At 61.1% G+C, this 57,082-nt stretch carries 54 protein-coding genes, 1 pseudogene and 1 riboswitch (2 of these 56 running past the window's edge); of the genes and pseudogenes, 37 read left to right on the top strand and 18 right to left on the bottom strand.

Features of this window, described 5'->3' with window-relative positions; translation table 11 throughout:
- A protein-coding gene (locus tag OOZ51_RS04575) for an LCP family protein (RefSeq protein ID WP_265977791.1) crosses the window boundary here: on the bottom strand, nt 1–625 show its 5' portion. Its footprint begins 431 nt before the window's first position; only the first 625 of its 1,056 coding nucleotides appear in the window; it begins with the start codon at nt 623–625; the stop codon falls past the left edge of the window.
- Nucleotides 626–1,297: 672 nt separating this feature from the next.
- Here OOZ51_RS04575 and OOZ51_RS04570 point away from each other — a divergent pair.
- The 16 genes from OOZ51_RS04570 (at nt 1,298) to OOZ51_RS04495 (ending at nt 14,433) form a co-directional block, all read left to right on the top strand.
- On the top strand, nt 1,298–1,450 hold the full coding sequence (locus OOZ51_RS04570; RefSeq protein WP_265977790.1) for a hypothetical protein: 153 nt from the start codon (nt 1,298–1,300) through the stop codon (nt 1,448–1,450).
- Nucleotides 1,451–2,180: 730 nt separating this feature from the next.
- Nucleotides 2,181–3,143, top strand: coding sequence for a plastocyanin/azurin family copper-binding protein (locus OOZ51_RS04565; protein WP_265977789.1), 963 nt, complete (start codon nt 2,181–2,183; stop codon nt 3,141–3,143).
- A gap of 220 nt (nt 3,144–3,363) precedes the next feature.
- Nucleotides 3,364–3,984: a signal peptidase I gene (locus tag OOZ51_RS04560; protein ID WP_265977787.1), complete on the top strand. Its 621-nt coding sequence runs from the start codon at nt 3,364–3,366 to the stop codon at nt 3,982–3,984.
- 36 nt (nt 3,985–4,020) lie between these two features.
- Nucleotides 4,021–4,695 (top strand): TasA family protein, encoded by a 675-nt coding sequence (locus OOZ51_RS04555; protein WP_265977786.1) that lies wholly within the window; start codon nt 4,021–4,023, stop codon nt 4,693–4,695.
- Between the two features lie 6 nt (nt 4,696–4,701).
- Entirely contained in the window at nt 4,702–5,301 is a 600-nt protein-coding gene (locus OOZ51_RS04550; protein ID WP_265977785.1) for a hypothetical protein, read from the top strand.
- 162 nt (nt 5,302–5,463) lie between these two features.
- A complete protein-coding gene (locus OOZ51_RS04545) occupies nt 5,464–6,105 on the top strand; it encodes a PAS and ANTAR domain-containing protein (RefSeq protein WP_265977784.1) in 642 nt (213 codons plus the stop codon).
- 399 nt (nt 6,106–6,504) lie between these two features.
- Nucleotides 6,505–6,732, top strand: coding sequence for a Flp family type IVb pilin (locus tag OOZ51_RS04540; protein WP_265977783.1), 228 nt, complete (start codon nt 6,505–6,507; stop codon nt 6,730–6,732).
- 48 nt (nt 6,733–6,780) lie between these two features.
- On the top strand, nt 6,781–7,005 hold the full coding sequence (locus tag OOZ51_RS04535; protein WP_265977782.1) for a Flp family type IVb pilin: 225 nt from the start codon (nt 6,781–6,783) through the stop codon (nt 7,003–7,005).
- Between the two features lie 125 nt (nt 7,006–7,130).
- A complete protein-coding gene (locus tag OOZ51_RS04530; RefSeq protein WP_265977781.1) occupies nt 7,131–7,505 on the top strand; it encodes a TadE/TadG family type IV pilus assembly protein in 375 nt (124 codons plus the stop codon).
- Nucleotides 7,493–8,524, top strand: coding sequence for a pilus assembly protein TadG-related protein (locus OOZ51_RS04525; RefSeq protein ID WP_265977779.1), 1,032 nt, complete (start codon nt 7,493–7,495; stop codon nt 8,522–8,524). Before OOZ51_RS04530 ends, OOZ51_RS04525 begins: the two co-directional genes overlap by 13 nt.
- Nucleotides 8,525–8,558: 34 nt before the next feature.
- The gene (gene cpaB, locus OOZ51_RS04520; protein ID WP_265977778.1) at nt 8,559–9,308 is read left to right on the top strand and encodes a Flp pilus assembly protein CpaB; all 750 of its coding nucleotides are present in this window, start codon (nt 8,559–8,561) and stop codon (nt 9,306–9,308) included.
- The gene (locus OOZ51_RS04515; protein ID WP_265977777.1) at nt 9,305–10,498 is read left to right on the top strand and encodes a CpaE/TadZ family protein; all 1,194 of its coding nucleotides are present in this window, start codon (nt 9,305–9,307) and stop codon (nt 10,496–10,498) included. The genes cpaB and OOZ51_RS04515 overlap by 4 nt, the downstream gene beginning before the upstream one ends.
- Nucleotides 10,499–12,019, top strand: coding sequence for a TadA family conjugal transfer-associated ATPase (locus OOZ51_RS04510; RefSeq protein WP_265977776.1), 1,521 nt, complete (start codon nt 10,499–10,501; stop codon nt 12,017–12,019).
- Between the two features lie 7 nt (nt 12,020–12,026).
- On the top strand, nt 12,027–12,959 hold the full coding sequence (locus OOZ51_RS04505) for a type II secretion system F family protein (RefSeq protein WP_265977774.1): 933 nt from the start codon (nt 12,027–12,029) through the stop codon (nt 12,957–12,959).
- 8 nt (nt 12,960–12,967) lie between these two features.
- Nucleotides 12,968–13,852 (top strand): type II secretion system F family protein, encoded by an 885-nt coding sequence (locus tag OOZ51_RS04500; RefSeq protein WP_265977772.1) that lies wholly within the window; start codon nt 12,968–12,970, stop codon nt 13,850–13,852.
- Nucleotides 13,853–13,977: 125 nt separating this feature from the next.
- Nucleotides 13,978–14,433, top strand: coding sequence for an Hpt domain-containing protein (locus tag OOZ51_RS04495; RefSeq protein ID WP_265977771.1), 456 nt, complete (start codon nt 13,978–13,980; stop codon nt 14,431–14,433).
- A gap of 12 nt (nt 14,434–14,445) precedes the next feature.
- Here OOZ51_RS04495 and OOZ51_RS04490 read toward each other — a convergent pair whose 3' ends face one another.
- On the bottom strand, nt 14,446–15,219 hold the full coding sequence (locus OOZ51_RS04490; protein WP_265977770.1) for a response regulator transcription factor: 774 nt from the start codon (nt 15,217–15,219) through the stop codon (nt 14,446–14,448).
- A 251-nt stretch (nt 15,220–15,470) separates the two neighbouring features.
- Here OOZ51_RS04490 and OOZ51_RS04485 point away from each other — a divergent pair, with 251 nt between their 5' ends.
- From OOZ51_RS04485 to OOZ51_RS04445, 9 genes are all read left to right on the top strand, one after another.
- Nucleotides 15,471–17,168, top strand: coding sequence for a sensor histidine kinase (locus tag OOZ51_RS04485; protein WP_265977769.1), 1,698 nt, complete (start codon nt 15,471–15,473; stop codon nt 17,166–17,168).
- Between the two features lie 227 nt (nt 17,169–17,395).
- Complete coding sequence (locus tag OOZ51_RS04480) at nt 17,396–17,782, top strand: hypothetical protein (RefSeq protein WP_265978043.1); 387 nt, start codon at nt 17,396–17,398, stop codon at nt 17,780–17,782.
- Nucleotides 17,783–18,151: 369 nt separating this feature from the next.
- A complete protein-coding gene (paaA, locus tag OOZ51_RS04475) occupies nt 18,152–19,147 on the top strand; it encodes a 1,2-phenylacetyl-CoA epoxidase subunit PaaA (RefSeq protein ID WP_265977767.1) in 996 nt (331 codons plus the stop codon).
- Nucleotides 19,144–19,461, top strand: coding sequence for a 1,2-phenylacetyl-CoA epoxidase subunit PaaB (paaB, locus tag OOZ51_RS04470; protein WP_265977763.1), 318 nt, complete (start codon nt 19,144–19,146; stop codon nt 19,459–19,461). Before paaA ends, paaB begins: the two co-directional genes overlap by 4 nt.
- Nucleotides 19,458–20,396 carry a 1,2-phenylacetyl-CoA epoxidase subunit PaaC gene (paaC, locus tag OOZ51_RS04465; protein WP_265977761.1) on the top strand — a complete coding sequence of 313 codons (939 nt, stop codon included), beginning with the start codon at nt 19,458–19,460 and terminating at the stop codon, nt 20,394–20,396. Before paaB ends, paaC begins: the two co-directional genes overlap by 4 nt.
- Before the next feature lie 8 nt (nt 20,397–20,404).
- On the top strand, nt 20,405–20,944 hold the full coding sequence (gene paaD / locus OOZ51_RS04460; RefSeq protein WP_265977759.1) for a 1,2-phenylacetyl-CoA epoxidase subunit PaaD: 540 nt from the start codon (nt 20,405–20,407) through the stop codon (nt 20,942–20,944).
- Nucleotides 20,945–20,954: 10 nt separating this feature from the next.
- Nucleotides 20,955–22,190, top strand: a complete 1,236-nt coding sequence (gene paaE, locus OOZ51_RS04455) for a 1,2-phenylacetyl-CoA epoxidase subunit PaaE (RefSeq protein WP_265977758.1) — start codon at nt 20,955–20,957, stop codon at nt 22,188–22,190.
- A gap of 11 nt (nt 22,191–22,201) precedes the next feature.
- Nucleotides 22,202–22,981, top strand: coding sequence for an enoyl-CoA hydratase/isomerase family protein (locus OOZ51_RS04450; protein WP_265977756.1), 780 nt, complete (start codon nt 22,202–22,204; stop codon nt 22,979–22,981).
- A 27-nt stretch (nt 22,982–23,008) separates the two neighbouring features.
- Nucleotides 23,009–23,650 (top strand): cation diffusion facilitator family transporter, encoded by a 642-nt coding sequence (locus OOZ51_RS04445; protein ID WP_265977755.1) that lies wholly within the window; start codon nt 23,009–23,011, stop codon nt 23,648–23,650.
- A 126-nt stretch (nt 23,651–23,776) separates the two neighbouring features.
- Here OOZ51_RS04445 and OOZ51_RS04440 read toward each other — a convergent pair whose 3' ends face one another.
- From OOZ51_RS04440 to OOZ51_RS04415, 6 genes are all read right to left on the bottom strand, one after another.
- The gene (locus OOZ51_RS04440) at nt 23,777–24,070 is read right to left on the bottom strand and encodes a hypothetical protein (protein WP_265977754.1); all 294 of its coding nucleotides are present in this window, start codon (nt 24,068–24,070) and stop codon (nt 23,777–23,779) included.
- Nucleotides 24,071–24,329: 259 nt separating this feature from the next.
- Complete coding sequence (locus OOZ51_RS04435) at nt 24,330–25,676, bottom strand: LCP family protein (RefSeq protein WP_265977753.1); 1,347 nt, start codon at nt 25,674–25,676, stop codon at nt 24,330–24,332.
- The gene (locus OOZ51_RS04430; protein WP_265977752.1) at nt 25,673–26,989 is read right to left on the bottom strand and encodes a magnesium transporter MgtE N-terminal domain-containing protein; all 1,317 of its coding nucleotides are present in this window, start codon (nt 26,987–26,989) and stop codon (nt 25,673–25,675) included. The genes OOZ51_RS04435 and OOZ51_RS04430 overlap by 4 nt, the downstream gene beginning before the upstream one ends.
- Nucleotides 26,990–27,053: 64 nt before the next feature.
- Nucleotides 27,054–28,715 (bottom strand): NRAMP family divalent metal transporter, encoded by a 1,662-nt coding sequence (locus tag OOZ51_RS04425; RefSeq protein WP_265977751.1) that lies wholly within the window; start codon nt 28,713–28,715, stop codon nt 27,054–27,056.
- Nucleotides 28,716–28,964: 249 nt separating this feature from the next.
- Nucleotides 28,965–29,135: riboswitch (M-box (ykoK) riboswitch) on the bottom strand.
- Between the two features lie 111 nt (nt 29,136–29,246).
- Nucleotides 29,247–29,750 carry a DUF2127 domain-containing protein gene (locus OOZ51_RS04420; protein WP_265977750.1) on the bottom strand — a complete coding sequence of 168 codons (504 nt, stop codon included), beginning with the start codon at nt 29,748–29,750 and terminating at the stop codon, nt 29,247–29,249.
- Nucleotides 29,751–29,839: 89 nt separating this feature from the next.
- Nucleotides 29,840–30,766: a TadE/TadG family type IV pilus assembly protein gene (locus tag OOZ51_RS04415; protein WP_265977749.1), complete on the bottom strand. Its 927-nt coding sequence runs from the start codon at nt 30,764–30,766 to the stop codon at nt 29,840–29,842.
- A 268-nt stretch (nt 30,767–31,034) separates the two neighbouring features.
- On the opposite strand from OOZ51_RS04415, the gene OOZ51_RS04410 reads away from it, so the two are divergent.
- Both OOZ51_RS04410 and OOZ51_RS04405 read left to right on the top strand, forming a co-directional pair.
- Nucleotides 31,035–32,402: an LCP family protein gene (locus OOZ51_RS04410; RefSeq protein WP_265977747.1), complete on the top strand. Its 1,368-nt coding sequence runs from the start codon at nt 31,035–31,037 to the stop codon at nt 32,400–32,402.
- A gap of 48 nt (nt 32,403–32,450) precedes the next feature.
- Nucleotides 32,451–32,723, top strand: coding sequence for a carboxymuconolactone decarboxylase family protein (locus OOZ51_RS04405; RefSeq protein ID WP_265977746.1), 273 nt, complete (start codon nt 32,451–32,453; stop codon nt 32,721–32,723).
- Between the two features lie 184 nt (nt 32,724–32,907).
- Here the strand turns inward: OOZ51_RS04405 and OOZ51_RS04400 are convergent, their stop codons facing one another.
- From OOZ51_RS04400 to OOZ51_RS04380, 5 genes are all read right to left on the bottom strand, one after another.
- On the bottom strand, nt 32,908–33,510 hold the full coding sequence (locus tag OOZ51_RS04400) for an arsenate reductase/protein-tyrosine-phosphatase family protein (protein ID WP_265977744.1): 603 nt from the start codon (nt 33,508–33,510) through the stop codon (nt 32,908–32,910).
- An 88-nt stretch (nt 33,511–33,598) separates the two neighbouring features.
- Nucleotides 33,599–34,135 (bottom strand): VanZ family protein, encoded by a 537-nt coding sequence (locus OOZ51_RS04395; RefSeq protein WP_265977743.1) that lies wholly within the window; start codon nt 34,133–34,135, stop codon nt 33,599–33,601.
- Between the two features lie 166 nt (nt 34,136–34,301).
- Entirely contained in the window at nt 34,302–34,886 is a 585-nt protein-coding gene (locus OOZ51_RS04390) for an LPXTG cell wall anchor domain-containing protein (protein ID WP_265977742.1), read from the bottom strand.
- A 182-nt stretch (nt 34,887–35,068) separates the two neighbouring features.
- Entirely contained in the window at nt 35,069–36,952 is a 1,884-nt protein-coding gene (locus tag OOZ51_RS04385) for a DUF4012 domain-containing protein (protein WP_265977741.1), read from the bottom strand.
- Between the two features lie 654 nt (nt 36,953–37,606).
- Nucleotides 37,607–39,007, bottom strand: a complete 1,401-nt coding sequence (locus tag OOZ51_RS04380; RefSeq protein ID WP_265977740.1) for a sugar transferase — start codon at nt 39,005–39,007, stop codon at nt 37,607–37,609.
- 946 nt (nt 39,008–39,953) lie between these two features.
- Here OOZ51_RS04380 and OOZ51_RS04375 point away from each other — a divergent pair.
- The 6 genes from OOZ51_RS04375 to OOZ51_RS04350 all read left to right on the top strand — a co-directional run bounded on the left by OOZ51_RS04375 (nt 39,954) and on the right by OOZ51_RS04350 (nt 47,756).
- Nucleotides 39,954–41,429 (top strand): tyrosine-protein kinase domain-containing protein, encoded by a 1,476-nt coding sequence (locus OOZ51_RS04375; protein ID WP_265977739.1) that lies wholly within the window; start codon nt 39,954–39,956, stop codon nt 41,427–41,429.
- A gap of 326 nt (nt 41,430–41,755) precedes the next feature.
- Entirely contained in the window at nt 41,756–42,727 is a 972-nt protein-coding gene (locus OOZ51_RS04370) for a glycosyltransferase family 2 protein (RefSeq protein WP_265977737.1), read from the top strand.
- Between the two features lie 165 nt (nt 42,728–42,892).
- Nucleotides 42,893–44,044: an EpsG family protein gene (locus OOZ51_RS04365; protein WP_265977736.1), complete on the top strand. Its 1,152-nt coding sequence runs from the start codon at nt 42,893–42,895 to the stop codon at nt 44,042–44,044.
- The gene (locus OOZ51_RS04360) at nt 44,022–45,164 is read left to right on the top strand and encodes a glycosyltransferase family 2 protein (RefSeq protein WP_265977735.1); all 1,143 of its coding nucleotides are present in this window, start codon (nt 44,022–44,024) and stop codon (nt 45,162–45,164) included. Before OOZ51_RS04365 ends, OOZ51_RS04360 begins: the two co-directional genes overlap by 23 nt.
- Nucleotides 45,161–46,642, top strand: coding sequence for a lipopolysaccharide biosynthesis protein (locus OOZ51_RS04355; protein WP_265977733.1), 1,482 nt, complete (start codon nt 45,161–45,163; stop codon nt 46,640–46,642). Before OOZ51_RS04360 ends, OOZ51_RS04355 begins: the two co-directional genes overlap by 4 nt.
- Before the next feature lie 220 nt (nt 46,643–46,862).
- Nucleotides 46,863–47,756, top strand: a complete 894-nt coding sequence (locus OOZ51_RS04350) for a glycosyltransferase (RefSeq protein ID WP_265977732.1) — start codon at nt 46,863–46,865, stop codon at nt 47,754–47,756.
- Nucleotides 47,757–47,979: 223 nt separating this feature from the next.
- On the opposite strand, the gene OOZ51_RS04345 is transcribed toward OOZ51_RS04350, so the two are convergent.
- Nucleotides 47,980–48,444 (bottom strand): Lrp/AsnC family transcriptional regulator, encoded by a 465-nt coding sequence (locus OOZ51_RS04345; RefSeq protein ID WP_234748882.1) that lies wholly within the window; start codon nt 48,442–48,444, stop codon nt 47,980–47,982.
- A gap of 171 nt (nt 48,445–48,615) precedes the next feature.
- Here OOZ51_RS04345 and OOZ51_RS04340 point away from each other — a divergent pair, with 171 nt between their 5' ends.
- The 3 genes from OOZ51_RS04340 to OOZ51_RS04330 are packed head-to-tail and all read left to right on the top strand — an operon-like array spanning nt 48,616 to nt 52,432.
- A complete protein-coding gene (locus OOZ51_RS04340) occupies nt 48,616–49,848 on the top strand; it encodes a thiamine pyrophosphate-dependent enzyme (protein WP_265977730.1) in 1,233 nt (410 codons plus the stop codon).
- Nucleotides 49,845–50,972, top strand: coding sequence for an alpha-ketoacid dehydrogenase subunit beta (locus OOZ51_RS04335; protein ID WP_265977728.1), 1,128 nt, complete (start codon nt 49,845–49,847; stop codon nt 50,970–50,972). Before OOZ51_RS04340 ends, OOZ51_RS04335 begins: the two co-directional genes overlap by 4 nt.
- Nucleotides 50,973–50,974: 2 nt before the next feature.
- Nucleotides 50,975–52,432 carry a dihydrolipoamide acetyltransferase family protein gene (locus OOZ51_RS04330; protein WP_265977727.1) on the top strand — a complete coding sequence of 486 codons (1,458 nt, stop codon included), beginning with the start codon at nt 50,975–50,977 and terminating at the stop codon, nt 52,430–52,432.
- Between the two features lie 135 nt (nt 52,433–52,567).
- On the opposite strand, the gene OOZ51_RS04325 is transcribed toward OOZ51_RS04330, so the two are convergent.
- Both OOZ51_RS04325 and OOZ51_RS04320 read right to left on the bottom strand, forming a co-directional pair.
- A complete protein-coding gene (locus OOZ51_RS04325; protein ID WP_265977726.1) occupies nt 52,568–53,686 on the bottom strand; it encodes an acyltransferase family protein in 1,119 nt (372 codons plus the stop codon).
- Between the two features lie 67 nt (nt 53,687–53,753).
- The gene (locus OOZ51_RS04320) at nt 53,754–54,938 is read right to left on the bottom strand and encodes a glycosyl hydrolase family 28-related protein (protein ID WP_265977725.1); all 1,185 of its coding nucleotides are present in this window, start codon (nt 54,936–54,938) and stop codon (nt 53,754–53,756) included.
- 267 nt (nt 54,939–55,205) lie between these two features.
- Between OOZ51_RS04320 and OOZ51_RS04315 the strand changes: the two are divergent.
- Nucleotides 55,206–55,442: pseudogene (locus OOZ51_RS04315) on the top strand (glucose-1-phosphate thymidylyltransferase); the annotation flags it as partial.
- 256 nt (nt 55,443–55,698) lie between these two features.
- On the opposite strand, the gene OOZ51_RS04310 reads toward OOZ51_RS04315, so the two are convergent.
- Both OOZ51_RS04310 and OOZ51_RS04305 read right to left on the bottom strand, forming a co-directional pair.
- A complete protein-coding gene (locus tag OOZ51_RS04310) occupies nt 55,699–56,247 on the bottom strand; it encodes a YdcF family protein (RefSeq protein ID WP_265977724.1) in 549 nt (182 codons plus the stop codon).
- 153 nt (nt 56,248–56,400) lie between these two features.
- Nucleotides 56,401–57,082 carry the final stretch of an FAD-dependent oxidoreductase gene (locus tag OOZ51_RS04305; RefSeq protein WP_265977723.1) on the bottom strand. Its footprint extends 839 nt past the window's final position, so 682 of the gene's 1,521 nt are visible here — the last part of the coding sequence; the start codon falls outside the window, past its right edge; it ends in the stop codon at nt 56,401–56,403.

Below are 57,082 nucleotides of genomic sequence, written 5' to 3'. Positions count from 1 at the left end.
GGGTCTCAAAGCTTGCGGTGAAGGGCAACGTGACATTGACGTCGATCCCGCCGAGGCTATCCGTGAGGGTCTTGAAGCCGTTGAAGTCCAGCATGATGGTGTGGTCTATGTGCGTGCCCAACAGTGATTCGACCGTTCGGACCACCAGGGGGGTGCCTCCCACCTCAAGGCTGGCGTTGATTTTGGAGGCACCATAGCCCGGGATGTCCACCCAGTTATCGCGCAGGATCGAAATGCCGTAGATCTTGTGCCGGTCCGCCGGTACGTGGATCAGCATCAGGCAATCCGAGCGTTGGTCCGATGACTGGCCTGTTGTGATGGTCTGATTGTTCTGTTCCCTGGCATTTTCGCGGCTGTCGCTGCCAATCACCAGGATGTTCATGGGGGTTGCCGGAAGCTCAGGGATTGTTGGTGGCGCCGGTACCGCGGCAGGTGGCGCGGGGGATTGGGTCGCGGATGGCGTGCTGGTTGGCGTTGCGCTCGTGGCCACGCTTGAGGGGGCGCTTGACGGTGACGGTCCGGACGAAGTCCTGCTGGACCCGGCGACGATCGCGGCCAGGACAACGATGAGCGCCAGCAGAGCTGCCAGTCCTGCCGCAAGCCACAGCCGCCGTCGTCTGTTCATGACCGGAACGTATCACTCAGGTGAGTTAAAAACGTGCACAAGAAGGCCTCGATTTGGCCACAAAGGGTGCGGACGCACGGTTGACCGGCAGCCCCTGAGCGGGCCCTGCGGCGGTTGCAACCCCCAGGTACAACTGGATGCCGCAGCCAACGAACGCACAGCGAGGGGAGGCGCTGGAAGCAGTACGGGTCTAATGCACTGTCTTCTGCGCTTCCGGGTGTGCGTGGGATTCATCGACACTTCGAAGCTGACAGCCCCCGGTCAGGTTTATTCCAATCCTTGGACTAACCTTGGGTAACCCTCCGCCGGCGGGGCATAACTGGGAGAATCCTGCGCTGGAACTGCGGAAGCACGAAAAATGGGAAAGGTTGAATTTGAATGGGCCGGCGACCTCTACAGCGCCGCTGGCCGGCACGAACTCTCAATGGCCTCCTGGCAGGCCATGAACTGTGCCCGCGAGTTTGCGCGGCCACCGCTGAATCCCGGCAACCGGTCTCAGTCGGGAACCTCCCGTTCTGAACGATGAATGAGGACACTGCTCAGACGCATCAGCGTTCATTTTCCTTGGCCTGTTGAGCGAATCTTAAGCAGAACTTGAGCTCTTCTACACGCCACCTTGAGTTTGACTAGGTAGAGGAGACCTGTTCCGCATAAGATCGGCGGGTTGTCCTAATGAAAGGCGCCCTAGCAGTGGATTTCATCCGCTATGCCGTCGACCTCGCAATTTTCGAGGCCGTCACACTTGTGCTGTTGGTTTCCCTCCACCTGCTCCTGCTGTGGCACGGGAGCCGGAAGCACGCTGCGTTGCCGCGCCCTGAGAAGTAGCCGCGCCACCATGCCCTACCTTGACATCAACCCCCATCGCCAGGGCCCGAAGTGGCCCGGGTACGCAGTGCTGGCGATCCTGGCCGTCCTCACAGTCCTTGTCGTCATCGCCGCTCTGGCCGGTCCGTAACCATCCCGTTTCGGCTCAAATGGTGCGGGCGGGATCCGCTGACTCCCGGGGACGATTGCCCCTCAGCGCGTCAGGGTCATCGAAGGTTGAAAAGGACGCAGGCAGCTTTACTGAACGGTCCTGTGCCACGATTGCGGAAGGGTCTCTGCCGAGAACCGGCGACCCAAAGAGAAGGTTGCCTGGGGGTGGGTTTGAAAGATACTGGTGAACGCGGATAGCCGTCCCGCCGGGGGCAGGAGTAGTTGAATTAATCCGTTGATTCCGGTATCTCGACAAAATAACGTTCTGGGAGCACGATGGGATTTAAATCTCTCCGCCTTCACATGGGCCGGCTTTTTGCCGCGTCCTATCCGTTCCGCAATGGGGGGTTCTTTTACCCGTGGAACTGGACGTTATCCCTCCGAGCAAGGGAGGATCCCGCTTGGCCCCATCGTCGCGGCGCCGCACCGAATGTGGGGGACGGGCAGTAGTTGCGAGCTGAAGTTCATAGGGAAGTTCAAGGAAACAGAGTCACCGTCAAACGACGCCATGGTCTCCGGCGCCTCAATTTCCAGGCTGGAAACAGCCGGTCAGCACAGATTTTTCTAAGGAATGAGTCTTATGACTGCTCATCCAAAACCCCTTTTATTGCCGCGCCTGAGGGCGCTCTTGGTGTTGCTCCTTGCTCTGGCGTTGCCAGTAGCGCTCAGTGGCACGGCCGTCGCGGACAGCGGCAAATCCGCACGGACGTGGACCGTTCAGGTCGGCTCCGAATCGTCGGACCAGGCCATTCAGGGAATGTCCTTCCTGCCGAAGAACATTTACATCAATGCCGGTGACAAGGTCACGTGGGAAGCCAATGCGGCCGAAATTCACACGGTCACGTTCCTGGCCGCGGGGCAAACGATTGAGTCCACGCAACCCTTCGATCCATCCAACCCTCTGTACTTGCTGGCTCAAGGCGGCAAGTCTTATGACGGGCACTCATATTACAACTCCGGTGTGATGTCGAACGTCTCGGACAGTGGGTTCCCGGCAGTTGATTCGTACACCTTGAAGTTCCCGGATACAGGCGACTTCACGTACTACTGCCTCGTGCACGGCACGGTCATGAAGGGCACAATCCACGTGCGGGACAAAGGCACGGACTACCCGTACACCCAGGAGCAGTACAACAACCGGGCTGATCGGACGGCGCGAGCCATCCTCCGCGACGGCTATGAGCAATGGAGCGCTGCCCGTGACCAGGCCGACGACCACACCGTTTTTGCGGGAGCCGACGACGGCGTAGCCATGGTCATGCGGTTCATCGAGCCTAAGGTGGTCATCCATGTTGGCGAGATCGTGAGCTTCGTGAACAACGGCATGGGCGCTCCGCACACGGTGACCTTCGGCACCGAACCGGCCAACGTCTTCCCTCCGGTCGGTGATCCAACGAACTTCACAGGCGGGCAGCTCCATTCCGGTTTCATGACGCCGGGCACCACGTTCACTGTGAAATTCAACAAGGCAGGAGTCTATGACTACATCTGCGCTCTGCACGACTTCATGGGAATGAAGGGCAAGGTGGTTGTGGAGGACTGAGCATTGATTTGAGCGCAAAGGGTGGGGACCGTTGGCCCCCACCCTTTGCATGTCCATCAGTCCAAGCCTTGGTTTCCGTAAAGATTTGCTCAAGATTCACTTAAGTCCTGAGGAAAAATCCTAAACAAACCTTATTGGAATATTTGAGCCGTCTTGATGTGGGCCCAGCAAAGTGGATCTTGTTCCACTACACGGTCTCAAACGAAACGGAAACGTCCCGATGGGCAGCTCACTCAGCTCCAGCACGGGTCCCCGTCTGGGGGCGAGGATCCGTCAACGTATTTCTCCACGCCGCGTGCTCGGCATGATCGCGACGACGGCCGCGACGCTCGCCGCACTGGTGTTCCTCGGCGTCGGGGTCGTGGCCCCACTTCTGCACATCGGATTCTCCCCGGTCCTGACCGGCAGCATGCGCCCGGCCTACGCCCCCGGGGACCTGCTCATCACGGCACCGGCCGATGTGACCACCCTTCGTCCGGGTCAGATCGCAGTGTTTACACCTCCGGGTGAGAGCACCCCGTTCGCCCACCGCATCACCGCCATCGCCGGCACTCCGTCGAACCCGGTCCTCACCACCAAAGGTGACGCGAACCCGGCTCCGGACCACTGGACGGCCGTGCTGGACCAGGCCCAGGTGCCCGTCGTCGTCGGCGTCATTCCCTCGGCAGGAAGCGTCCTGTTGTGGATCGAGAGTCCCCTCCAGCGGGCCCTCCTGACCGCCTTGTTCGGCCTGACGGTCACCGGTTCCGCTGTCTGGTGGATCCTCCGAAGCACCTCCGCCCCGTCGGCACGCCGCACACCGGGCGCCTCCGGCCGCCGCAGCGCCATCCCCGTTCACTAAAACCATCCCCGCACCAGCTCCCGTAAAGGATTCGTCATGTCTGCAACCCCAGCCCGCCGCGCCGCCCGTTCCGCCGCCCGCCCGGCGCCCGCGCTGTTCGCCGCCTGCGCCGTGGCAGCGGCCGGCCTGGCAATCACCGGAGGTGGCGTGTTCGCTGCCTTGAACGCCACCGCTTCCAACGCCACTGCCCAGAACGCCACCTCCGGCACCCTGAGCCTGACGATGGCAAACAACGGAACCGGGTTCGGCCAGTCCGTCTCCAACCTCGCCCCCGGGGACACCGTGATCCGCTACGTCAACCTCACCCAGGGCAACACCATGGACGCCAAAGCCCTGACCCTCGCGGTCGCGGATGCTACCTCCAGCAAGCTCACCACCGACGCCACCAAGGGACTCCACGTCACCGTCACCCAGTGCTCCGGCACCTGGACCACCACCGGTGCCGGCACCTGCACGGGCACCGGTGCCACCACCACCGTCCTGGCAACAAGCGTTCCCCTGAGCTCCCTCGTCGCGGCGCCTTCGACCCTGATCGCCGGGTCCGTCACGGCGGGGTCCACTGTGAACCTCCAGCTCTCCCTGACCCTGCCGGACCAGAACGAAACCACGACCAACGGCAATCTTCCCGCCAGCCCGATTCAGGGCCTGTCCTCGGCACTGACCTGGACCTTCGGCGAAACCCAGCGCACCTCCACCACCACCGGAAGCTAGCAACGCGTGAACGTGCACCGCTACTCCAGCAGGGCCGCAGCCGCCATCGCGGCAGCGGTCCTGCTGGTTTGCACGTCCACCCCGGCTGACGCGGCGACGACGGCGAACACCACCTCCGCTTCCCAGACCGCTTCCAGCGGCACATGGGCAGCCGTCGCCTCATTGAGCACCGCCGCTCCCTACGGCAGCGGCCCACTGACCCTCAACTTCGCTAACAATGGCGGCACTGGGAATCCTTCGTTTACGCCCCGGTACTTCACGGTCGGGAACACGGGCACCTTGCCCCTCACGGCGGCAAGCTACGGCGGCTCCACCTCGGCCCCGTCCACCGTGCAATTCTTCATCGAATCCTGCAGCGGCACGTGGAATGAACCCAGCGGTGCGTGCTTGGGCGGAACCGTGGCAACAATCCTGACAACACCCTTCGGAACCTCGACCATCCCCGACACCACCGGCCCTGCTCCGGCAACTTCCGCAGCAGGCCTCCGGCTCCGGGCAAGAATCAACTTCAACGGCAACGTCCCCAAGACAGCCATCTCGGCTCTGACCCTTAGCATCTCGGTCGACCGCACCCAGGTCCGGAGCGCAACGACCACCGGCGGCTGACCAGCACGGCAACGGACCCACCGGAACGGACATCCGGAGATCCGGGCACGTCCGGACGCGCTCGCGTTTCAGGTTGTTAAGGAGTCCGGAATCTCTGTTCGCGCGCTGTATTCTGGAGCCTTGCTGATTAATAAGCACGCTTAGGAAGTGGGTTTTTGCGCCATGGTGGACAGCCCCCGTACGTATTCAAGTGCGCTGGGCGGCGCGGGGTTTCTGGCCGGAACCTTCCTTTTTGATCCCCTCTCGGGCAAAGCGGAGTGGTCCGACGGACTGTTCAACCTCCACGGCTACCAGCGAGGGGAAGTTGTCCCGACGTTCGAGCTGCTGATATCCCACAAGCACCCCGATGACAGGGCGCGGACTATCGAGATCCTCGATGAAGTATTCCGCGACGGCGGACACTTCTGCATCTACCACCGGATAATTGACGCGCATGGACATACCCGACGCGTGCTGACGGCGGGGCACGGGCATCTGGGCGCCTCGGGGATGGTCGCAACGTTGGAGGGCGCCACGATCGATCTGACGTCAACCCTCCGCCGGGAAACCGAACAGGCCGCGCGCGACGCCGTCGCCGGTGCCAATGCCACGCGTGGTGTCATCCATCAGGCGCGCGGCATCCTGATGGGACGCTTGCTCATCACGTCCGATGCTGCCTTCAAATTGCTTATCAGCGGCAGCAGCCGGACCAACGTCAAAGTCGCAATCCTCGCCTCCCAACTTGTTCGCTTGGCTGATAGCGATCAGGGACCGGAAACGGTGGACGAATTCATTCGGGTTCTCCGGGCCTGCGACCAGTCGTAGGCGCAAAGCGCTGCGGCCGTTGAGCCCTCGGGCCCCCAGACGCTCACTCACCTTTAACGGTGTTTCCGCGGGCGCTCGCTCACCTGACGATTTGAGCGTGAGCGAGCGTTCGCCATTTTGGCCTTAAAGGTGAGCGAGCGTCCACTGGAAGTGCCGCGACCAGTCGTTTAGCGTCCGACGGCGGCAATCCGGAGGCGCTATCTTCTCACCTTGGATTTCGCTCGGCAGGGTTGCCCAAGACCGGAGGTTTTCCCAGTTTTAACACAAGAAATGCGCAGGATCGCGAGTCTTGCCACAGGATGTCCCAAGGACTGCGCCACGGGGAGTTGGGCCTTGCTACGTTGCTAGTGGGTTGGTGCTGGACCAGCCCGCATCCCCTAACTCGCTCAGGAGTTTCACATGTTTGCTTTCTTCTCCAATGCCGCATCTCGCATCCGTCGCGACGAGAAGGGCGCCACTGCCGTCGAATACGGCATCATGGTTTCCCTCATTGCCGTTGTCATCATTGTCGCTGTCACGCTGCTGGGCGGGACGGTCAAGGACACATTCACCAAGGTTCAGTGTTCCGTGGCTGGCAAGACTACCTACGCCGCCGGGACAACCGCTGGTACGGCCACCTGCCCCTAGGAGGTTGCTTCCTACCCGGCCGTTCGTACCAGACAACAAGGAGCATCAATGCTTTCCGCTTTCCTAAAGTCCGCGTTTCACGCGAGGCGTGACGAAACCGGTGCCACCGCCGTCGAATACGGCATTATGGTTTCCCTCATCGCTGTTGTCATCATTGTCGCCGTCACGCTACTGGGCGGGACGGTCAAAGACACATTCACCAACGTCCAGTGTTCCGTGGCTGGCAAAACGTACGCCGCAGGAACGACCGCCGGCACCGGTACGTGCCCTTAGGCGTGGCACCGCACAGTGCCCGGGAGGCAATACCGGCACAACAAGCAATTCCCGAGTGGCGGCGGCATTCAGGCGGCCGCCACTCTGCTTGATTCGAACAATCCGTTCTCTGGAAGGTCAACAGTATGCCGAGGGCATCAGAGCGCGGTGCCGTGGCGGTCGAGTTCGCCATCTTGGCACCAGTCCTGATCATGCTGCTCCTGGGAATCATGGAATTCGGCAGGGCCTACAACGTCCAGGTGTCGCTCTCAAATGCAGCCCGCGAAGGAGTCCGGGTCATGGCAATCTCAAATGACCAGACGGCCGCCAAGACAGCGGCGAAGAACGCAGCTGTGTCGTTGAACCCACAGCTGGCGGATGCGAACTTCACCTTCGGTCCCGCCAGCTGCAGCTCCGGTGCCCAAATGACCCTAACCATCAAATACACGCTCAGCACCCTCACGGGAATCGCCGGTCCATTCCCGATGCAAGGAGTAGGAGTCATGGTATGCAGCGGCTGATGGTCCGTGACGACGATGGCGAGCGCGGGGCAGTGGCGGTCCTGATCGCTCTCGCTCTGGTCGTCTTGCTCGGGTTCGCGGCCCTGGCTGTGGATGCGGGAATGCTGTACTCGGAAAGGGCGCAAGTGCAGAACGGATCCGATGCGGCTGCCCTCGCGGTAGCCCAGAAATGCGCTGCGAATACGAGCGATCCGAATTGCTCGGCCACGTCCCAAATCGCCACTGATGTCGCAAACAAGAACGCTGTCGACGGCTTGAACAACGTCAAGTCGGTCAGCCTGGACCTGTCCAACCGCAAAGTAACGGTGACCGCCGGGGCCCAGCAGGCAGGCGGCGCGCCGAACGCCGTCTCGCTCTTCTTCGCCCGTGTCCTTGGAGTCAACACCACGGACGTTGTGACCACTTCCAGCGTTCAATGGGGAAGTGCCGTCGCAGGCAGAACCCCCTTTCCCCTCACGTATTCCATCTGCCAGGTGCAGGGATATATCGGCGGAGCACTCCAGCTTCTTCAGGACCACGGTTCGGGCGCCAACCCCAGTTGCAATTACGGCCCTTCCGGCACCACCGTGCCTGGGGGTTTCGGCTGGATCACGCAAGATCCCGGTGCGTGCGGAGGGACGATCAACCTCGCGGTCAGTGAGGGCGGCAGCGCCCCGGGGAACAGTTCGCCAGGTAACTGTGCGGCCACCCTTCAAAAGTGGGCCGATACCCTCACCGCTGGCCGCGACGTCGTCGTTCTGCTACCGGTCTTCGACGGGGTGACAGGTACGGGCAGCGGGGCTGTTTATCACCTCGTGTCATTCGCCGCATTCAAAGTGACGGGGTGGAAGTTCAGCGGCAACAGCTCTCTCCCGGACACGTTCCGCAACACAAGTCCCGATGTCCCTTCAGCGCTTTCCTGTACCGGAAATTGCCGCGGAATCATTGGGAGTTTCGTCAAGTACGTCTCGCTGGCAGATGGCTACTCGCTGGGGCCTGTAGACGCCTACGGGGCCACCATCGCGCGCCTCACCAACTAGTTTTCATCCCATTCTTTGAGCACAGGAGTAGTAAGTGAAGTCACGCTTGTTGGCCGGATCGGCAGCGGCACTGCTGGCCGTCGTCGGGGTGATTCTCGTATTCTCCTACGCGCAAGGAGCGGATCAACGGGCCGTCCAGAACCTGGCCCCCGTTGACGTGTTGGTGGTCAAGGCGGCCATCCCTGCCGGTACCTCTGTAGACGCCATGAAGGACTCCCTGGCTACCCAGCAACTACCGCAATCGGCGGTCCCAACCTCGGCACTACACACCCTTGGGGACTCAGCGGGCAAGGTCGCTGCCGTTGACCTCGTCCCTGGCGAGACGTTGGTGGCCGAACGTTTGGTGGCCCCGGATGCACTCAAGACTCCTGGGAACGTCAAGGTGCCCGCAGGGCTCCAGGAGGTCTCCTTTCAACTGGAACCCCAGCGGGTGGTCGGGGGACTGCTGGTTCCTGGTGACCACATTGGAATATTCATCTCCATGTCGAGCGACAAGCAAACTACCGAACTGGCGATTCACAAGGTTCTTGTGACTTTGGTCCAACGCGCCCCTCAAGCGGCAGCGAGTGCACAAGCGACGCCGAATCCCAGTTCCGGTGCGGCAGGATCCAGGGACAGCGCACTTCCCACCGGCTCCCTCCTGCTGACCGTTGCCGTAAATGATTTGGACGCATCCAAGATTGTCTTCGCCGCCGAGTTCGAAAAGATCTGGCTCAGCAAAGAGCCGTTGGATGCCAAAGACAGTGGCCCCACCGTCATGCAGCAGAGCGGGGTATACAAATGAGCCGCTTCGTCCTGATAACTCCCAATACTGACTTTGACCAACGTTTGCGCCAAGCTGTTGCGGGTGGCCTGCCCGGAAGCGTGCAGACCTTTTTCACCAGCGTCTTGCCGGCTGATCCGGCCGAATTGTTCGGCGCGCTCAACCAGGAACAACTCGAAGTGCTGATTCTGGGACCCGACGTGCCCGTGGAGGACGCCCTTCGCCTGGCCACGGTTCTCGATGTGCAGTTGCCCGAGCTGAGTGTGATTCTCGTCAGTGAACTGGATCCTGGGTTCGTCCTCCAAGCCATGCGGTCCGGCATTCGCGACATCATGAGCCCAGCTGCGGACGTTGCCCAGATACGGGTGATGCTTGAGCGCGCGTGTCAGTCTTTCGCGAGCCGTCAGCGCACCATGGAACCCAAGCAACCGGGGTCCCCGAAGGGCTTGGTGATCGGCGTCTTTTCCCCCAAGGGTGGCGTGGGCAAGACGACAATCGCCACGAACATCGCGGTGGGGCTAGGCAAGATAGCGCCGATGGGCGTGGTGATCGTGGATCTGGACCTGCAATTCGGTGATGTCGCGTCCGGGCTTTACCTCAATCCCGAGCACACCGTTACCGACGCTGTTACTCCGTCCGCCAGCCAGGATTCACTGGTACTCAAGGCCTTTCTCACCGTCCACCCGGCAAGCATCTATGCCTTGTGCGCACCGAAGGATCCTGTTGAAGCAGACGAGATCTCGCCGGAACAGGTTGGCCGGCTGCTCGAACAGCTGGCCCAGGAGTTCCAGTATGTGGTTGTGGACACTGCACCCGGATTACCCGAAATCGGGCTCGCTGCCCTCGAGCAATGCTCGGACGCTGTGTGGGTGACTGGCATGGATGTTCCAAGCGTCCGGGGCCTTCGTTCCGGCCTGGACATTCTCCGCAAGTTGAACCTGTTACCGGAAACCCGGCACGTGGTGCTCAACATGGCTGATTCCAAGTCAGGCTTGTCGGTCCAGGACGTCGAATCGACCGTCGGTGCCCCGGTTGACGTCAGCATCCCTCGCTCGAAGGCCGTTGCGTTCTCCACCAACCGCGGCATTCCCGTGCTCCAGGAAGCGGTGAAGGATCCGGCCGTCAAGGGACTCAAGCAGCTTGTGGAGCGCTTCAATCCGACCTGGCGCGCCACAGCGCAGCGCAAAATGCACAGAAGGGTTGTGGTCTAGATGAAGCTGTCTGAACGTATCCATGCGGTCGAAGACAAGGTCGAAGCGTCCGCCGGCGCGGGGGGAGAACTTGGCCCGAGCACGCTCTCTGTGCCTAAACCAACATTCGCTGAGTCCACTCAGCAAATCAGGCCAAATCCCGCCGGGAAGCCTATCCGTGTTGCAAAACCCAACACGTCAGTCAAGCTGGCCGATATCCCGGACTCGCCAAAGCCCAGGGCTCAGCAACCGGTTGATGCCTTCGCTGCCCTCAAGCGGCGCGCCGCCACGGCATTGTTCGAGCGGCTCGGGGCGCGGTTCAACGACTCGAGCGTGAGCGAACATGAGTTGCGGACAACTGCCAGGGAAGAGCTCACCCGGATCATCGACGCCGAGCAGGTCCCGCTGTCTGCGGACGAGCGCAGCCGGCTCGTGGCGGACGTGGCGGACGACGTCCTTGGCTACGGGCCGCTCCAACGCTTGCTGGACGATCCGGAAGTCACGGAAATCATGGTCAACAGGATGGACCAGATCTACGTCGAACGAAAGGGCAAGCTGACCCTCACGGATTCCGGATTCAGCTCCGAAGGCCATCTCAGGAGGGTCATTGAACGCATCGTTTCGAAGGTAGGGCGGAGGATCGATGAGTCATCCCCGCTGGTCGACGCGCGGCTTGAAGACGGCTCGCGCGTCAATGCCGTGATCCCTCCGCTAGCGGTTGGAGGCTCGTCGCTGACGATTCGAAAATTCAGCAAAATACCGTTGACCATCAGGAACCTGATCGATTTCGGCACGCTCACGCCAGAGATGGCCGAGCTCCTCAATGCTTGCGTCAAGGCGAAACTGAACATCATTGTTTCCGGAGGTACCGGAACCGGCAAGACCACGTTGTTGAATGTCCTGTCATCTTTCATCCCGGAGGACAACCGCATTGTCACCATTGAAGATGCCGTGGAACTGCAGATCCAGCAGCAACATGTTGTCAGGCTTGAGAGCAGGCCACCGAACACCGAAGGTAAGGGTGAAGTGACCATCCGGGAGTTACTCCGGAACTCCCTTCGCATGCGCCCGGACAGGATCGTCGTCGGTGAGGTCCGCGGCGGGGAGTCCCTCGACATGCTGCAGGCCATGAACACCGGTCACGACGGTTCCCTCTCAACGGTGCACTCAAATTCCCCTCGGGACGCAGTGGCGCGCCTTGAAACCCTCGTACTTATGGCAGGCATGGACCTGCCACTGCGAGCAATCCGCGAACAAATAGCGTCAGCGGTGAATCTCATCATCCAAATCTCCCGTTTGCGGGACGGAACGCGCCGCATCACGCATGTGACCGAGGTGCAAGGCATGGAAGGCGACATCGTCACCCTCCAGGACGCTTTTGTTTTCGACTACTCGGCGGGAGTCGACGCCCACGGGATGTTTCTTGGAAGGCCGGTGCCCACGGGCATCCGTCCGCGGTTCATCGACCGCTTCGATGACCTGGGTATCCACGTTTCTCCCGGGGTATTTGCCGCTCCCTTGGCAACAGCAGCAAGGACGTGAACGCAACATGACGCTCTTGACCGGAATGGCCTTGATGCTTGCAGCCATCCTGCTTTTCGGGGTGGCTGTGATCCTGCCGAAAGCCCCCGAGGTGCCATTGGATCGGAGGCGGCCCTACCAAGTAGGCCCAGGTTCGCAGCTGACGCGCTTTGCAGGTTCCACCGCCGAGGTACTTCATGGATTCCTGACCAGGCGGAACATCCGGCTCTTCAACCGTGAAGAACTGGAGAATGCCGGGCTGAGAATGAGCCAGGCGGACTTCTTCATCCTCGTGATTTCCGGGGCATTAGTCGGTGCCTTGATCGGTCTCGTCATCGGAGGCCCATTGGTGGCCTTTTTGTTTTTCATCCCGGCACCTCTTGTGGCACGATTCGTCCTCAGCTCCCTGGGCGGCAAACGGCGCGCGAAATTCGATGGTCAGCTCGGCGACACCCTCCAACTACTGTCTGGTGGCTTACGGGCCGGGCACAGCATACTTCGTGCGATCGACGCCGCGGCCACTGAATCGGCCAGCCCGACGGCCGAGGAAATGCGCCGGATCATCACAGAGACAAGTCTTGGCCGCGATCTCCAAGCCTCGCTTAACGATGCGGCCGAGCGAATGCGGTGTGAGGACTTTGTGTGGATAGCACAAGCCATCCAAATCAACCGCGAGGTGGGCGGAAACCTCGCAGAGGTCCTGGACCAAGTCAATGAGACCATACGCGAACGCAGCGAGATCAAGGGACACATCAAATCCTTGGCAGCGGAGGGCAAGTTTTCGGGATATATCCTGATGGCGCTTCCCTTCGGCATCGTTACCATGCTCGTGGTTGTCAATCCCGGCTACATGGACGTGATGCTCACCCATCCGCTCGGTTGGGGAATGTTGGCGGGGTCAGCCATCATGATGACCATTGGCGGTCTCTGGATGCGCAAAATCATCGACTTGAAGTTTTGAGGTGACGCGTGAATCCCTCTCTTCTTCTGTCCTTGCTCCTAGTTCCCCTGCCTATTGCCTACCTAGCTTGGTCATTCCTGTCGACTGACAGAAAGACCCAACGCGCCGTCCGGGTGCTATTGACGAGGGGCGCCAACATTGCTGAGGTCGGTCCGCAGAGTCGGGGCGGTGCACTTGAGTTCATTGGCTACCGACTGACCCCTGGAAGCTACGTCCAGAAGCTAGATCGGCTGCTCTCGTTGGCCGGCCGTCCGCCGTCGCTCCCTTTGGGGCGCGTCCTCGCAGCTAAGCCCTTACTCGGATTGTGCGGAGCACTTCTTGGTTTGTTCATCAGTGCCAACAGTTCGAGCGGGATCATCAAGCTCGTGGGGATATTTGTTGTTTTGCTTGGTTACTTTATCCCGGATCTGCTGCTGTACAGCAAAGGAAAAGAGCGCCAAAAAGCCATGCAATTGGAACTCGCAAATACCATGGACCAAATGCTGATATCCGTCGAAGCGGGCCTCGGTTTTGAAGGAGCAATGGCCCGCGCCGGAGAAAATGGAAAGGGACCTTTGGCTGAGGAGTTGGTGCGAACGCTGCAGGACATGCAGGTTGGACGGAGCCGCCGCGAGTCCTATCTGGCACTGGCCGAACGCACTAACGTTCCGGAACTCCGAAGCTTCGTGCAGGCCGTGATTCAAGCGGACACATACGGCATTGCCATCAGCCGGGTCCTGAGGGTGCAAGCGAAGGTCATGAGGGTAAAGCGCCGCCAACGTGCAGAGGAGAAGGCGATGAAGCTTCCAGTGATGATTCTCTTCCCTCTTCTGTTCTTCATCTTCCCGGTGCTGTTCATCGCCATCCTGGGTCCGGCCGTCATCAACACGATAGCTACCTTCAGTGGCGGCTGAGCGCAATAACGCATTCGCTGAATTAGCACACTCGATCAAAAGGAGGTAAATCAGGAAAGGCCTAAGATTTCCTTAAGATAAGCATAAGTTCGGTTTTTCCGAAATTCAGAAAGTAGCATTGGGCTATGTTCAGTTCAGGTTCCAGCGAGGTCAACGAGGATTCAGATCCGAGCCATACAAGCTCGGCCGACGACTCCAACGGGCTGCCCGCAGGCCCGCTTGTCGAACATCCCATACTGGATCTGGCAGAATTCCAACTCCTGGAAGATCAAGTGGACAATCCGCTGATCGCGCGCACGTTTGCCGGCGACTTCGCAAGACTCTGGGGAAAGCGATACGAAATCCTCGCATCCGCCGTCGAGCACGGTGACGTGGCGGCGGCACTGAACGCGGTCCTAAGCCTCAGGACCTCTTCCATCATGGTTGGCGGGGTTCGCCTCGCGGTACTTGCAGCGCAACTGGAGGAACGCATTCGAAAAAGCGAATTGCGTGAAGCCCGGCCCCTCCTCAAGCAAGTTGCAGAATGCGGGCACCAAACGGTCCTGGAACTAAAGGACAGCTATGTACTCCGGAACGGCTGACGTCCGAGCCGCTTAGTCCGGTATTTTCGGCGTGAGCCGATACCCGACGCCTCGGACGGTCTGAAAAAAGCGCGGTGATTGTGGATCTTCGCGAAGCTTTCGGCGGAGGTTCCCAATGTGGGTCTCAACAGCCCGTTCGTCGGATTCGCTGATATACGCATCGTCGTCGTAGTAATCACCGCGCGCTGCCTTGACGAGATCGGCGCGGGTCCGCACCTCCCCTTTGGCCCGGAGCAGGTCGAGGAGCAGATCGAATTCGCTTCTCGTCAACGTCAGGGCTGAACCTTGAAGGGTAGCCGTGCGTGATTTGTAGTTCAGTGCCAAGCCATTGTGCTTTATCACCGCTTGGTTGGCCCCATTTGAACCGGCATAAAGGCCGCCGCGATCTTCCTCCGGCAAGGCAAGCCGGCCTTCCGCGCGAGGCCGGCGCATCATGGCGGTGACCCGGGCCCTCAATTCACGCGGCAAGAACGGCTTCTTGACGTAATCGTCTGCACCGGTCAGGAAGGCCGTCAACGTGTCCGGCTCGTCGTTCCTGGCCGTCAGCATCACGACATATGCGTCGCTGAATTGCCGAATTCGCCGCAGGACCTCGTGGCCATCCATATCCGGAAGTCCGACGTCAAGCGTTACCACGGAGGCGCGGTGATCCCGTACCACTTCCACGCCTTCGCGTCCGGTGGCGGCAGAGTGCACCACAAATCCAGCTTCTTTGAGGATGGCGTCAACCAAATTTCGTACGTCTTCGTCATCCTCAATGACTACAGCTACCCCAGGCTCGCTCATTGGACATCCTCGAGGGTGCACATCGCCGCAAAGCCCAGCGCAACGCGGTAAATGTCACCCAAATACTCACGATACAAGCATTGCGGTCATCTGGCATCTAATATGTGGATTAAGCGCGCTCCGAACTTCCATGTTGATCGTTCGGGACCGTCGTATTGTTGTTCCTTGGGGGAATAGATGACTCCGGGCGCTCCTTCGGGAATCGCTCGACGCAGTAATTGGTTCGCGAATCTCCAACGAAGGGTCTTGACTTGAGCGAGCAGTCATTCTTCCGCGCGGCCGCCCGTTTCTTCAGAAAACTCACACCCCGTGCCCGGTTGGCTGTCTGTGAATTGCCGGTGACGTTCATCGTCACAGGCCTGGCGATCGCAGCCCCTACTTTGTGGCCAGGACTAATCCAGAATTGGTTATTCGTAACCGGGGTTTCCCTTCACGGGATCCTGTTCCTGGGCTGCCTACTGGTCCCATGGGAGCGCTTGGCACCGAGTCTGAGCCTGACGATCCCCATTTTGGATCTTGTCGCCCTATGCTTCACGCGAAACGGCGCCTTCAACTCGATACCGGGCCTCGCCACATTGGCTATCTTTCCCGTGATCTGGTTGTCTGCCTCGGGCATGCTTTCTAGGACGAGCATGATCCTCAGCTTTGTGGGTCCTTTCTTCATTGCCCTCCCGCCAGTTATTTCGCACCTGCCAAATCCCACCCCATCTGACCTTTCCTCGGTGGTCCTTTTACCGCTCATGATGTTCGTGGTGGCAGTCTCCGTCCGCTTGGCCGGCTCCAATGCCCGCCTCCAACAACGGCGGGTAAACCAGCGGGATCAGGCCCTGCGGCAATTGTTGGCCGCTAGCCGGGAGCGGGAAACGCTGCTCAAGACAATCTTGGACACGATCGACGTCGGAATTGTCGCCGTCGATTCGAAGGGCAAAACCCTTCTGGTCAACAACCAACAAAAGGCATTCCTAGAGATGGCAATGCCGGCGGAAGGCTCGCCGGGGGCCGCGGAACAAGACCGGCTGGTTTTCGGCCAGGACCGGCGGACGCCGCTTCCACGTGAAAAGGGCCCTATTCAAAGGGCCGTTCAAGGGGAAACATTTTCCGACTATCTTCTTTGGTTCGGCGCCGGTACCGAACAACGGGCCATCTCTTCCGCCGCCCGGGGCATGAAAAACGACCTCGACGACGGGTTTGGCGGTGCGGTCATCGTTTTCAGGGACGTGACGGATGTTGTCGATGCCCTTGCGGCCAAGGACGAATTGGTTGCCAACGTTTCCCACGAATTCGGTTCGCCTCTGACGTCGATCCTGGGCAACATCGATCTTGTGCTCCGCGGCGCCCAAGAGCTCCAACCAGCTACGAGGATCGGATTGGAAGTCGCGGAACGCAATGCCGAACGGCTCCGTGCCCTGGTTGAGGACCTCCTTTTGTCAGCCGTCGCCGTCCAGAGCGTGCATCCACGGCGCACTGATTTGGCTGGGCTGGTGGAAAACAGCTTGGTTTCTGCACGGGCGCAGGCCGACGCTGCCCGCGTGGGCCTTGTCGCCGACGTACCGGCACCCCTGTGGGCGAATGCCGACCCCTTGAGGCTGGGACAGGCCTTGGACAATTTGGTTTCCAACGCCATCAAGTATTCGCCGGGTGGCGGATTAGTGACGATAAGGGCAGAGCGGAACGACGGCTGGGTCCAGCTTGAGGTACAGGACACGGGAATGGGCATGACCATGGACGAGTCGACCAGAATTTTCACCCGGTTCTTCCGGACAAACGCTGCCCGTCAGGCGGCGATTCCAGGCGTTGGCCTCGGACTGTCCATTACCAAGTCCATCGTGGAACGCCATGGAGGCAGCATCACTTGCAGCAGCAAGCCCGGTGGTGGAAGCACCTTCACGGTGGCGCTGCCGGCTGGTCCGCCCCAGGAGCCTTCACGGACAGACGCGCCGGCACTGTAACAACCCTGTTCCGGACCGGGTAGTTGCTCTCCGTGCAGGTAGCCAACTAGTTAAAGTAGAGTACCCACTACTCGTGACCGGCCCTAGAGGCAGCGGATTGAATGGAACCCAGTTGGTCTCAAGCGCAGTTCCTGGTCTCTGGGGGTTTTCCGTATGTGTGTTTCCTGCAATCCTGTTGTCTTCCTTCCGCGTCACAATGCGACGGAGGCAGTCCGTTGAGCGCGGGAATGGAATCCGCTGCCATGTTCGCGGGGTCGCTGCCCGGGCTGATCCTGATGGACCTGGGCCAGGCAATGGTGGTGGTATGCCTGTGCTTCGACATGGTTCGTGCCCTGTCCGTACCCCGATCGCATCGTCGCTACGTGGCCAGCACCATCTTCAGGACCCTGGCAGTGCCGTCGATTCTCGTCATGGGCGTGAGCGTGCTGGCCAAGGCTGTCCTCTGGTCTTGGATGGACGTGGCCATGGGAGTCCTTGTGATGGTGATGATTATCTTCCGCTGGCACCACGACAAGGATGAGGACAACTGGTGGAAAGGCAAGGGCAAGAAGCTGGCCCGCTGGGCGCGGAAGCAACTGGCGCCGCGACCTGTTTTGGCCCCGGCGATGGCTTGACCCCCAGGCGGGAGATCTCAACCCCTTGGGCGCGTGAAAACGCCGAGATCTCACTTTTGAATGGCGCTCGCCGCCCCCGGACGCTCGCTCACCTTTAGGTTGTTTCCTGCGGACGCTCGCTCACTTGATGTGAGCGAGCGTCCCGGCTTTTGCCCATATATATGAGCGAGCGTCCCGTCGATCCGCAGCGCCCGGTTCGTTAGCCCCCAACCCGGCCCGAGCGGCGGCCCACCCCGCGCCGTGGGCCCGGCCCCCTCGCCCCGCCGGGCCCCGCCGGGCCCCGCCGGGCCCCGCCGGCCCATACGCTTGACGCATCTCGCGCCTTCCGCATATTCTGAACGAACGGTCGGTAAATATTTAGGAGCAACCATGGCATCGCAGAATCTGCAGTCTGTGCCCGCTGAGCTGTCCCCGGAAGAGCAAGAGCGGGAGGCGGCCGGTCAGGCGTACTTTGACCGCATCATCTCCGAGGACTCGCGCATCGAACCCCGCGACTGGATGCCGGAGGCCTACCGCAAGACCCTGCTCCGCCAGATCTCGCAGCATGCGCACTCGGAGATCATCGGCATGCAGCCGGAAGCCAACTGGATCACCAGGGCTCCGAGCCTCAAGCGCAAGGCCATCCTCATGGCGAAGGTGCAGGACGAGGCAGGCCACGGCTTGTACCTCTACTCGGCCGCGGAAACGCTTGGCCAGAGCAGGGACAAGATGACCAGCGACCTGATCGCCGGCAAAGCCCGGTACTCGTCCATCTTCAACTACCCCGCGATTTCCTGGGCGGACATGGGTGCGATCGGTTGGTTGGTTGACGGTGCCGCGATCTGCAACCAGGTTCCCCTGTGCCGCGCTTCTTACGGCCCCTATGGACGCGCAATGGTACGTGTCTGCAAGGAAGAGTCGTTCCACCAACGGCAGGGTTTCGAGATCCTCCTTGAACTGTCCAACGGCACCCCTGCCCAGAAGGAGATGGCCCAGGACGCCGTCAACCGCTGGTATGCGCCCGCGTTGATGATGTTCGGTCCGCCGGACGACGATTCGCCCAACTCGAAGCAGTCCATGGCGTGGAACATCAAGCGTTTCAGCAACGATGAGCTCCGCAGCCGGTTCGTCGGCATGATGGTGGAGCAGGTCAGGGTCCTGGGCCTCACGCTCCCGGACAAGGACATCCGTTTCAACGAGGAAACCAAGAAGTGGGAGCACGGCCCCTTGGACTGGAACGAGTTCAAAAACGTTCTGGCCGGCAAGGGTCCCTGCAACGCGCAGCGGCTTGAGCGCCGCCGTGAAGCGCACGACGACGGCGCTTGGGTCCGCGAAGCCGCCGCCGAATACGCGCGGAAGCAAGCAGAAAAGGAACACGCAGCATGATCCCCAACGACTCGCAGTCCACCCAGCCCCACGAAACCCCTTGGGCCCTCTGGGAAGTTTTTGTCCGCTCCAGCCGCGGCCTGTCCCACGTCCACGCAGGCTCCTTGCACGCTCCTGACGCGGCGATGGCGCTGCGCAACGCCCGTGACCTGTACACACGTCGCAACGAGGGCGTGTCCATCTGGGTGGTTCCTGCCGAGGCCATTTCCTCGAGCGACCCGGATTCCAAGGGTTCCTTCTTCGAATCTCCGCAGGGCAAGGACTACCGCCACGCGACGTATTACACCAAGAGCGAGGGCGTGAAGCACCTGTGAGCACGCCCGAACAAAACAACACGGACTTCGCCATCGAAGGCCACGGCGACATCTCCGTCGGCGTCCGGGGAGCGGGTGCTTCTGGAGACGGTTCCGCCAGCGCCACCCGCATCACTCCGGGGAACGCCCTGCGCCCGGAAGATATCGCCCTCGAAATCCGCCGCGGCACCACCAAGCCCACAAAAGACGTCGCGGAATACGCTTTGCGCATCGGCGACGACGGTTTGATCCTGGCCCAGCGCCTGGGCCATTGGATCTCCCGCGCGCCGGAGCTCGAGGAAGACGTCGCCCTCGGCAACATCGCACTCGACCAGTTGGGCCACGCACGTTCCTTCCTGACCTACGCCGGTGCGGCGTGGGACAAGTCCGAGGACGATCTCGCCTACTTCCGCCGGGAGCACGAGTTCCGTTCCGCTCACCTGTTCGAGCAGCCGAACGGTGACTTCGCCGTCACCATCGCCCGGCAGTTCATTGTGAGCTACTACCAGTTCGAGCTCTACAAGCGGCTCACCGGCTCCACGGATGCCACTATTGCGGCCATCGCTGCGAAGGCCCTCAAAGAGGTCGACTACCACCGTGACCACAGCGCCCAGTGGGTGCTGCGGCTCGCCGGCGGAACGGAAGAGTCCCGCCGTCGTATTGTCCAGGCCTTCAAGCTCGTCTGGCCGTACGTCGAAGAACTCTTCGAAGACGATGAGCTCACGGCCCGCCTCGCGGAAAGCGGAGCAGGCGTGCAGCCCTCCAGCCTCCGCGCGGACTTCGACCAGCTCACGGGCGAAATCCTGAGCGAAGCCGGCCTCGAAGAGGACCTCAAGCTCGGAGCCATCCCGCAATCCTTGGGTGGCGGCCGCCAGGGCAAGCATTCCGAGCACTTGGGTTACCTGCTCGCCGAGATGCAGGTGCTTGCCCGCGAACATCCCGGCGCAAGCTGGTGACGGTGGACATGTTCCTTCAGGAAACAAGCGCTAAGACCAAGCAAACCGCCGAACAGAAGGCTTGGGGCATCGCAGCCACGGTCTGCGATCCGGAGATTCCGGTCCTCACCATTGAGGATCTGGGGATCCTCCGTAACGTCCAATTGTTCGACGACGGCGGGCTGGTCCCCGCTGTCCAGGTCACCATCACGCCGACCTACTCGGGTTGCCCCGCCATGGACGCCATCCGCGACGACCTCAAGACCGTCTTCCACAAAGAGGGCTACCCCAGTGTCTACGTCGAGCTGGTCCTTGCCCCGGCCTGGACCACGGACTGGATGACAGAGCACGGCAAGGCCAAGCTGCAGGAATATGGCATCGCTCCTCCAAGTGGCAAAGCAGCAGCCGGCGGCCACTCGGGCCCTGTGCGGCTCAACCTCTCCGTGAAATGCCCCCAGTGTTCTTCGCTGAATACCAAGGAACTCACCCGCTTTGGTTCCACGTCCTGCAAGGCGCTTTTTGTCTGCCAGGACTGCAGGGAACCGTTCGACTACTTCAAAGTCCTGTAAGGAATCTGACATGCCCGTTGTCCGCCAGACCGCAGCCGAACAGGCACAGGCCACCGGCCGCCGTCGTGCGTCTTTTCATTCCCTCAGCGTTTCGGAAGTCCGCCGCCTGACTGAAGACGCCATTGAGGTCACGTTCGCTGTTCCGGCCGAGCTCGCCGGCCAGTATGACTATCTTCCCGGCCAGTACGTGGCGCTGCGGACCACGCTTCCGGATGAAAGTGGGGAGCCGCACGAGGTCCGCCGCAGCTACTCCATCTGCGCCGAGCCACGCAGCTTCGCGGACGGCAGCAGCGAGATCCGCGTGGCCATCAAGAAGGACCTGGGCGGCATCTTCTCCACGTGGGCGAATGCCGAACTCAAGGCCGGCGACACGCTGGACGTCATGAGCCCCATGGGCGCTTTCATTTCCAAACATGGCAAGGACGGCAGGACTGTCCAGCAGAATGTCATGAACTCCATGAACAATCCGCAGAACATGGCAGGTGAGTTTGGCGACGCTGGTTCCTTCGTGGCCATTGCCGCCGGTTCCGGTATCACCCCGGTGATCGCGATCGCCCGCACCCTGATGGCCGCGAACCCGGACACGCGCTTCGACCTGATCTACGCCAACAAGGCCGCCATGGACGTCATGTTCCTCGAGGAACTGGCGGACTTGAAGGACAAGTACCCGTCGCGCCTGGCGCTGCACCATGTGTTGTCGCGCGAGCAGCGCATTGCGCCGCTCATGACGGGACGTATCGACGCCGAGAAGCTGCAACAACTGCTGGGCACCGCCATCCATGCGGAGGATGTGGACGAATGGTTCCTGTGCGGGCCGTTCGAGCTGGTCCAGCTGTGCCGCGATACCCTGGCTGCCCGTGGCGTTGAGCCCGAGCACGTGCGCTTCGAGCTGTTCACCACCGGCCGCCCGGACCGCCCCGAGGGCAACGCCGGCCGGCCGGTTGTGGAGGACGAGTCGCAGGACACGTTCAAGATCACCTTCAAGCTGGATGGGTTGACCGGCGATGTCGCCAGCCCCACCCACGCCCGGGAATCCATCCTCAACGCGGCTTTGCGCGTCCGCCCGGACGTTCCGTTCGCGTGCGCCGGTGGCGTGTGCGGCACCTGCCGCGCCAAACTGGTGACTGGGACGGTCAGCATGGACGAGAACTACGCCTTGGAGCAGGATGAGTTGGACAAGGGCTACGTGCTCACGTGCCAGGCCCACCCCACCAGTGAATCCGTCACGGTCGATTTCGACGTCTAAGGAATAAACGAATGATCGAGCTCTCCATCGCCAACGGCATCGCCGAAATTGTCCTCAACGCCCCGGAAAAGCTGAATTCGCTTGACGAGGCAGCGCTCGCGGAACTGGATACAGCGTACGACGACGCCGCTGCCGCCGCCTCTCGCGGCATGGTGCGGGCGCTGCTCCTCCGCGGAGAGGGCCGCGCCTTTTGCGCCGGACGGGACATTGCGGGCGTGAGGCCGGAGAGCGACGACGCCAAGGCCTACCTCAGTGGGCTTGTGGAGCCCCTGTTGAAGAAGATGGCAGCCTTCCCTGCCCCGACCTTCGCGGCTGCGCATGGAGCGTGCCTGGGCGTCGGGCTCGGTCTGTTGCTGGCCACGGACGTGGTTTATGTGGCGGAGAATGCCAAGTTCGGTTCGCCGTTCGCCAAGTTGGGTGCCACGTTGGACTCGGGCGGGCACTGGTACTTCACGGAACGCCTGGGCATGCACCGGACACTGGACCTCATCTACACCGCGGATCTGATCGGCGGTGCCGAGGCCGTGGCGCAGGGCATGTTCAGCCGGGTCATGCCTGATGACGCCTTGCTGGAGGCCACACGGATCATCGTGGAACGGGTGGCGGCGGGTGCCACAGGTGCGTTCACGGCCAGCAAGGAGCTGGTGGCCCACATCCGCGATCAGCGCCTTGGCCTGTGGGCAGCCATGTCCGAAGAGAACGACGAGCAGGCACGCCTGTGCAAGACCGAGGACTACGCCGAAGGCTTCCGGGCGTTCCAGGAGAAGCGGGCGCCGGTCTTCAAGGGGTAGTGCGTCCGGGATGGTTACCCTGAAGGGGTGACTCGTGTCCGTCGGCTGAGCGTCGTCCTGATTTTGAACCTGGTGCTGGTGGCCGGGTTGGTTGTCGTGGGAATCTCGGCGAACTCGCTGGGCGTGCTCGCTGAGGGCGCGGACTACCTGGCCGATGCTGCTGCCATCGGGGTGTCGTTGTTGGCCGTGCGGGTATCAAAGCTGCCGCCGACCCCAAAGCGTCCCCAGGGATATCCGATGGCCACCACCTGGGCGGCAGGGGTGAACGCCGGCTGGCTGCTCGTCTTGAGCGTCGCGATTTTGGTGGGCGCAGCCGGACGCCTCCTCACCGGTACCAGTGAGGTCCACGGGCTGCCGGTGCTCATTGTCAGCGGGATCGCCGCCGTTGTGATGTTCGCGGGTGCCCTCATCCTCGGCGGTGACGGCGACAACAAGGCCGGCGGTGATCTGAACATGCGCGCGGTCCTTCTTGATACCGCCGGCGATGCCGCGGCAGCGGCCGGGGTTGCCGTGGCCGGTGCCGTCATCTACGTGACGAGCGGCCTTTACTGGCTTGATCCTGTTGTCGCGGCGATCATCGCCGTCGTGGTGGGATATCACGCGGTCCGGTTGCTGCTCGAAATCTTTCAGGCTCTGCGCGCGCATCGGCGAAGTGCCTCGCGGCCCTGAGCGTGGTGCACCTTGAATAAAACGTCATCGCTCGGTCTCGTCCGGCCTTTTCAGCCCCCGCTGTCCACCGAACGAGAAGAGATAGCACTAGGGGCTCGCCCACAAAAAGAACCAACAAACCGCCGGCTAGCGGATCAGTGTGTTGTGAAGGGAACCGAAGACGATAGCGGCGATCAGGGTGAAGGATCCCATCGGGGTGATCCATCGGGGTTTGGGGGTTCCTTTGGCGCGGTAATCCAAGACACCGTAAGCCAGGGTGAGGGCGCATCCGGCGATCACGGCGTACAGGACCCACAACACCGGCTTCGCGGCCGTGAACGCGAGGATCCCGTAGACGACCGCTCCGAGGATGAAGATGAGCGACTGGGCAATCCCGGGCATCAGGTTACGGGTTTCCGCTTTCGTTGTCCGGGTGCTCATGTCTTGGTTCTTCTTTCCATGACCAGGTAGTCCTGTCCGTCCTTCCGGTGTGTTTCCGGGTACTTCATGAGTGTCCTCCCAGGGGTCATCCCGTGCAACAGGAATCGCTCCACGATGGTCGCCGGAGGATGGCTCGGCCGCTATCCTGATCCCGCTCTGACGGAAGGCCACTGGTCGGGCTAGGCAGCGTCCGATCCTGGCAGGCGTTCGCGTGGACAGCTCGTCAGATCCGCTCTTGAATCGCGCCCCGGGATTGCTTTCATTTGACGCAGGGGATCGTGCCGCCTTGAAGGGCTCCCGTTGAGTCGGCATACGTGCTGGTCGTCGGGGCCGGTGCCGGGTTGGCCGGTGCCGGGTTTGCTGAGGCAGGGTTGGCGGGCGCGGCGGTTTCAGGTGCGGCATTCGCGGGAGCCGGAGCCGGTTCCGGGGCGGTGGTACTGGTACCGGGTGCCGGCTGTGTGGCCGGCGGGGCTGGGGTGAGGATTTCCTTCACGGTTGCCTGCACTTCGTTGATGTCCACGGTGTTGATGGACGCGCCGTCAGGAGACGTGCCGAAACCGGTGATCGGCAGGGTGGTGAAGGCTATGTTGCCGCCGGTCAGGGAGGTTGCCTGCTGGACCAGTTCGATGAGGTTCAGCTCGGAATCGACAACGATGTTCTTGCTCACGGCGTTCAGCACGCCCTGCATTTTGCCGATGTCGGTGAAGGTTCCGGCCTGCTTGAGCTGGCGGGACACGGAGGTGATGAAGGCCTGTTGGCGGCGTTCACGGTCCAGGTCGGAGAACTGGTAGTTCGGGTCGGTGGTGTCCCTGCGCTGCCGGACGAAGGCCATGGCCTGTTTGGCGTCGATCTGCTGCATGCCGGCTTTGAAGTCTGCCCCGGAGAAGGTGTCCTGGGTGGCCCGGTTGACGCACACGGTGATGGGTGCGATGGCCTGGGCCGTCTGGTAGAACGCGGCCATGGTGACTTCGATGAAATGGTCGACGTGCACGCCGCCCAGGAACTGGGTGACGGTCGCGATCTCGGCCTTGCGTCCGGCGTCGCGCGCTGCCTGGTAGGTGGTGTCGTCGTCGGGCTTGCCGGCGTTGATCAGCGAGCTTTTTGCGGCGTCGAACCCGTAGCCGTAGGCTTCCTTGATCTTGGCATTGAAGGGCCCGTTTCCGGGGATGCCGCTGACCTGGACGTAGTCGTCGCGGGGAATCGAGATTCCGGTGGCTTTGGATCCGTCCGCGGGGATGTGGATGAGCATCAGGACGTTGGAGTTGTAGCCGCCGATGCTCTGGTCCCCGGCATGGAGTGCGTCGTACATTTCCGGCGGAAGAGGCTGCCCCTTCTCGTCAACCCGGGTATCCAATCCCATGACCAGGATGTTCGTGTCCTTGCTCAACTTCGGGACATCCTGGCCGTTCAGGGCGTCGGAGCGGTGGAGGTTTGCGTTGAAACCGAGCACGGTCCCGCCCACATAGACGATGACGCCGACTACGAGTGCGGCAGCGGTCAGCGCGGCGACGAAGACAATCCTGCGACGGCGGAACTTGCGGTCCCGGTCACGCTTCAGGAGTTGCTCGTACAGCGACAGCCGTTGCGGGTTGTTGGGTTCAATCATCGGGGTCTTTCACTTTGGCTGGTGCGCGTCTGGGTCTGGGCGTGGTTGCTGCCGGGAGCCGCGCGGTTGTGTTCGCGGCGGGCCCAGTCGTTCGGAATCGCCGCTTCCAGGGCGTCATCAACCGTGATGACGCCGAGAATCCGGCGTTCGGCATCCAGCACGGGGAGTGTGAGGAGGTTGAAGTCGGCCATGGTGGTTGTTACTTCGATGATGTCATCGCCGGGGTGTGCGCTGACGGGCTCGGGGTCGGCGACGTCGCCGAGGGTTTTGCTTGGGTCCGATTGCAGGGCCTGGACCAGGCCGATGACGCCTGCGAGGGTTCCGTCCGGGTGGAGGGAATAGATGGTGGTCAGTGCTTCCGGCTGTTGGGCGGTGGCGGTCCGCACGCTGTTGATGGCCTCTGCCACGGTGGTGGTTGAGGGCAGTGCCGTGTAGTCGGTTCCCATCAGCCCGCCGGCGGTCGCGTCGTGGTAGCCAAGGAGCGCCATGACTTTGGCGTGCTGGGTTGGGGGCAGGAGGGCCAGGACCGCTTTGCGGCGTTCCTGTGGCAGGTCCATGACGGCATCGGCGGCATCATCGGCGCGCATGTGGGCCAGGACGTCCGCGACGTCCCCGTCACTGCGGTCCTTCAGGATGCGGGACTGGCGGTCGTCGTCGAGCTCTTCAAAGACATCCGCTTCGAGTTCGGGGTCGTTGTGGACCTGTGCCAGGAGTTCGTGCTGCTCTGTGTCGGAGGAGTCCTCGATGAGGTCGGCGATCTGGGCCGGCTTCATCTTGCGGAAGCGTGCCGGATCCGAGCGGACCTTGCTGGAGTCCTTGTGGCCGATGAGGGGCAGGAACTGGTTCCAGTCGCGGGGGGCGTGGGGCTTGTGGCTGCGCTCGGTCCTGAACCAGCGTGGCTTGTGGACGTCGAGTCCGGTGGCCTCCCAGGAGTCTGCGGTCTGGCGGAGTTCGATGTCGTAGGCCTTGACCATGATGGTGCGTTCGGTGTCGATGAGCCGGTGTCCGAGGACGTCTTCCTTGAGCAGGACTTCGCCCTCGCGGCGGCTGAAGGGGCGCAGATCCAGCTTGGTGGTGCGCAACCGGACACGGTCGGCCTCGATGCCGGCCAGGTCTTCGACGCTGGTGAAGATCTGGGTGTTGCCCACGTCGATGACCAGGCCGCTGAGCGTGGGGTAGGAGCCGTCGCGGAGCCGGACGATGACGTCGGCCAGGACGCCGATCTGGTTGCCCTTGGGGTCGAGGACGGGCTGGCGCACGAGTGTTGAAAGCATGAAGCGTGGTGCGCCGGTGATGTCTTGGGTGTTGCTCATTGCTGGGAGCCTTTCGGGTGAAGGGGGCTTGATGGGCCTGTTGTGGAATCTACGCCACCGGGGTTCAGCCGCCAATAGCGAGCTGGACCACGCGTACGATGACCAGGATCATCGCGATCAGGAGGTAGACGCGCAGGACTGTGAGTCCTGCCCTGCGCGCGGTAGAGAGTTTCGGTGCTTCCAGGAGCGTCAGCGGGGGCATTCTCCATTCGCGGCGCTCGGCGTGGCTGACGGTTTCCCTGGCGGGGCCGGGCCGGAAGGCGCGGTAGGCCACATAGGCGATGCAGCCGAGCAGGCAGGCACCGGCGCCGATGAAGATGATCGCGACGATGGTTTCCCCGGTCATGTCCGGGAACAGGACGCTTGAGGTCAGGACCAGGGACAGGATCACGAGGATGCCGATGATGAACGCGGTGAAGATATTCAGGAACTTGCCGTTGACCCAGGGGCCGAGCACTTGCTTGTCGTTGCACAGCAGCAAAAGGAACACCGTAGCGGAGGGCAGCAGGACGCCGGCAAGGACCTGGACCCCGACGGTCAGCAGGCCCAGGGGCGCTCCGGGGATCAGAACGACGACGGCCGAGATCAGCAGGATGCCGGCAAAGACGGCGTAGAAGCCCTTGGCGTCGGTGAACTTGCGGTGCAGGGAGTGCTTCAGGCCAAGAACGTCACCGAGCGCGTAGGAGGTGGACAGGCCCACTGCTGCGGCGCCGATGATCGAAGCGTCAATCAGGGCGACGGCGAACAGCACGCCTGCGGTCTTTCCGACGTACTTCTCCAGGCCGGCGGCCACGCCTCCGGCGTCGGTGAAGTTTCCGAATTCGGGCTGGCCGGCGAACGTCGCGGCCGTGAATCCCATGATCGCTGCCGCGCCCACAATGACGATGGCGATGCCGATCCAGAGGTCGGCCTTTTCGTAGTTGATGAATCGCGGGGTGATGCGCTTGTCGATCAGGTAGGACTGCTGGAAGAACAGCTGCCAGGGCGCAATGGTGGTGCCGACGATTCCGATGATGAGCAGTGTCACTGTTGACAGATCCGAACCAGCAGGAACACTGGGGACCACGAAGTCGTGGGCCATCTGGCCCAGGTCCGGGTGCACCATCACGATGATCGGAACCAGCAACAGGGATCCTGCCACGAGGATCATGCAGACACGTTCGAAACGCTTGAGGGATCCCGTGGAGGCCGCCCCGATGATGATGGCGGCCGCAACAAGGACTCCGATGACCTTCGGGATGCCCAGGTAGTCAAGGCCGAGGCTGATGCCGATGAACTCGGTCACGATCGTGAGGGCGTTCAGGATGAACAGGTCGATGACGCTGAACGCACCCCAGAACTTGCCGAACCGCTCCAGGATGAGCCGTGCGTGGCCCACGCCGGTGACGACGCCGAGCCTGAGCACCATTTCCTGGTTGACATAGAGCACGGGAACCAGCAGCAGGAGGGTCCAGAGCAGCGACGTGCCGTAGTTCTGGCCGGCCTGGGTGTAGGTGCCGAACGCTCCGGCGTCGTTGTCTCCGACCATCACGATCAGGCCGGGCCCGACGACGGCCAGGAGAGTCTTCAGCTTGGCTTTCCAGCCGCTGCTGGGAGCCTCCTGATCCATCTTGATGGTGCCGAAGGCGCCCTTGATGTCGCCGATGTGCGCGGTGTCGAGCGATGCGGTTGCTTTGTGTGCCGCAGGGATTGTGGGCTGCGGATCCGTGGGGACGTTCGTGGGCATGGGGTGTCCTTCCCGGGACATGAAGACATCCACCCGTGACATGCCGAAGGCGCCGCCGTCATGGCAGCCGGGTGGAGTCGCGGGCGACTAGTTGGGGGAACAGGCGCAGGCTAAACCTGCGTGAGAAGCTGGATTCAGGGCCGCGTCGGGGCGGCACCACTGGATCGACTATGATCACCACTCATTTGGTGACCACCTCCAATCGGCGCTCTGCACAGCCAGGGAGGAGGCCGGGCATCCCACCCGGCGGTTGCCCCTCCTCGTAAGACCTTTGGCACTTCACGGCGTGAACCCGGCGTTCCGGGAGCCAATCGGGGCAACCCCTTAATCCGGGGGAGCCTGTCCTGACCCGGGGCGTCTCTCGACGTTGGGGGTCGCTGGCATGTATCCGCGAAGGAGCCTCAGCTAACGAATGGCACCTTACGTTCCGATGATAGGGCACGGACCTGCACGTGCCAAACCGGCTTTTCACAATTGTTCCGCGCGGCAAAAGCACGTCCGTTCACCACGCGTGTGCCTCAGCCGGCTGAGTTAGACGTGGGGGGAGGCCTGTTGAGCTCGCGCCCGGTGGATGCGGTACTCGCGAGCGGTGATCCAGACGATGAAAATGTCGAATGCCGTCAGCAGGACAAGGCCCCAGGAGAAGGCCACCACAATCCGATAGCTTTGATACAGGATGAAGACCAGAAGGAATGCGATCATCCACGGGTAGGCCCAGAGCTTGTCCCTGAGGACGGCCCAGACCAGGACGATTTTGACCACTCCGTGGAGCAGCAAGTAGATCGCGCCGAACAGCGACGCCGATACCGAGAGGTTGGAGCTGAAGTGGACCAGGCTATTCGCCACGAAGTCGTGCGGGTCCCGGGCTAGCTCGTGCTGGGTGAGGAACCGGACCAGATCTCCGATCTGCTCGGGTGTAATCACCAAAAGGAGTATGCCGCCCACCAGCTCAAGAACACCGTCCAGGCCCTTCAAGATGAGGCTGACGCGAAAGGTCCTGTCGAGCAGGGTTGTTCCAGGTTGATTCGTTCTCATGACACTTCCCTTCGGTAACCCAAGCTACCTTCAAGTTGTGGCAAATGCGCGCCGGGGACTCAGAGATCTCTTAGCTCGATCCCTGTTTCTCAGCCGCTGAGCCGGACCACTTTGGCGCCGAGGTCGGGACCACCCAAGGTGAAGTCGCTCAGGCTGGTGAACTGCACGAATTTGCCGATCAGGCCCTTGCAGCTGCCCTTGCAGCTGACCACACCGTTGTTGTTCCAGCTGTGCCCTGGGAAATTAAAGCCAAGGAGCTGGAATGCGGCGAAGCCTTTGATGTGGTAGTTGCCGCTGCTGTCGACGTCGTCGAATACGGGCAAAATGATGATCTGGTTTTCCAAGGAATCGAATACGGCCGAGCACTGCCCGGGTTCGCTGACACCCTGACTAGACTGAACCGCCGGATTGGCGACTGAAATTGCGGCCCCGCACTTTCCCGGGTCCGACTGCAGCCAGCCAAACCCTCCGGGGATGATATGACCCGACGGACTGGAACTGACACAGGTGGTGGTTCCGTGGATCGGCAGGACCTGGATCACTCCGGACAGATCGAACTGGCATTCGGAGAAGGTGACCGGCAAGACGACTGGTCCGCCGGAGGGCGATCCCCACTTGACTGTGGACTCAGCCTTGACATCCGCGCGGGTGAGCCCGAATATCCTTGCCAGGCCCAGGGAGACTCCGCTCCCGTTGGCGTCCTGGGCCGAGACATCGACCACTACGGTGCCGGGACTGGGGAAGGTCGGGGCAGCCACGTTGGCAAAGCCGCCGTCTGCGTTCGCTTTTGCAAGTTGCAGCGCCTTCCCTGCGGCCGCAGCGGTGCACAGGATCGTGCCCCGTGTCGAGCAGTCCTGGGCGATCGCCAAAGCCGCCGCATCGGCTCCGTTTTGGAGTTTCGCTTTCGTGGCGTATAGGTTCCCGACGTCGATGGCGATGGCTCCGAAACCCAGCAGCACCACCATAAGCAGCGCGATCAGGACAGCCGCGGCACCGCGTTCACTAGTATCTTTCAAACCCGCCCCCAGGCAGAGTGCTTTTTGGGTCGCCAGTTCTCAGGGGCGACCCTTCCGCAAGCATAGGGGCAGAGGACGGTACAGAACAGGGTGCGGGTTGACTGATCAAAGTTTCATGCTCCGGGACGACCCATCTGATCCGGAGTTGACCGTGGACACGGCGGGCCCGGACCGGGAAGAGGCCTGTCAGCCGGGGGATCTGTCATCATTGATTTTCAGGCGTTGCCACGATCCTGGCACCAGCCAGTTTCCGAATCAGGAGAATTTCATGGCCGATGGGCACCACCGTCTCCCCGGCGGCTCATCCGCCATAGAGGCAACTCCCGGCGCCCCCCGGCACATGCGCCGCAAATCTCGGCGCAAATCCATCATCCTGGTCTCGGCTGCTGCCGTCGTGGCACTCGCCGCCACCACTGCCGTCACCTATGTGGGCGGGACGGCGGTTTCAGTCAACAACAACCTCCACAGGTCCGATGTCCTCAGGGACATGAAGGCGTTGCCGCAAGCGGTGCCGAAGCTGAGCCAGGACACGAACATTCTGGTTATGGGTCTGGATACAAGAGTTGACGAGAAGGGCAAGCCCCTTCCTCCGGAGATGTATGACGCCTTGCACGCGGGGGATGAGAACATCGGCGGCTACAACTCCAACGTCCTGATGCTCATCCATATCCCAGCAGACGGTTCCAAGGCGACGGGTATCTCGATTCCCCGGGATGACTACGTCCAGGTTGACGGCATACCGGGAAGCGGCCCGTTCAAAGCCAAAATCAAAGAGGCGTACGGTTACGGTTTCGCGGCGGAGAAGACCTCCTTGATTAATGCAGGCAAGCCCGACGACGACGCCACCTATCAGGCAGCGCGCGACGCCGGGCGCAAAGCCGAAATAGCTACCGTGACCAAGTTCTTGGGTAGCGTCCACATCGACCACTTCCTCGAGGTCACCATGGCCGCGTTCTACCAGACGGCCCAGGCCATCGCCCCCATCACTGTGTGCATTAACCGGGCCACCCAAGACACCTTCTCCGGGGCCGACTTCAAAGCGGGGATGCAGCAGATCGATGCCAAGCAGGCCATGGCCTTCGTCCGGCAGCGCCGGGACACGTCGGACCCGAACTACCAGTTCTCGGACCTGGACCGTGAACGCCGCCAACAAGCATTCATAGCTGCTGTCTCCCACCAGCTCAAAGACGCCGGGACCTTCACCGACCTCGGGAAAATGCAGGGCGTCCTGGACGCCGTGAGCAAGAACATCGTGGTGGACTCCGAACTAAACCTGATCCAGCTGGCCCAGCAAGCAACCTCCCTGACCGGAGGCAACATTTCCTTCACCACGCTGCCGATCACAGGCTTCGGCTGGTCCCCTGAAGGCGCCTCCATCAACACAGTGGACATCAAACAAGTGCAGGCGACCGTCAAGGAACTCCTCAGCCCGGCCCCGCCGGCCCCTGCAACTACCCCGGCGACGACGGCGACAGCCGCTCCCGCAGCCGCCGCTCCCGGGACATCTGCACCCCAAGCCCCACCCGCTTCGGAAGGCGCAACCCAACCACAAGCCAGCCCGTCAGCACCTGCAAGCAACATCTACGCGAATTCCACCGGGGCCCTCCAAGGTGGTGCCATTCCCTGCGTCAAATAACGCACCCGGCTCCAGAGTCTGGAAAGTTCTCTCCGATAGGCTCGGCGGATGAGTGAAAATACCCCGCGGCTTGCGGGCTATCTGGACAAGACACTGCCCGGACTTTATCAAGCCCTGTCCGGCTACGCGGAGCAGGTCACCTCGGAAGCGGACCGGACCGGGATCCCGCGCCGTACCCTGGAGCTGGTGAACTACCGGGCCTCGCAGATCAACGGCTGCGCCTTCTGCCTGGACCTGCACCACCGCCGCGCTATTGGCAACGGCTTGCCCTGCTGTCTGTGTTTGGCCAGGTGGACCTCTTCAGCGAGGCCGAAAAGGTAGCGCTTGAACTGGCCGAACAGATCACTCGCATGAGTGCCGCCCGTCCCACGGCCGAGCTGTTTTCCCGCGCACGTCGGGTCTACACGGAAGAACAGATCAGTGTGCTGTGCATGGCGTGCATCGGTATCAACGCCTTTAATCGCCTATCTATCCTGAGCGAGCATCCGGTTCGGAAGGCGCGGAACTAGGACCTCTGCATGGATAGCCGTGCGTAGCGGAGAATCCGCAGGATGGCGGGGGCGAGCTGGTCTTCCATCCGCAGGTAGGCCTCGGCGCCTTGTTTGTAAGGATCCGCGATGTCGTTGTCCTTGGACTCTTCCGCCAAAACGAGGTGGCGGACGGACGATGCCCGTGCCGGCAGGTCTCGCCACTGCTGGGTGTAATCGGGGCTCGACGGCCATGCGTCGCCGCGTTCCTCGAGGGCCGTCACCATCCGCGCGAATTCCCGGATGGTGAACGTGCGCTTGAGTATGGAGGCATCCAGCTGCAGAACTTCCCCACGATGATGTGACGCCATCGTGAGCACCAGGTCTACATCCCTGAGGATTTTCGAAGTAAGCTGACGTGCCGCGAAGTTGTCGGGTGAGCCGCCGTAGGTTCGGATGATGTCGGCGGACTGTGGTTGGATGGGGCTGCCCACCATAGCCCGGGTGCCAGCGCTGCGGACTTCGAAGCCTCCGGGGAGAACCTGGTCCAGTCCCGCTTGTAGCAACCGTTCTGCGACGGGGGAGCGGCAGATGTTGCCGGTGCAAACGGTCAGGATCTGAACGGGGTGGGGCGATTCCAAAGGTATAGCTCTTTCACTTAGCTGGGAGGCGCGCGGTGCACCTTCTACAAGTTAACACGGCCCTCAGGCTTATCACGGGAGTTGGACGTCAGGGCTCACCCAAGGCCGGGCGGCGCAGCTGCACTCGTTTCAACAGCGTTGCAAACAGCAGCCCGATGCCGACCCCGAGGGTGTTCATGAGGATGTCTTGCCAACTTGAAAACCGATGTGGAAGAAACAGCAGTTGGCCGAGCTCCACGGTGCCAGACATTGCTGCCCCGAGTGCCAAGAGCTGCCACCATCGCTTGCGAGGAAGCGTGAGCGCTAGAAGCAGACCTGCGGGCGCAAAAAGGAGTACGTTAGCCGATGCCTCGACGAATCCGTAGTTCAACCACTCTGGAATACCGTGCCGGTGAAGGAAATCCAGGAGCGCTGCGAGGTCGCTGGCCACCGGTTTGTCAACGGGTGAAGGCCAGAAAGCGATATTCGCCAGGATCATCAGATAGCCCAAAAGGACCCAGCGGTGGAGTCTCGGGCGGGCAACAGGTTTTAGAGTAGAACGCCATTTCACGAGTGGCGCATCAAGGCGAAAGTCGCAACACCGAAAGAAACCACGGCCAGAAGAAGAAGAAATATGATGGGCCATGTCTGGCTTTGGATGGATGGAAGTCGTGGAATCTCCGACAATTCCACCCTGAGGCTCAGTCTCTTTCGTCGCCGCCAATGTCTCCCCATGGTTATAAGTTACCGTACGCACAAACAAGGAGGGGTTGTTTCCGAATTACCGGAAACAACCCCTCCTCGTTTTGCGTTTAGGCTGCGGCTACTGCTTCGCCTTTTGCGCGACGGCGAACCACCACTACGGAGGCCGTGCCGGCTACAAGCGCACCAGCGCCAACCAGACCCCAAAGAATCAGGCTGGAGTCCACACCGGTGCTTGCCAGTGCTGCGCCGCCGGTGTTAGCCAGACCCGCGCTGCTAGCCCCTGTTGCGACTACGGTTGCCGTGACCGTGTGGCCGGAGGTTGCGCCAACGGCGGTCAGAACGTAAGTGCCAGCCGAGTTCAACTGGACGGTGACGGAATATGCGCCTGCGCTGTTGGCAACGGCAGTCAAGGTAAGCGGTGCCATCGGAATTGCCCCGGCAACTCCCATGACCACTGAACCGCCGGGAGCTGCTGCGCCCTGCGCCGTGCTCGTCTGGTTGACCGTGATGTTGACGGTTTCTCCGGCTGCGAATCCGCTGCCGGAGAAAGTTGTGGTTCCGCCGACGCCGACTGTCGCGTTGGAAACGGTGCCCTGCTCGGCAGGTGCCGGGTAATTGACGGCCATTGCTGGAGCCGAAGCGGCAAGCGCAATGGTGCCCGCAAGCGCGAGCACTGCAAGTGATTTCTTCAATTTGTCCCCCTGAGACTTTGGTATGTAGTTGAGACCCGATACGTAATTCAATGTGATGACCTGATTTCATCCACCACGAACACGTGAGCTGAAATCTGAGACCTACCCCAAGAGAAGCTACCACCATAAGGGTGCTTACTGCAAAGTAAATCCAAAGCTGTTACAAAGGCTTAACCTGCTGTCTATCCGGTAGTTCCGCAGCTTTCGGACTGAGTGGGCAGTACCACCTTGTCCACAGATTGGATTGTCGGGGTAACCACCACTTCAGGCTGGTTGTGTTGGACGATCTTTCCGAAGATGAATTCAACGGTGCTGCTTTGTCCCGGCGCCAGCCGCACAGTGAGGCTGCCCACTGGCCGGTTGCCGTGGTGCTGCGCACCGAAGGGGATATTCTTGCCGTCCTGTGTGGCGGTTTCAACATGTGCTTGGGCAGGTCCGTAGGCGATAACGTTGCTTTGAACATCGCCCGTAGGAATTCCGGTCCCGAGGCCCCCGGTCACGTAGGCCGGCAAGGAGGTCGCGGCATCGGCCGGAGCGGTGTTTGTGCTGGTGATCCGCACCTTGACAGTCTGGTAACCGTTTGCGGGGCACTGCGTAATAAGCTCAACGGTGCGTTTCACGTAATAGTCCATTTTTGCGCCGGTGCCGTCATTGAAATAGACACCGAATTGGGCCGCCGGCACGCTGGGACCGGAAATAGACCCGCTGAGCGAGTATTTGCTCAGAACGGACTGTTCGCTTGTATCCGCGGACCAGACTAGGACCCTGTGTTCTTCTACGCCCTTCCCAATTCCAGTAAGGAGGCCCTTAGCGTCGCTCTTGCCTGACGAGAGGGCCCCAAAGACTTCTTTGGCCACCGCGGCGAAGTATGCGTCCTGCAGTTTCGGATTATTGAACTGGGCGTAGACGTCGGAGAGCAAGGTCTTCACCACGTTCTTGCCTGAGAGTTGGCTGGGCAGTTTTCCGGCAGTAAGCGCGAGTAATTGCGGGTCCTGAAGGCTGACGGGGCCGGTGGCGTCCAGGATGTAGCCCAGCGCCACTGGGTCGATCGAGATGGCGCCGTCCAACCGCTCGCCTTTCCTCTGTTCCCACATTTTCAGTGCCGTGGTGGCGGCAGTTGGGAAGTCAGGCGTGAAGTTGACGTCCTGCATGAACGTGCCCAGCCGGGTGCTGTAGATGCGCTGCTGCTCTGCATCAACCGGAATTGGCGGATCGAATTCGCCAAGATCGTGGCCGCTGATCTGGGAAGACAAACTGATCTTTCCCTTGTCCGCGGTTAGCACTGCAAGGGCGCCGGGAATGCCGCCAGAGGCTCGCGCCTCGGCGTTGTTTTGGACCAGGAGCAGGTAGTGCCGCGGTCTGTCGGATCCCAGCATCGCGGGAGTCAGTCCGGCTGCGTCCGACGCCGTGTTCAGCTGGTCCACGACGGAGCCTAGTTGCTGCCTGGCCTGAGCCAGGGGTCCGGCGATCTGGGGGAACAGGCCGCTAGCGTCGATACCGTTCAGGCGCTCGGCCGAAACGCGCACAGCGTGCGCTGCGGATGCCATGGCGGGGGCCGCCTTGCGGATCGGTTCTAAGTCGGTACCGCTGCTGCCCGGCACCAGCTTGTCCCAGTTGAGGGAGTCATAGACCTTCACAAGGGGAGCGACGCCCAGAACGGCTACATCGTCTGCCGAACGGGCAATTTCGGCGGTCGCCGAAAAATTCGCACCCAACCATGGTGTCGCCGAAGCCAAAGACCACAGCGGATCGGAGGCGGCGTCCCGAGCGACGGCGGTGTGGCGGCGGAGCTCGTCGACTATAGCGGTCGCCTCGGCGGGGCGGTTCTGGAGAACGTTTTCCTTGAGTTTGGGCACCAACTGCGTGGAAGCCTCAAGCTCTGTTTTGATCGTGGAGGCCTTCGCCGCCAGCCACACCGCCGCGGCTCCGGCCATTAGCAGAATCGCGACAAGGCATATACCGGCAGTGAGCAGAGGACGAGGGCGCTTCCCCCAGGCGGTCTTCCGCTTGTCCCGGCGCAGATCGGGTTCGTCCGGGATGATTTCGGATTGTTGGTTGTCGGTCACGCTTATGGCCTTCCGAGTCCGTGGTAATGCCTTATCAGGCGGCGCACCATTTCGCGGCGTCCGGGACGTTTAGTTCGTCCAGGATCAGGAGCCGGCGACGCGGTGCTTACTTTGAGGGGGTCAAGCTCATTGCAGTGCTGCCACTCGGTGAGCAAGAGCAGCATATTGGCTAAGGCTAGCGCCGCGTACCGAAGTTCAGAGAATCGCTTGGCACCGTTTTCCAGGGCCTTCCGATAAGCGGTCTCGCCAACGGCACCCCGGGTTGGGATGCGGGTGTCGATGCTGACTGTGAGTTCGGGACGCCGTGGTCTCGCGTTTGAAGTCGGCGCCGAGCCCTGTGATCCAATTCACCCAGGAGAATAAGACCTGATCGCCTTCGAGTTCGCGGCTCTGGCCATGAAAGCGCGGGCGTCCTTTGGGACTCGTCCTCCCCAAAATTGGCAGTCATCAAGAAATCTGCCAATCCCGTCATCCGTATCTGTTGCCTCTCAGAGCCGAGGTGATCGGTGACCAATCTTGGGCGTGGGTAAACCTCAGCCAAAATGGGAACGGTGCCGAGGTAATCTACTCGAAAACAGGTATAGGCATATCTCTTGGCCTCACCAAAACCCGGAATGTGCGGCATTAAGCCGATGAAATCGTGGCGAATCATTGTCAGATCGCTCCCCGGCTCGTAAGAACTGCTCTGAAAGTCTTAAGCAGGATTACGATGTCGCCCATAAGTGACCAGTTTTCCACATAGTAGAGGTCGAGCCTGATGCTTTCCTCCCAGCTCAGATTGGAGCGCCCGCTCACTTGCCAGAGACCACTCATCCCTGGGCTCACGTATAACCGTCGATGTGCAGCGTCGTCGTAGAGAGCAACCTCGCCTTCGCGTTGAGGACGCGGACCCACAAGACTCATGCTTCCGTCCAAGACGTTGAGCAACTGAGGCAATTCGTCAAGCGAGTATTTGCGAAGTATGCGGCCAAAGGCTGTTATGCGAGGGTCGTTCTCGACTTTAAATAGCGGTCTGTCACTCGATCCTTGTGCCTGGAGAAGCGTCTTCAATTCGGCGTCAGCATTGACCTTCATTGATCGGAACTTCAGCATATGGAACGTGGTTCCACGCAGCCCAATTCTCTCCTGCCGGTACAATACGGGGCCGGGGTCAGTGAATCGAACAAGCAAGGCAAGAATCACGAGAAGGGGCGAGAGGCTTACTAATAGTATGCCAGCAATTATGATGTCAAATGCCCGCTTGGCGACCTTCTTCCCACCTGCTAGTTTTGGTGTCGAAACGTGGATGAGTGGCAATCCGGCCAGGGGTTGAATGTGAATTCGCGGCCCCGCTACGTCGGTAAGAGCTGGTGCCAGGATCATATCTATGTCCCGCGCGGCTAATTCCCAGCCCAACCTCCTGAGATCTCGCGGATGAATGTTAACGCCAGCCGAAACAGCAACGGCGTCTACATTAGAAGCCAGAATCGCGTCAAGAATGCTTTCGAAGTCCCCACCGACGCCCGTCACGGGAACTGACAGACCTGAGTGACGGTATGTCCCGGAAATTGCACCTGGTATATGGGCTGCCACCGGCATATAGCCCGCTGCTGGTACGCTTTTGAGCGAATCTGCAAGATGAGCCGCGGAATCCGTTCCTCCGACTATTAGGACTCGGGAATTGCTCTTGCCATGTTTCCGGTCGAGGCTTAGATGCTGGCGGACCAGCCATCTCGCCACGAGCAAGCCAAGTGCCCCGGCAGGAAAAGCCAAGCCCACAAATCCCCGGGCGGTATCAATTCGTAGACCATAGGAAACGACGGCTACAAAACCAAACAACCACGCGGAACTCGCAATGACACGCTTGTATTCTTCCGATCCTGAACCGAGTATCCTAGCCTCTCTGGACCCCCAGAACTCGAGCATAAGCCACCATGCGATTACGAGAGCGAAGGACAATAGCACGTAGTCAACATCGCGCGTCGCGCTGACACCAGAATCGGAAAACCCGAATCGTACACCATATGCGCCGATGATTGCCCAAACGACAGTAAATCCGTCGACGAGCCTGAGCATTTTAGCATATCTGGAACGCCAGGTACGACCAGCATCAACCACGATTTCCCCCGTGTCTTGAACCCCATAGTGAGTCCGTTTCGAACTCGCTTTGATCTTAGTCGTCTCACAGCAAGATAACTTCAGGCGACCGAATTTCCACGCGCTGCCGGATCGAGATTGCAGCAGAGAACTTAGCCGGAATCGATGGTCAAGCTCCTGAGCGGTGATCGCCAATCATTGTTGTAGTCACGCGAGATGTCAGATTAAACAGCACGCCAGCGTTGAAGGGTCGACGTGCCCGGGCTGAGGCTAAGCCCGTCATGCGGGATTTGGCCGTAGAGAGTGTCGTGAATCAGCACAATGAGTAAAGCGCCGAACAGGTTCACAGAACGTGTCCACGATCGTAGACACCACGGGATCTCGTTGCTTTTATCGGCGATGTCGACTTGGCTAGCGACGCGCCATCTGTGGGCGAATGCGGCCAGAAGCTGAACGGAGGCACACACCCCGGGCATAATGCGCCGAATCGCGGAGGCCTGGGGGTCTCCGTTGCCCCAGCTCCGCCAAAGGGGACCGGGTCTTATCTGCCCTCTACCGCCAGTGGCAGCCTAGTTATGCCCGCCCGCGAAAATCAGACTCACCGAGCGACCAGTAAGCCTCAAATCTTCCGGAGATGTGCCTTTTGAAAGATCGAGGTTTGGCGCTCCAATCATTGACTTCTCAACCAGATTTCCGAGTCGATTACGCTGCACTGTGAGGATTGAAGCTACTCGATCCTCAAATTAGCCAAGGCGCTCATGTAAAAGGTGAAATTGGCTGCGACCGGCTGGATGCCGTCGGGGGACCGAATGCTACGACTCGTGCATTTGCCGGGTACACTGGGCGGGACCGCACGAAAGATCCCGCTTTGGTGGCGTGCCCCAGGCGGGGCCTTCAAGGCGTGGACACATGAGGGGGAGTAGTTTTGGATCTTCGCGACTATCTGCGCATTCTTCGGCGAAACTGGATTCTGGTCGTTGCTGCGACTCTAGTTGGGCTGTTGGGCGGGGGGGCCGTGTCGTTGTTAGTGAGGCCCACATACAAAGCGCAGACTCAACTATTCGTGGCTATTCAGGGTAGCGGCACGCTAACGGATCTTCAGCAAGGCAACACTTTCAGCCAGGCGAGGGTGCAGTCGTACGTGAAGACCGTTACCACCCCGGTTGTCCTTCGGCCAGCCATTGAGGCCCTCGGCTTGCCGACGTCCGTAGATGAACTTAGCCACCGGGTCACGGCCAGCACGGATTTGAACACGGTGCTCATTAACATCTCCGTTTCCGACAATTCGCCAGCTCAAGCCGCTGCCATAGCTCAGGCAGTCGCGGACAGCTTGGTTAAGGCCGTAGACAATTTGGAGAAACCCAAGACTGGGGGTACCTCTCCGGTGAGCCTGTCCATCATCACTCCTGCTGAAGCGCCGTTAGCCCCGTCCGCGCCGAACGTAGTGCTCAACCTGGTCCTAGGATTCATCGGAGGCCTGTTGCTCGGTTTGGTGGCAGCGATACTTCGAAGCACGCTGGATTACCGCATCAGCGGCGAAGCAGACCTGCGGAAAATTACTGACGCGCCACTCCTGGGTGGAATCGCCTTCGATCAAGACGCAGTCAAGAAGCCTCTCCTAACCCAAACCGCAGCTCAAAGCCCGCGGGCGGAGTCATTTCGTCAGCTGCGGACTAATCTACAATTTGCTAACGTGGGAGGGGTCGCCAAGACTGTCCTACTCACGTCTTCATTGCCCGGTGAGGGTAAAAGCACAACTGCGACAAACTTGGCAATTGCGCTAGCCCAGGCAGGCCAAACGGTCTGCCTGATCGACGCTGACCTCCGCAGGCCAATGTTGTCTGAATATCTTGGGCTAGAGCGGAATTCCGGACTTACGACAGCTCTCGTGGGCGCGGCGGACATCAACGACCTCCTCCAGCCATGGGGGAATGACGATCTATTCGTTTTGACATCCGGGCAGATCCCGCCAAATCCGAGCGAGCTTCTCGGCTCAGAGGCTATGCGCGATCTTCTGGCTCGGCTTGAAAAGGTGTTTGACATTATCGTCATCGATGCACCTCCTCTTCTTCCCGTGACGGATGCGGCAGTTCTAAGTCAATATGTCGGAGGTGTGGTAGTAGTCGTTGGATCAGAGCGGACAAAACGCCACGACTTGGCGCGTGCACTGAGTGCTCTGGAACTCGTTGATGCGAAAGTACTGGGGATTGCTCTGAACCGGCTGCCCACAAAGGGGCCGGATGCTTACGCTTACAACTATTATTCCTATGACTCTATCTCCCCTGCGCAAGAGCAGAGCCGCAAATCTTTGCAAAACATAGAAACGCCGAACTCCGGTTTCGTCGAAGAAATTTATGAAGGATCAATGCGTGCCGAAAGCCATTTCCGCGGAGGTAAATAGGTCCACGCTGAACATCTCGGAAGGGATCTCGGATCCGCGATCCCGACCGGTACGAGTACGTGGAAAGATTGCGGCTCAGTTTGGCAATGGGTCCTTCAACGTCTTGTCTTCTGATCATTATGGTTCTTTAACATAGTGATGGACACGCTCCACCAATTTCGACTTCGTGCTTTTTGAGTCGCCAACGTCATCGCGAACGGTGCTCTGCTTCCGAAGAAGGCTTTGGGCGCGACCCTATCTGGGGTGTCGTGGTGACCATGTTGCTGATAGCTGGCCCTGACAAGCCCGCGAAGTCCTGAGACACGCCATAAAGAAATGGAACGCACATGAATGACACCGAGCCGGCCACGATGCGCACCGCTCCCTCGGATCTGGTCGTCGTACTGCTAGCTACTTTCGATGGTGCGCGCTATCTCCGGCAGCAGCTGGACTCCATCGCCGCGCAGAGCCACCGGCACTGGCGACTCATCGTCGCCGACGACGGCTCCCGGGACGGTACCCTCGCGATTGTTGAGAGCTTCGCCGATGACCACCCGGACCGGGTCCGCATCGTGCGTGGCGGGCCAGCCGGATCCGCGCGTGACAACTTCTTCCGCCTCCTTCGCATCGCCGACCCCGCACCGTATTTTGCGTTCTGCGACCAGGATGACGTGTGGAGTTTTGACAAACTCGAGCGTCTCGTCCTGCAGTGCCAGCAGGATGAGGCTGAGCACCGCGATCAACCGTGCCTGGTCTACTCGGACCTTAAGGTCGTCGACGCGCAGCTCGGTATCCTGAACCCCTCCTTCTTGGACCAGGTACGTGCCCGTCCCCACGACATCACTCATAAGACCCTGCTCGCGGAGAACGCGATACCTGGGTGCGCGATGCTATTCAACGCCGCGCTCGCCGACGTATTCCGCGCCCGCGAGTTCGATGCGCGAAGAGCAATCATGCACGACTGGTGGCTCGGGCTCCTCGCGTCGACCGTCGGTCACATTTCTTATATCCCCACCCCGCTAGTGAACTACCGCCAGCACGACGCGAATGCGCTCGGGAGCGTTGAAAGGTCGGGACTTGGGTTTGCTCTGTCCAAGCTATTCCGAGGGGATCGCTCCGTTGCGCTACGGACCTACGGGCAGGCCGATGCATTCCTCGGCGCATACGGTGATCTGCTAGATGCCACCGTGCGTGAGGAAATACGTACGTTCGCTTCCCTTTACCACCGCAACAAGTTCGAGAGAGTTCGGCTGCTCCTGAAGCACGGCATCCTGAAACAGACTCTTGGTCGACGCGTCTACCAGCTGTTGCGAGGGTGATCCGCAGTGATCTACTTGTTTGGTGGGTTGCTTGCAAGCGCGGCCATGCTTTTATACCGCAGGCCTCCGCCCCGCACAAGCCCGCTCTGGGCCGTTACTCTCGGGTCCGCCCCCCTCACCTCGCGGCTGAAGGGGAACGGAGACAGGATTGCAGGCATATTTGGGGTGACCCTAAGCTTCTTAATCCTGTTTCTGATCGCCGCGTTGCGATATGGCATCGGAACCGACTACTGGTTCCGTTATGCTCCACTTTTCGAACAGATCCAGCACGGCGATGTCAACGGGCAGGAGCCAGGCTACGTTCTGCTCAATAAAGCAGTCGGGCTGATTACGGACGATTATCAGGGGATCTTCGTCGTCACCTCGTTCCTCACGATCGCTTTGTTCTACCGGTTTTTCTTGCGGATGTCGATCAATCCCGCGCTCTCGGTGTTTATTTACGCCTTCGGTGGCTTTTACCTCGAGGACTTTAACCTCGTCAAGCAGGGACTCGCTATCGCGATCCTCGTGAACACATTCGAATTCGCGCTCCGGAAGAAGCATCTGGCTTTTGTGCTCGCCACGTTGCTTGCCGCGTCGTTCCATGCTAGCGCTCTCGCGTGGTTCGCAGTCTGGCCGCTCATGTGGATCCGGGTAGGCCGCGCTGCGCGCATCGTGATCGCGCTGGCCATGATCCTGGCTATCCTGCTGGTGCCGCAGACGGTGTCGCTGCTCGTGGAGCAATTCGCACCGAGTTATGCGTGGTACTTCGACTCCAATTACGGCGCGACGCGGAGTATCCATCCCGCCGTGGTCACCGTCGCCCTCGCCGCCCTCGCGTTCACCCTCGTCAAGGTCGGCAAGGCCGGCAAGGTCGGAAGCGCGGATCGGTTTGAGGACTCGGTGGTAAAGGTGCCCGCCGTGAGCGCGGAGGTTCTCGTTGCCACGAAGGTCGGTAAGGCCGGAAGCGCGGATCGGTATGCAGACTCGGAGGTAAAGGTGCCCGCCGTGAGCGCGGAGGTTCTCGTTGCCACAAAGGTCGGTAAGGCCGGAAGCGCGGATCGGTATGCAGACTCGGTGGTAAACGTACTCGCCGTGAGCACGGCGGTTCTCGTTGCCACGACCACGATCGCTTATCTATTCTCACGTCTGGACTACTACTTCGCTCCGGCCCAGCTGGTCGCTGTTCCCCTGGCGCTGTCTCTCGTCCGGAACCGACTTGCCCGTCACCTGCTCACCGTCGCCTTCATGTCCGCCTATATGACGAGTTTCGTCTTCCAATTCTTAGTCTGGAATGCCCATGGTGTCCTCCCCTATGACTCGATCTTCTCCCGCTGAGTCCGGCGGTGGCCTCCTCGTCACAGTCGTCGTTCCGGTCTTCAACACGCATCCAGAGCTGATCGAACGCGCCGTTGTCAGCGCACTAGCCCAGACACATCCGGATCTCGAGCTGTTGATCGTGGATGACGGGTCCACTGTGGAAGTCGCGGAGTTCCTCTCCCGTGTCGCCGAACGAGATGCGCGGATCCGCGTCGTACACCGCGCGAACGGCGGGGTGTCCGCGGCGCGGAACACGGGGGTGGAGCAGGCGCGCGGAGAGTTCATCGCCTACCTTGATGCCGACGACTACCTGGAGCCAGGGTTCCTCTCCGCCGCTCTGGACGTAGCGCGGACCACGGAGGCCGAAGCCGTCTTTGGTGGCATTCGCATCCTTCACGAAAGCGGCACGGCGGAGTGGCGAACCGGCGGCCCCTCGGCGAGGGAGCCACTGCTGGGCACCCGCGACATGATCATCACCGCCTGTGTCCGCGCGCTCTCGGATTCCCCCTCGCCCCAGCAGCCGACGGGGCTTCTGTCGGTCACGAACGTGGTGGCGTCCCTACACAGGACAGACAACGCCCGACGGCATCGCTTCCGGGAAGGGGTGTCCCATGCCGAGGACCGACTCTACAACCTCTCGATGCTGCTCGAGACCGCCCGCGTGGCGTTCTGTTCCGACCCTTGGTATGTGTACGACCAGACCCACGAGCAAGGCGTGACTCGCCGCGTGACTCTCAGTATGATCAATGCCCTCGAGCGCACAGTTCGGGAGTTTGCTGGTGTCGTGGGCGCCATCTACGAGCGACGCGACCTCACAGACGATGCCCGGGACCGTATCGCGCGGGCCGCTGCGGACGGCTTGCTGAATTACCTCAAGCTACTGACCGGGGTGATGGCCGCCGTTGGCGGGAGATCCGCAAATAGCTTGATCTTGCGCGCGCTCCTGGAAGAACCATCCGTGCGCATCGCGGTTAAGCATGCGGCGCGGAATAGCTGGCGGGACCGTATTTTTGCCTCAGCCGCATACCGCGGACACGTCGGCCTGCTCTGCCTGCTAGGCCGGGTATGGGCGCGCAGCGGCCGCCTCGGAATGTCAGCGGCGGACGCCGCTCCGCAGGGCTCGGGGAAAAAACCATGACCGAATTGAAGGGCGGGGACCTCTCCGTCCGAGGGGCACGAGGAGGAGGCCTGGTCCTGGTGGGAAGCGGAGCGACCTTCGTCATCCAAGTCGCCTCGTTGCTCATCCTCTCCCGACTGTTGACGCCGTCGGATTTCGGCCTGGTCGCGATGGTGACGATCTTCGTCGTACTCGGCAACCTCCTCCGCGACTTCGGACTGCCGCTCGCCGGCCTGCAGGAACAGTCGCTCTCCCGCCAGCAGGCGTCGAATCTGTTCTGGATGAGCGCAGCGACCGCAGCCATCTTCTCGATCCTGATGGCCGCAAGCACGCCCGCGCTCATCGACCTTTTCCGCGAGCCGCGTCTAGCCCAGATCGTGCCGGCCCTCGCGATCTCGGTGTTCTTGGGCGGGATGACCTCTCAGCTCCAGGTTCAGTTGGCACGCAACATGCAATTCGGGGCGCTGGTGGCCAGCGACGTGATCGGGCAGCTTGCCGGACTCGCTGTCGCGATCGTGCTTGGGATTGCCGGCGCCGGATACTGGGCGTTGGTTGCGCAGAGCCTCACTGCTGCAGCGCTCGTTTTGGTCTATCGGTGGATCGCCAGCCGGTGGATTCCTCTGGCGCCGAGCAGAGGACCGGACGCGCTACGGCTGTTCAAGATCGGCGCAACTTACAGTGTCGCGCAGCTGCTAGCGTACGTGCAAAGCAACATTGGAACCATGCTCATCGGCACCCAGCTCGGAGTCACGCAGCTCGGATACTACAATCGCGCATACCAACTGCTGACCGCGCCTGCCGGCCGCTTCCTCGACCCGCTCACTCAGGTCGTGATCTCGACGCTGAACCGCGCCAAGGACGAGCAGCGAGATCCCGACGCACTGCTATGTAAGATCCAATTCGGGGTGGGGTCGCTTATCGTCTGGGTGTTCGCCGTCACTGCAGGGACCGCGCCGGGTCTCATCCCACTCGTCCTCGGAGATCAGTGGCGCCCGGCCGTGACAGTCTTCCAGATTCTGGCGATTGGCGGCTCTGTGCTGGTGTTCAACCACGTGAATTATTGGGCGTTCATCGTGAAAGAGCAGCCGAGGGCTCTTTTGCACTACAATCTCGTATCGAAGCCGCTTGAGATCGCGAGCATCTTCATCGGCTCTCAGTTTGGTCTCGACGGCGTCGCCTGGGGGTACGCGGCCGCAGTAGTCTTCTCCTGGCCCCTGTTCCTGATCTGGCTCTCGCGCGCCACTGGCCTATCCACACGCCGCTTCTTCACGAACGGCTGCCAGATCCTCCTGGCCGGTGTCTTCGGCAGCGCAGCGTCTGCTGCCGTTTACCTCGCGCTCGCACCGCTCGCCACCTTTCTATGCGTTCTCGGGGGAGTTTTTGCCGGAACCATCGCATTCGCCGCGGTGCTCCTCGCCATCCCGGCTAGCCGTACTCAGCTTGCCGACTGGTCCCGGCTCGTTCGGTCCGCGCTCCTGAGGCAAAGAGAAGCACTTTAGCCATGTCTAGGATCGATACCCCAGCCGAGCCCGGTCGCCGCTCGATGACATCGCGTCCTCGCATCGACGAGGCAGTACGCTACTGCGTGGCCACCTACGTCAACCAAACTGGTGAGTTGCGCGCAATGCCAATGAGGAATGCGCTTACCATGTTGGCGTCTTCCTGTCCGAACTCACCCACCCTCACCCGCTCCCGACCACCAGGACTGAGAATTTCCGCATGATCATCGCCGGCATCGTCACTTTCGAACCCGACATCGACCGACTCCGGGAGAACCTGGAGGCGATCTCACCTCAGGTACCTCACGTCTTCATTTACGACAACGGCTCGAGCAACAGCGAGGCAATCGCAGACCTCGTTCATACCTCACCGAACGCTGTGGTCGTCTACAGCGAAACAAATAATGGCATTGCGGCCGCGCTCAACCGGCTAGCGGAGGCCGCCCTCGACCACGGCGCAACACTCCTTCTTACCCTTGACCAAGACAGCGTGTGCTCCCCGGCGATGGTGTCGACACTCGCCGCGGAGTTCGCTGACGGTATCGGCATGGTCACGCCGTACATAGTTGACCGAAACAAACTAACCCTCGAGGAATTCAGGGCTCTCCCTTTACCGCAAGTCGAACGGTACCGGCAACCGGCTCGGAGGGGCGCCATCACGTCGGGAGCTATCGTCGATCTCGTCGCGTGGAGCCGAGTCGGCGGGTTCGATGAATTGTTCTTCATCGACTACGTCGATTACGACTTCAATCAGCGTCTCATGGATGCCGGATACGTGATCCTTCGCGTTAACACGGCCGCCCTGCTCCATGAAGTGGGGCGGGCAACCCCCACTTGGCTTCGGGTGCCGCGCAAAGACCTCGCGGGCCGCTGGCATATAGAGCGGTTCTTCGCCTTTGGGCACAGCCCTGCCCGCTGCTATTACAAGGCCCGCAATCGCGTCCTCTTCACTCGCAAGCACGGGCGCAAACTAGGCCTTACCCACGAGGGCATCTGGCAGATTCCACAGCAAATCGCCTTGACACTCGTGTTCGAGCGTCAACGCTTCGCCAAACTGGCGCGTTTCGTCCACGGAATCCGGGACGGCCTCCGTGCGCCCCTAACGAAGCGGTAACGTCGGCGGTCTTATCAACACGCCGGACATAGTCGGCCGCACTCCCGACCATTTAGAGAGTTCCGGGAAGCGGATCTCTCTAGGTATTGAAATCCAAATTGCCGCAAGTATGGCCAAGGATCGCGCAATGGACGCCTGCACTGTTTGCGGAGGAAGAGTTGGAGAGTGGAGTCGCGTGGCTTTCAAGGGGCTCCGCGCGGCTCGCTTTGTCTGATTGACCGCCCTACCGCGTATCCAAATCCTCAAACACCAGGAACGTCTGCGTATCCTGCACCCCTGGCATTGACTGCAGTTGGTCGAAAATGACACGGCGTAGGTGAATATTGTCGGTGGCGCGCACCAACAGGATGACGTCGAAATCGCCGCCCACCAAGGCAATGTGCTGCACTTCGGGAATGAGCCGAAGCTCTTCCCGAAGCTCACGCCACGAGTGCTGCTGCACCTTGAGCGTGACGTAGGCCGATGATTTCAAGCCGGCCTTTATGGGGTCCACCAGCGCTGTGAACTTGGTGAGCACACCCTCGCCCGTCAGCCTGGAGATTCTTGAGTACGCGTGTGCCCTGCTGATGTGGACGTTCTCCGCCACCTGGGTGACTGACATCCTTCCGTCCCGCGTCAGCTCGGCAATGATGTCCCTGTCCACTTGGTCCAGGGGGACTTCCGCCTGATCCGCTTCGACCTCGGCCATCGCATCTCCAATTCGTCCACAAGGTGAGCCAGTTACCCAGCTCACATTTGCAATTTGTCTTCCAGATTAGACCTTTCTAACAAGCTTTTCCATGATTCTGGCTAGAGCTGGATACGAAACTTCTCTAGGGAACATACTGGTGACAAATAGTGGATACAGAAAGACGGACCAATGACGATCTCCGCGGACCATGAGGCCCAGGGTCTGGCTGACGCTCGGCCGGACGACTCCGAAGTAAACGACCAAGCTTCCGAAGTACGGCGCAAGTTCGGAATCAGCGTGGAAGACTACATGCTGCCTGCCCGGCACCAGATCCAGATGGTGGACCCGTCAGGCACGCTCAAGCCCGAAGCTGAGCAGGGCACCGAACCCGGCCACGAATATCCCATCCCCGGTGACGCCGAACTCATGGCAGCGTACGAACAGCTCGTGGTCGGGCGTCGCGTCAATGACCAGAACTCCGCCCTCGTCCGGCAGGGCCGCATGGCCGTGTACCCCTCCAGCCACGGCCAGGAAGCATGCCAGGTGGCTGCTGCCCTCTGCTTGCGCGAAGGTGACTGGCTGTTCCCCACCTACCGTGATGCCGTCGCTGTCATGTCCCGGGGCGTAGACCCTGTTGAGACCATGACGATCTTCCGCGGTGACTGGCACGGCGGCTACGACCCCACCAAGCACAAGGTGGGCATCCAGTGCACGCCGCTGACCACCCAGCTGCTACACGGGGTCGGGGTTGCCCATGCCGCCAAACTGCGCGGCGAGGACACCGTGGTGTTGGCAATGTGCGGCGATGGTGCCACCAGCGAAGGGGACTTCCACGAGGCGCTCAACTTCGCAGCAGTCTTCCACCTGCCAGTAATCTTCTTCGTGCAGAACAACAAGTACGCCATCTCGGTGCCCCTGAGCCACCAGTCCGTGGCGCCCTCACTGGCCCACAAGGCCGTTGGCTATGGCATGGCCGGTGAACGCGTGGACGGCAACGACCTCGTCGCGCTGCTCGCCGTCCTGGACCGCGCAGTGAAGCTGGCCCGCGAAGGCTCCGGCCCGCTCCTGATCGAGGCCCACACGTACCGCATGCAAGCCCACACGAACGCTGACGACGCCACCCGCTACCGGGAAGACAGCGAAGTTGCCGAATGGACGGCCAAGGATCCCATCAGCCGTATGACGTCGTATCTCACCGGCCGTGGACTGCTCGACGACGGCGGTTCCACCCGGATAGCAGCAAAGGCCGAGGCGGTTGCCGCGCAGCTTCGCGAAGGCCTGGGCGAGGACGTCCCGGTAGATCCGCAGAACCTCTTCCGCTACGTCTTCTCCACCCCCACTTCGCAGTTGAAGGAGCAGTCCGCCCTGCTCGCCGACGAACTCGCCCGTGAGGCATCCAGCCAGAAGGAGGCAGGCAAATGAGCCCCGCCGTCACAACATCCTCTGAAGCCACCGAGCGCGCAGTCACAGGTGACGTCAGCTCCGCCACGGCCAGTGCGGCAGCCAGTGCAGCGGCCGTTGCTGAAGCGTCCGGTCTCCAGACCATCACCATGGCCAAGGCGCTCAACACCGCGATGGCGGACGCCATGGAGGCCGACTCTTCCGTTCTGGTGTTCGGTGAAGACGTCGGCCGCCTGGGCGGAGTCTTCCGCATCACCGATGGCCTCATGGCCACCTTCGGAGAACAGCGTTGTTTCGACACTCCACTTGCTGAGTCGGGCATCGTCGGTATGGCCGTGGGTATGGCCATGAACGGAATGCGCCCGGTAATCGAGATGCAGTTCGATGCGTTCGCCTACCCCGCCTTCGAGCAGATCGTCAGCCACGTGGCCAAGATGCACAACCGGACCAAGGGCGCCGTGAAGCTGCCCATGGTTATCCGTGTGCCTTATGCTGGCGGGATCGGCGGCGTGGAGCACCACTGCGACTCGTCCGAGTCCTACTACGCCCACACCGCCGGCCTGAAGGTCTTTACGCCGGCGACCGTGGCGGACGGCTACCGCATGCTTCGCGAGGCCATCGATTCCGATGACCCCGTCATGTTCATGGAACCCAAGAAGCTCTACTGGTCCAAAGACCAGGTGGACTTGGGCGCCCTGCGGGCCGAACACGCTGCGAACGCTTCGGCAGGATCAAGCAGCGAGGGACGGGCCGCCGTCGCGCGTCCCGGCACTGATGCGACGCTCATCGCCTACGGACCCTCTGTCCCGACTGCGCTCGCCGCCGCGGCTGCGGCCGCTGAAGAGGGCCGTTCGCTTGAAGTGATCGATGTCCGCTCGATCGTGCCTTTCGACGACGAGACCGTGTGCGCTTCTGTGCGCAAGACTGGTCGAGCGGTTGTCATTGCCGAGGCGCACGGCTTCGCCTCTGTATCCTCCGAAATTGTGGCCCGCGTGCAGGAGCGCTGCTTCCACTACCTGGCCGCGCCCATCCGCCGGGTCACCGGTTTCGACGTCCCGTACCCGGCTCCGAAGCTGGAGCACTACTACTTGCCGAGCGTCGACCGCATCCTCGACGCCGTTGACGACCTTCAATGGGAGAACTGACCATGAGCTCAGAAATGCAGGTGTTCCTGCTTCCGGACCTAGGGGAGGGCCTCACCGAGGCCGAACTCGTCAACTGGTTTGTGGCCGTGGGCGACGAAATCCGCGTCGACCAGCCGATCGCCGAGGTGGAGACCGCCAAGTCCATGGTGGAGGTGCCATCGCCGTACGCGGGCATCGTCGCCGTGCTGCACGGCGAAGCCGGCCAAACGCTCGACGTCGGGAAGCCGCTGATCTCGGTGGCGCCTGTTGGCGCTTCGGTTGCCGCTGAGCCCGAAACTGTGGAAGAGGCCGGTCCCGCGGAAGTTGTTTCCGAGGCACCCGCTGCGTCCGCAGCCGCCGAGGCGTACCGGATGGAAGAGAAGGCCGGATCCGGGAACGTGCTCATTGGCTATGGCACCTCTGGTGGTGGGGAGGCGCGGCGTACGCGGCCGCGGAAAGCTTACGGTTCTGCTGCGGCCGTGTCCTCGGCCCCTGACTTTGCCGAACTTTCGTTGTCCCGCACTCGGATTCCCGGGAAGCTCTCTGCCGTGATTTCCCCGTTGGTACGGAAGATGGCGCGGGACCACGGGGTTTCGTTGGACGCCGTGCCTGGTTCGGGGGAGAGCGGGCTCATCCTGCGCCGGGATGTCGAGGCTCTCATCGGTTCGGTCACGCGTGAGACAGAGCGCGCGGAGGTCCCGGCTCTGAGGGCTCCGGCCGTGGTGGAGCCTTCCGCCGGGGTTCAGGATGCCCGGACCGGCTTGCCCATCGCCTCGCGTACCCAGGTTCGCGGAGTGCGGAAAGCTGTTGCTGCGAACATGACTCGCAGCCGTTCAGAGATCCCTGAAGCGACTGTCTGGGTGGATGTCGACGCTACGGCCCTGCTGGAGATGCGTGCTGAACTCAAGAAGCACGATCCGCACGGCGCCCCTGGATTGCTTGCGTTCATCGCTCGTTTTGTCACAGCTGGGCTAAAAAAATTCCCGGAGTTGAACACCCGGATCGTCACGGCTGAAGACGCGGCCGGCGGTGAGATGCAGGAGATCATCGCGTTCGACGGCATCAACCTTGGCTTCGCTGCCCAGACAGACCGCGGACTGGTGGTTCCCTCGGTGCGCAACGCCCACCTGTTGAGCGCCCGCGAACTGGATGCCGAGATCCGCCGGCTCACCGCCGTGGCGCGCGACGGCAAGGCAACCCCGACTGAGCTGGCCAGCGGCACGTTCACGCTGAACAACTACGGGGTGTTCGGCGTGGACGGTTCCGCGGCGATCATCAACTATCCCGAAGTTGCCATGCTCGGAGTGGGCCGCATCATCGACAAGCCTTGGGTGGTGGACGGCCAGTTGGCTGTCCGCAAGGTGACCGAGCTGACACTCGCGTTTGATCATAGGGTTTGCGACGGGGAGACCGCTGCCGGTTTCCTTCGGTATGTTGCGGACGCGATCGAGAACCCGGGAACGGTACTCGCGGACCTGTAGGTGCGAGCGTAGGGTGCATTCCCGAGGGCATTGGTAACTCTCTCGCACTCTGCGCCGGCTTCATTCGATCGATTCAGCCCGTTTGTCAGAGCAACACCCGAGGTCCTCCCAGATGTCTACCGCAATATTCGGAATTCAGGAGTCAACTTGCGCAGAGACAGGGGGGACAGGCCGGACAGGGCGCCTTGACCGGTTTTTTTGGCCCTTCCCACTGGCGACCAGTTCTTTGGGCGGGGCCAGCTTCTCGCCGAAGAGGGCGAAGCGTGCCCAACGTGAACGGCGGCTAAGTATCTGAAGCAGAATCGGGAAGCTGATGCCAGCAGCCATGCCCAGTGCGAATTTCACTAGCTCGCTGTGCATGCCGATGGCGCGTGAGCCGATCCAGATGATGGGGAGGGCGAAGTAATGGAACAGATAGATTCCGAACGCGTACCCTCCTACCCATGTGAGGAAACGACAGGTCAGCGCCTTGCGGAAGTGAAACAGAACAAGGACGGAAGCGATCCCAATGACCATAGCTAGCGATCGGTCTACGCGGATGTCGCCAATCGCGATCACCTCATTTAGTGCCAAGATACGGGGAAAGAAGGCAGCGATGAGCGCAAGCACGAGGAAACCTAGCCACAGCCTGGAGAGTTCCGGCGGGAATCGCTTTAGGCCATAGCCGAGTAGGAAGAAGGGCAGAAGCCGGACAGCGGGGCCGATCCCCAGGAAGTCGATGGCTGGCACGAGGGCGCTTACGTGTAGGAGGGCCGATAGCGCCGTTACGGTGAGCCACCCCGGAAACTTGCCTAGGAAGCCAATAGCATCGAGCATGCCCGCCGCGAGGAAGATTAAGAATATGGCCTGCAGAAACCATACATGGTCCATGCCGAAGAAGTAGACCTTCCACCAGTCGCCGAGTTCAACGCTGGCGCTGCTGAAAGGGTTGAGCATTTTCGCCCAGAACACGAGGGTGCCCACGACGAGGAGCGGAATGAGGACCCGTCGCATCTTTGCCTTGACGAGCGACCCGTACTGCGGCCAATCCCGCGTTGGGCGGGCCGCGTAAACGAACCCTGACAGCACTGTAAAGAGTGGCATTCGGACGTCTTGGAGACCCCAGAAGATCAAGCGCCAGGGCGAGTCGTCGGCTACTTGCATCGCGTCGTTGGCTTCTGCGCCGACAACATGCCCAGCGACCATGAGGATGATCGCAATGCCGCGCAGAGTCTCAATGGACGGGTCTTTTGGTTTTGTCCCCCGATTTGCCACACGCAGAAGCTTAGCGGAAGCGCCCGTTTTCTCCGGTATCTTTACTTACCAAAGCTGGCGTGCGGTCCTATGCGACCGTGCTGTCAGTGACGAGTCCGAGGCCGACGAGTGTTGTCCGGATTTGGGCCTGCGCTGCGTTTTCGGTGGCACGCGAGTAGGTTAACGCTGGCCTTACGGTCGGGGTCGCTCCGTAGAATCCAAGTTTTTGTGCCGGGTTGGTTCCGATCTGTGCCCCCACGTTGGCGTCCATGACAATGTCAACGAGCCGGTTGCGGTTAGTTAGCATGTGTACCACATTGCTTTGAGTGCAGCCGATATATGTGACTGATCCGTAAATGGCGTCTACGGCTTGAATATCGGAGTTCATGCGCAAGGATTCGGAGGCTCCGTTGAAGAAGTGCCCGACGATTACTGCAACAGAATAGGCGGATTCAAACCGGATGCCGACGACGGTGTTGTCTGCGATTTGCGTTACGCCGGGGTTCAGATAGGTTCCGCACTGGACGAGAGTCACGTTGTAACCGTAGATGTGCCAGCCGTACTGGGTGGGGCTGTCGGCATGGCAGGAGTTGTAGTGGCTGCCGTTGGAATGATCCTCGAATCCGACCTTCATGGCACCCTTGGCAGGGTCCGCCCATGCGTGCACGTCGTGTACGACGGCGTTGCCGCCTACCGGGAGGGTGACACCGGTTTCGTAATTCTGGATGATGATCTGCGAAAACGAGTGGTCGCCGGAGTTTTCCACCAGAATGCCGCACCCGCCGGCAATGACGGTCGGGGCGTTGCTGAAGAGTCGGACTCCCGAAATAACTGCTTCGGCGGAGCGCCCGGATGATCCGGCGTCCCCCAGCTTGATTGCTGCGAGCTTGCCACCTGTGACCGATAGCCCTCTAGCCTCGAAGTAGAGAAAGTCGCGGATATGCAGCCCGATCTCGGCATTCGTGTTGGCGTCGATCACGCCTTTGCCGCCGATGTAACCCCTGTCGAGCCTTGTGCCGATACTGGTACGGATCACCGCCGTCATAGCTGCCCCGGCTGTGATCTTGGCGCCCTCGGCGAGGCGCATCCTCTGCAAGCCTTCCAACGTGGCCGTTATCTTGTATGTTCCGGCTGGAACGTACACTTCGACGTCTTCTGTATTGGCTGCATCGATAATGGATTGGATATGAGCGGTCGCGTCATGGACGCCGTTACCGTAGGAGGGGCTAACGGTCTTGACTGCGGGATAAGTGGCATTTTGTGCGCCTGGCACAGATAGTTTCCTGGAGATTCAGCTAGGCATTGTCGAACTGGCTCGGTCCTAGTCTATGTCAGTTGCGGTGGATAACCTGGGTCGCCCGACGGGAGGCACCCAGACCGAATTGGACAGTGTGGCATTTTCACCAACAACTACGGATTATTCAGCTTTGACGGATCCGCGGCGATCGCCAACCATCCCGAGGTCGCCATGCTTGGCGCAGGCCGTATCCTCGTCGAGGGGCGGCTGGCTAGCCCCTCAATTTCGCGGAGATCACCACTCAAATTCCAGGCGGACGTTCTGCCCAGGGGGACTGCCTGGTTGGACACCGGACCCTTTGACGACCTGAGGGGTGGTTAAAACTTCATCAGGACCGTAGAGCATCGCCAGGGCCTGAAAGTGGGTGCTCCGGAAGAAGTGGTTTGGCGCGCGGGCTTTCTTTCTGACGATGAGTTGCGGGCCCGTGTTGAGCCGCTTGTGAAGAGCGGCTACAGTGCTTACCTTCTTGGTCTATTGGAATCAGGCAGGACGACCCCAATGCCGGAGCCCTCCTATAGTCATTGTTTGTTGAGCGTTCCTCCGCCGGGTGCCCGGACGGCCGCGAACCGGTCTTTTACAGCCCTGTGTGGCGACAAGCTCGAGACCGGAGGTACCGTTCGCGCTGGCAACGTATGCGGCATTGGAGAACAAGTCAGGATCTGTTCGTCGACGTAGGGCTCACGATGTTACTCGCGCTCGCTGTCGGGGTCGATTAGCGCGCTAACCTGTCAGCCCCTCAGCAGTCCGGGTGGATAGCGACCTTCACGAAGGCTGCGGTTTGGTATACATACTGGTACGCCCAGGTATTGGTTGGGTTGGTCAAGGAGACCGGCGGCAGGCCCCGCCGGTAGGCGATCATATGCAGGTCTCCCTCGTAGCAGCGGGTGACGATCACGCGGGCTCGGGTCACATGGAACTGGGCCGTGAGGACGTTGGCGCTTTTCCAGCCGTATTGGCTCGAGAGATCCCTGAGTGCCCGTGCTTCGCCTTGTGTGGTGAACGGATCAGGGTTGAAGCAGATAATCCGGTACGGGCGGTGAGCAGCACATACGTCTGCCTGGTATTTGCCGTCTTTTCCTACTGGGCTTGAGACTACAAGCGTGGGTGCATATCCCTGCTGCATCAGCTGTTCTGCGTAGCTCATGCGTTGGTCCGGGGGCCCGAGGACGAACACCACATCCGCGTGTTCGGGTTCGTCGGCCGGCGGTGAAACATACAGAAAGATGCCGGCAATGGCCCAGACCATCGCCAGGGCGCCGATTGCGGCAAATGACTTAATGAGCAACCGCCTCTTTCGCCTGGGCGACGCGGTTTCTGTTTCGGGATTACAGATAACAGTCATACCGTCCTTTAGCCAAATGCGGATGTAGGCGCGGCGCTGCACTGCTCCAAGACTACTATCTGCTCGGTCCTGACAGCTCGAAGCGTGGAGAAAGCCCTACTGCAGCTTCATCAAATTGTGCGTAGCCGGCCCTTCGAGCAGCTTCCCCGCAGCCGAATACCGCGAGCCATGCAGCGGGCAGTCCCAGGACTTCTCGGCGTCGTTCCAGTGCAGGATGCCGCCCAGGTGTGCGCATTCCGCGGACACCCGGCACACCACACCATCCACGGTGCAGATAGCCGCGGGTTTCCCATGAAAAAGTCCCGTGACGCCCGTGCCCTCGGCGGGGTGGGTTTCCTCCGTGATGGCTGGCTTCCCCTTCAGGGCTGCCTTGTCCCGGAAATTCTGCTGCTGTGTCTCTACGTTGAACGAAATCGTGGACGCTGCACCGCGCGGACCCGTGACCCGGTGGTGGATGGTCCGTGCCCAGGGGAGCTGACCGCTCCCCGTGATGTCGGAAACGACGTCCAGCGCCGCCGCAACGCCATTGGTCATGCCCCACTTGTTGTAGCCGGTGCCGAACAGGATCTTGCGGTGGCCCCGAGGGAACCTGCCAAAGAACGGCATGAGGTTGGTGGCCTGGTAGTCCTGGGCCGACCACGTGTGCGTCACCTCGGCGTCCGGATAATACCGTTGGGCCCAGCCAACCAGCTCGTCCACGTGAACCTGCGCAGACGGCGCCCGGCCGCCCGCGTGCCCGAACCCGCCCACCAAAAGCAAGCTCCCGCCGTCGGGCACT

Source organism: Arthrobacter rhizophilus (assembly GCF_026241105.1).
Classification (GTDB): domain Bacteria; phylum Actinomycetota; class Actinomycetes; order Actinomycetales; family Micrococcaceae; genus Arthrobacter.
This window is presented reverse-complemented; position numbering and strand designations above follow the sequence as displayed.

Excerpts from the sequence above, each read along its gene's own strand:
- OOZ51_RS04450 (WP_265977756.1), top strand. The coding sequence starts at position 22,202 with ATGATCGAGCTCTCCATCGCCAACGGCATCGCCGAAATTGTCCTCAAC.
- OOZ51_RS04360 (WP_265977735.1), top strand. The coding sequence starts at position 44,022 with ATGACTCGATCTTCTCCCGCTGAGTCCGGCGGTGGCCTCCTCGTCACA.
- OOZ51_RS04405 (WP_265977746.1), top strand. The coding sequence starts at position 32,451 with ATGAGTGAAAATACCCCGCGGCTTGCGGGCTATCTGGACAAGACACTG.
- OOZ51_RS04435 (WP_265977753.1), bottom strand. The coding sequence starts at position 25,676 with ATGATTGAACCCAACAACCCGCAACGGCTGTCGCTGTACGAGCAACTC.
- OOZ51_RS04425 (WP_265977751.1), bottom strand. The coding sequence starts at position 28,715 with ATGCCCACGAACGTCCCCACGGATCCGCAGCCCACAATCCCTGCGGCA.
- paaB (WP_265977763.1), top strand. The coding sequence starts at position 19,144 with ATGATCCCCAACGACTCGCAGTCCACCCAGCCCCACGAAACCCCTTGG.
- OOZ51_RS04370 (WP_265977737.1), top strand. The coding sequence starts at position 41,756 with ATGAATGACACCGAGCCGGCCACGATGCGCACCGCTCCCTCGGATCTG.
- OOZ51_RS04490 (WP_265977770.1), bottom strand. The coding sequence starts at position 15,219 with ATGAGCGAGCCTGGGGTAGCTGTAGTCATTGAGGATGACGAAGACGTA.
- OOZ51_RS04345 (WP_234748882.1), bottom strand. The coding sequence starts at position 48,444 with ATGGCCGAGGTCGAAGCGGATCAGGCGGAAGTCCCCCTGGACCAAGTG.
- paaA (WP_265977767.1), top strand. The coding sequence starts at position 18,152 with ATGGCATCGCAGAATCTGCAGTCTGTGCCCGCTGAGCTGTCCCCGGAA.
- OOZ51_RS04380 (WP_265977740.1), bottom strand. The coding sequence starts at position 39,007 with ATGCTCAGGCTCGTCGACGGATTTACTGTCGTTTGGGCAATCATCGGC.
- paaD (WP_265977759.1), top strand. The coding sequence starts at position 20,405 with ATGTTCCTTCAGGAAACAAGCGCTAAGACCAAGCAAACCGCCGAACAG.
- OOZ51_RS04555 (WP_265977786.1), top strand. The coding sequence starts at position 4,021 with ATGTCTGCAACCCCAGCCCGCCGCGCCGCCCGTTCCGCCGCCCGCCCG.
- OOZ51_RS04570 (WP_265977790.1), top strand. The coding sequence starts at position 1,298 with ATGAAAGGCGCCCTAGCAGTGGATTTCATCCGCTATGCCGTCGACCTC.
- OOZ51_RS04545 (WP_265977784.1), top strand. The coding sequence starts at position 5,464 with ATGGTGGACAGCCCCCGTACGTATTCAAGTGCGCTGGGCGGCGCGGGG.
- OOZ51_RS04495 (WP_265977771.1), top strand. The coding sequence starts at position 13,978 with ATGTTCAGTTCAGGTTCCAGCGAGGTCAACGAGGATTCAGATCCGAGC.
- OOZ51_RS04350 (WP_265977732.1), top strand. The coding sequence starts at position 46,863 with ATGATCATCGCCGGCATCGTCACTTTCGAACCCGACATCGACCGACTC.
- paaE (WP_265977758.1), top strand. The coding sequence starts at position 20,955 with ATGCCCGTTGTCCGCCAGACCGCAGCCGAACAGGCACAGGCCACCGGC.
- OOZ51_RS04510 (WP_265977776.1), top strand. The coding sequence starts at position 10,499 with ATGAAGCTGTCTGAACGTATCCATGCGGTCGAAGACAAGGTCGAAGCG.
- OOZ51_RS04535 (WP_265977782.1), top strand. The coding sequence starts at position 6,781 with ATGCTTTCCGCTTTCCTAAAGTCCGCGTTTCACGCGAGGCGTGACGAA.
- OOZ51_RS04430 (WP_265977752.1), bottom strand. The coding sequence starts at position 26,989 with ATGAGCAACACCCAAGACATCACCGGCGCACCACGCTTCATGCTTTCA.
- OOZ51_RS04335 (WP_265977728.1), top strand. The coding sequence starts at position 49,845 with ATGAGCCCCGCCGTCACAACATCCTCTGAAGCCACCGAGCGCGCAGTC.
- OOZ51_RS04440 (WP_265977754.1), bottom strand. The coding sequence starts at position 24,070 with ATGAGCACCCGGACAACGAAAGCGGAAACCCGTAACCTGATGCCCGGG.
- OOZ51_RS04505 (WP_265977774.1), top strand. The coding sequence starts at position 12,027 with ATGACGCTCTTGACCGGAATGGCCTTGATGCTTGCAGCCATCCTGCTT.
- OOZ51_RS04515 (WP_265977777.1), top strand. The coding sequence starts at position 9,305 with ATGAGCCGCTTCGTCCTGATAACTCCCAATACTGACTTTGACCAACGT.
- OOZ51_RS04480 (WP_265978043.1), top strand. The coding sequence starts at position 17,396 with ATGGAATCCGCTGCCATGTTCGCGGGGTCGCTGCCCGGGCTGATCCTG.
- OOZ51_RS04560 (WP_265977787.1), top strand. The coding sequence starts at position 3,364 with ATGGGCAGCTCACTCAGCTCCAGCACGGGTCCCCGTCTGGGGGCGAGG.
- OOZ51_RS04540 (WP_265977783.1), top strand. The coding sequence starts at position 6,505 with ATGTTTGCTTTCTTCTCCAATGCCGCATCTCGCATCCGTCGCGACGAG.
- OOZ51_RS04525 (WP_265977779.1), top strand. The coding sequence starts at position 7,493 with ATGCAGCGGCTGATGGTCCGTGACGACGATGGCGAGCGCGGGGCAGTG.
- OOZ51_RS04530 (WP_265977781.1), top strand. The coding sequence starts at position 7,131 with ATGCCGAGGGCATCAGAGCGCGGTGCCGTGGCGGTCGAGTTCGCCATC.
- OOZ51_RS04340 (WP_265977730.1), top strand. The coding sequence starts at position 48,616 with ATGACGATCTCCGCGGACCATGAGGCCCAGGGTCTGGCTGACGCTCGG.
- OOZ51_RS04330 (WP_265977727.1), top strand. The coding sequence starts at position 50,975 with ATGAGCTCAGAAATGCAGGTGTTCCTGCTTCCGGACCTAGGGGAGGGC.
- OOZ51_RS04355 (WP_265977733.1), top strand. The coding sequence starts at position 45,161 with ATGACCGAATTGAAGGGCGGGGACCTCTCCGTCCGAGGGGCACGAGGA.
- OOZ51_RS04410 (WP_265977747.1), top strand. The coding sequence starts at position 31,035 with ATGGCCGATGGGCACCACCGTCTCCCCGGCGGCTCATCCGCCATAGAG.
- OOZ51_RS04565 (WP_265977789.1), top strand. The coding sequence starts at position 2,181 with ATGACTGCTCATCCAAAACCCCTTTTATTGCCGCGCCTGAGGGCGCTC.
- OOZ51_RS04420 (WP_265977750.1), bottom strand. The coding sequence starts at position 29,750 with ATGAGAACGAATCAACCTGGAACAACCCTGCTCGACAGGACCTTTCGC.
- OOZ51_RS04395 (WP_265977743.1), bottom strand. The coding sequence starts at position 34,135 with ATGGCCCATCATATTTCTTCTTCTTCTGGCCGTGGTTTCTTTCGGTGT.